We start from the raw sequence: 55,913 nt of genomic DNA, 5'->3' as shown, positions 1-55,913 counted from the left end.
CAGGGGCGGCAGGATTCGAACCTGCGACATTCGGCTTTGGAAACCGACGCTCTGGCCGGCTGAGCTACACCCCTGGGAATGATGTGGCCGTACAACGAGAACGCCGCCCGTTCCCGAGGTGGTGGGAAGGGCGGCGTAGGCGCAGTGTTCCGCGCTACGTCCGTTGCCTGCCCGGGTGTTGCCCACAATCGCTCGTGGGCCAGTAGAGGGCTCGCCCGCCCGCGAGCAGCGCGACACCACCGCGCGGCGTCAGCCGCGAGGTCTCGGTGTAGGCGTGCTGCAACACGGCGGTTCTCCTGTCCGGTTCGGTTTGTGTCGGCTGTTTGTCTTGCTTCACTAAGATAAACGTGACCCATGCCGGTGGCAATCGCATTTACGCGCGGAATATCCGTCGTCCGGTGTGCGGGGCGCCCGGACCGATGTCGGGGGGCGGGGCCACCGGATGTGGCCCCGCCCCGTGGGCGTACGTCGATCGGACAGCGGTCGGTGTCGTACGGGACGTCGACCTGCCGGCGGCACTACGCCGCGCGGGTCACTCGAACGGCGTGAGGAACTCGGGCGGCCGCAGCGCCCGGCCGGTGATCCGGACGTCGCCGATCCAACCGTAGAAGCCCTGGCCGTATTTCAGGTTGGACGAGGTGGCCCCGATCGCGAACGGCAGGCCGAGGGTGGCGATGCCGGTCGACGGCTGGGTCGGGTTCCGGGCGATCTTCGAGCCGTCGACGTAGATGGTCGTCGTCCTGGCGTTGTTCACCACCCCGATGTGGATCCACCGGCCGACCGGCAGGGCGTGGCTCCAGGAGGTCGGGTCGGCGTCCTGCCTGTCGGGGTAGACGACGTACTGGAGGAACCGCTCGGGGGAGATGTTCAGGCTGCAGGTGCACTCGTCGGGGGACCAGCCGGTGGTCTTGCCGGCGTCACCGCTGCGCCCCTCCCAGCTCAGGATCCCCATCCAGGCGTGGTCGCCGACGAACGGATCGGGCAACCTGATGAGGGTCTCGATCACCGATGTCGGCCATGTTCACTCCATGCGGGTGGTCGTGGTTGACCCTCGTACGCTGGGCGGTCGCGATGAGCGGTGGAAGACGCCGGTTTGGACACGCGCGGGCGACCATCCGAAGATCGACTTGGTGGTGGGGCCCTCGACTGGTGTCCCCGGGATGGCCGCCGGTTGTCCATGGTGGGGCAACCCGGCTCTCACCCGTACTCCGAAGGATCGGTGTTGATCTTCGATTGTCTGCCCCAGGGAGAACCTCCATGCAGAACCTCGATCGACGCGGATTCCTCGGCCTGACCGGCGCGGCCGGCATCGGGCTCGCGGCGGCGGTGGCCGGCTTCTCGGACGCCCCCGCCTGGGCCACCGGCCGGCTTCCCGGCAACCTGTTCACCCTCGGCGTCGCGTCCGGCGACCCGCTGCCCGACGGAGTCGTGCTCTGGACCCGGCTGGCGCCCGACGCCCTCGCCGCCGACGGCCTCGGCGGCATGCCCCGCCGGGTTGTACCGGTGCAGTGGGAGGTGGCCGAGGACAGCCGGTTCCGGCACATCGTCCGGCGCGGACTGGACCTCGCCACCCCGGAACTCGGGCACTCCGTACACGCCGAGGTCAGCGGGTTGCGCGCCGACCGCGAGTACTACTACCGGTTCCGTGCCGGCAACGAGGTCAGCCCGGTCGGCCGGACCCGGACCGCCCCGGAGGCATGGGCCCGCCCCGGCAGCCTCGCCTTCGCCTTCGTCTCCTGCCAGAACTTCCCGACCGGCCACTTCACCCCGTACCGACATCTGGCCGAGGAAGACCTCGACCTGGTCGTCCACCTCGGCGACTACATCTACGAGGGCCCGGCGGCCGGCACCATCGGCCGGGCCCACCTGCCGGCGGCGGAGATCTTCTCCCTCGCCGACTACCGGGTACGGCACGCCCAGTACAAGACCGACCCGGACCTCCAGACCGCGCACGGTCGGTTCCCGTGGGCGGTGACCTGGGACGACCACGAGGTGGAGAACAACTACGCCGACGAGATCTCCGAGGACGCCAACCAGTCGCCGGAGAGCTTCCGGCAGCGGCGGGCCGCCGCCTACCAGGCGTACTACGAGCACCTGCCGCTGCGGCGCGGTGCGCTGCCGCGCGGCGCCGACATGCGGCTCTACCGGCGGCTGCGGTACGGCCAGCTCGCCGAGTTCAACGTGCTCGACGGCCGCCAGTACCGCGACGACCAGGTCTGCGGCGGCGGCTCGTCCACCGGGTGCGACGACGCGCTCGACCCGTCCCGGTCGATGCTCGGCGCGCAGCAGGAGAAGTGGCTGCTCGACGGCCTGACCTCGTCGCGGGCCACCTGGAACATCCTCGCCCAGCAGACCGTGATGGCCCGCGCCGACCGGGACCCCGGCCCGGGGCTGCTGCTGCCGATGGACAACTGGAACGGGTACGAGCCGGCCCGGCAGCGGATCTTCGACCGGGTCGCCCAGCGCCGGATCGACAACATGGTGGTGGTCACCGGCGACGCCCACTGCAGCATGGTCGCCGACCTCAAGCAGAACTTCGACGACCCGAACTCGCGCACCGTCGGGGTCGAGTTCCTCGGCACCTCGATCACCTCCGGGGCCGACGGCGCCGACATGGACGCCCGGGGCACCGAGTGGCTCGCCTCGAACCCGCACATGAAGTACTACAACCAGCGGCGCGGGTACGTGCGCTGCACCGTCGAGCGGGACGAGTGGCGCAGCGACTACCGGGTCGTGCCGTACGTGACGACGCCCGGCGCACCGGTGAGCACCCACGCCAGCTTCGTGGTCGAGAGCGGACGGCCGGGCGTACAGGCGGACACCACCGCCTGAGCCGAGGGGCACCCGTCCGCCCCGGTCGGATCGGCTCCGCGTCTCGTCAGGAGGCCGAGCCGGGGTGCCTGGAACGCCGCAGGCCGGCACTGCCGGCAGTGCCGGCCTGCGACGTCCGGCGCGCGGACAAGGAGCCCCGCGCGGACCGGCGGTGATAGTCGTCGCGATGGGTGAACTCGACGACCAGCCCCCCGGGAAGAGCGATACCCCGCCGCGGGTCGGCGAGCTCCTCGGCGATCGGCTCCGCCTCGGCCCGTACGGCAAGGGTCTGTCGTTCCTGTGCGGACAGCTCGGGCGTGCCGGGGTGGGCGAGCCGGAACTGGGCGATCGACCGGCGGACGAGGTGGATCAGCTCCCGGGTCGCACCCGGCGCACCGAGGTCGCCGGCACCGAGCGCCAGACCGGGCTGACGGATGGTCCGCAGACTGTCGCAGACCAGCAGCAGCCGTTCCGGCCGGTTGCCCGCCGGGCCGCCGGCCGGCAGCAGGTGCAGCCGGCCCGGCCACTGCCAGCGGATCTGCCCGGTGACGATCCGGCTGCCGACGTGTTCGGGCCGGCGGCGGTGCCGGGGGCGGCCGGTGTGGGCCTCGCCGGGCGACCCGACCCGCTCGAAGTCCCAGTTCTCGCAGACGAACGCCAACCGCCGGTCGGTGACCGTGACGTCCGCCGGCCGGAGCAGCGACCAGTGCAGGGTGCCGTTGCCCAGCGACGGGCCGAGCAGGTATCCGGCCACCTCGACCCGGCCGCGCCACAGGGTGTGCTCACCCGGGTCGAGCAGCACCCGGTGGTGCCGGTCGAGCTGCGGGTAGCCTCGGTCGTCGTGGTCGCTCTGGTCGAACCGGTGCGGTCGGACGAAGTACGGGGATGCGTCGTCGCTCATCGGCGAAGGGCCTCCTGTGGACGAACTTCCTTATGTCCAGGTTCGCCGAAGCTGTGACCGGCGTCATGACAGCTGTTAGGGGGTCGGCTGATCGGGCGAGGCGTACGACCGGTAGTCGCCGATCTCCTCCGCCCGTACGAGTCCGTCCTCGATCGCTCGGGCGAGCAACGCCGCCTTGGTGGCCGCCGGTCGGCCGGCGCGGGCGTACTTGATCCGGGCCCGGTCGACGTACTGCTTCACCGTGTGCTCGCTGATGTTCATCCGCCGGGCCACCGACGCCTTCGACATCGACTGGAACCAGAGCAGCAACGCCTCCCGCTCCTTCTCGGACAGGACGGGCCGGTCCGACCGTCGGTCGCCGACGATCGCACCGGCGAGCGCGGGCGGCACGTAGCCCCGGTCGCTGGCGGCGGCGAGCACCGTGGCGACGCAGTGTTCGCGCCCCTCGTGCTTGGCCAGGAAGGCCACCGCCCCGGCGTCGAGCACGGCCAGGATGATGTCCGCCTCGGTGTGTTCGGAGTAGACCACCACCCGGCGGCCGGCGGCGCCGAGTTCGGCGACCTTGTCGAGGACCAGGTGCCCGTGCAGCCGCAGGTCCAGCATGATCACGTCGGCGGTCGGCTGGTCGTCGCCGAGCACCACGTCGGGATCCTCACCGGTCGCGACCACGGTCAGCCGTGGTTCCTGGGCGAGCCAGGAACGTACCCCCTCCACCACGACCGGGTGGTCGTCGACGATGGCGACGGTGAAGCGCTGTTCGTGGTCGTTCACGGGGCCCGCCACCGGGTCTGCGCCCATACCTGATCCCCATCCCGTTCGTAGACGTACTCGACTTCGTTGTCGTGGGCGTCGGGGGTGGGCGGACCGCTCGGGTCCGCCGCGACGTCGGGGGTGACCACGCTGACCACCACCTCTTCCGGCTGCGCGACCACGGTCAGCCGGGCCCACTGACGGGCGGAGGCGAGGGTCGCGGTGAGTGGGTCGGCCAGCCCGCGGCGAACGTGTACGGGCAACGCCGGCAGCGTACCAACGGCGATCAGCTCGACCGGGAGCCCGTTTCGTTCAGCGATGTCCACGGCGGCACGCAGCTCGTGCAGCAGCGGATCGGGCACGTCGTCGGATTCCGCGATCAGCCGGCGCAGCCGGGCCGCCTCCAGTGCGCAGCGCCGCTGCACCGCCGGATCGGTCGGGTCGGCGGAGCCGTCGGCCAGTTCCGCCAACAACGCCCCGGCGGTCCGGCTGACCAGGGCGAGCCGCTCCTGCCGGTCGGCCCGGGCCCGCTGTGCCGCGATCCGTTCGGCCTCCAGGGCGGCGCGGGCGGCCGCCGTGCCCGCGGTACGGGCGGCCAGGGTACGCAGCACGCTGGCCGCGACACTGAACGCGATCGGCAGGGTCGCGGTTCCGTAGGTGTACATCGCGTACCGGCTGAGCCCGGCGGCGTCGGCGGCGCCGTAGCCGACGACCGCGACCAGCGCGATGGCTGCCTCGACGGCGAAGACCGCCACCAGCGCGGTGACCGGCCGCCCCCAGAGCACGAGCACGACGAACCAGCCGAGGGTTCCCCAGCCCCAGTTCGCCGGCAGGAAGAGCAGTTCGGCCGGGGTGTTGACGACCACCACCGTCTCGACCAGCAGCAGTACCCCGATCAGCCGCCAGGTGGGTGACGCTCGGCCGCGCAGCAGGTGGGCGGCGGAGATCACGCCGACCGCGACGAAGGCCAGCCAACCGGCGGCGACGATCCACGGCGACCGGTACGCCGACCAGTTGCCCAGCACGGCCGGCACGTTGACCACCAGGTGCCAGCCGAAGGCGATCAGGACGGCGGCGATCCGGCTGCCCCGGTCGGCGGTGTCGGCGACCCCGGCGACGACGTCCTGCGCTGTGACGGCATCCGGCCCACGATCCTCGCCGGTCTGTCGGGCGGTGGTGGTCCACGGGCCGGCGGTGCTCGCCCGCCCGGTCCACGGGCCGGCGGTGGCTTGTGGGGAAAGGGTGGCGGGGTGCCGGGGCTCAGCGCGCATCCGGCCACTCCAGCCGCACCCGGGTGCCGCGACCGGGTGCGGAGTCGACCTCGGCCCGCCCGCCGATCGACGCCATCCGGCCGTGGACCGACTCGCGCAGGCCGAACCGGTGCAGCGGGACGGCCAGCGGGTCGAAGCCCGGCCCGTCGTCGGCCACCTCGACCGTGACCGCCGGGTCGCCGGGGACGGCGCCGGTCCGGTCGCCGGCCCCGGCGGTGAGTCGTACCGAGACGGTGGCGCCGGGGGCGTGCCGGGCCACGTTCGACAGTGCCTCGGTGGCACTCTCGGCGAGGGCGTCGGCGATGTCCGGCGGCACCGCGCAGGGTTGCAGGTCCACCGTCGGGGCCAGTTCGGGGGTGCGGTCCAGGACCGCCAGGAGCCGCTCGTCGAGGGCCACCGGCCCGTCCGGGTCGGGCCCCGTCGGCAGTGTCCGGCTGCGGGACGAGGCCAGCTCGGCGAGCGTACGCAGGTCGGCGGCGGCCCGTACGCGCAGCAGCGGGGAGCCGGCGGCGACCCCGCCGAGCCCGACGACGGTGAGTGTGGACAGGACGGTGTCGTGCAGGTCGCGGTTGTGTCGGCGTTCCGCCGCGCGGGCGGCCCGGGCGATCAGCACCTCGCGGGAGGCGCGCTGGTAGTCGGCGAACGCCTCGTCGGCCGCGCGGCTGCTGCGCCGGGTCAGCGCGGCCAGCCCGGCGCCGAGGACGGTCTGCACCAGCAGGGTCACCCCGTGCGACACCGCCTCGGTGTCGCTGCCGGCGAGATGCGCCCCGTACGCGTACGCGGCGGTGACGACCAGTCCGGCGGGGACGGAGCGGGAGGCGGGCAGCCCGAAGTGGGCGACGATGATCGACGTGCTGGCGAGGATCGCCAGCCAGCTCCCCTCACCGGGCAGCACCTCGGCGGCGACCAGGCGGTTGATCAGCAGGCAGCAGCCGATGGTCAGGCCCAGGTCGACGTAGATGAGACCGGCGCTCAGCCCGCGCCGCAGCGTCGACGCGCTGAACAGCAGGGACCAGCCGGTCAGCAGCACGACCGTGACGACCAGCAGCCCGGTGGAGACCGGCGGGGTCCGTACGGCCAGGGCCACGGCCGCTCCGGCGAGCCCGCAGGTCAGCCGGAGCAGCGCGGGGAAGATCGCGAAGACCTGGTTCAGCGCGGCACTGGCCGGCCGATCCTCGTCGTTCCCGAGGGCCGGCGCCGTGTCGAGGCTGCTGACCAATGTCAACTCCTGCCCTCCCGGCGGCTGGTTCGTTCACTGGCCGGACGTCCGGCATATCGACGGGGGAGAATAGCACGAATGGCCCGATCAGTTCCGGAGCAGCGCGGTCGTACCGAGGCGGGCGAGTCAGCCGTCGGACGAGTTGGGGACCGCACGGCCGTCGGCGCCCATGATTTGTCGACCATAGCGCCCGTCGAGCGCGGCGACCGGTTTCAGTCCACGCGGGATGGAGAAAGCAACAGGGCATGAGCGACATTCGGGTGGGCACATCGTCGTGGGCGGACCGGCTGCTGCTGGCCTCGGGCTGGTACCCCCGGGAGGTCAACACCCCGGCGGGCCGGCTGGCCTACTACGCGGACCGGTTCGACCTGGTCGAGGTGGATACCACCTACTACGCGCTGCCGTCGGTGGAGACCGCCTCCGCCTGGGTCGACCGCACACCGCCGGGGTTCCGGTTCAACGTCAAGGCGTTCAGCCTCTTCACCGGCCATCCCACCGCCATCTCGGCGCTGCCCCGGGACCTGCGTCCCACCGGAGACCCGGACGGCCGGGTACGCCGCCGCGACCTGCCCGAGCCGACGTACGAGCAGCTGTGGGAGAGGTTCCGGGCGGTCCTCGAACCGATCGACGCCGCCGGCAAACTCGGCGTGGTGCTGCTCCAGTTCCCGCCGTGGCTCGGTTACGGGGAGGCGGCCAAGCGGCGGATCATCGAGGCCGCGCAGCGGTGCCGGCCACTGCGGGTCGCGGTCGAGTTCCGCCACGGATCCTGGCTCGACGGCGACAACGCCCGCTACACCGTCGGCTTCCTGGCCCGCAACGACCTGTCGATGGTCTGTGTGGACATGCCGCAGGGGCACGCGTCCTCCGTACCGCCGGTCCTGATCGCCACCGCGAACCCGGCGGTGGTCCGGTTCCACGGCCACAGCCCGGCCTGGGGCAGCCGCGACAAGCAGGAGAAGTTCCGGTACGCGTACGCCGACGGCGAACTGTCCCGGTGGGCCGACCGGCTGCGTGAGTTCGCCCGCGAGACCGACGAACTGCACGTGCTGATGAACAACTGCTGTGGTGACCAGGCCCAGCGCGACGCGACCCGGCTGGCGGCACTGCTGCGCCGCGACGGCCACCGGCCGGGAACCGACCGGCTGACCCTGTCACCGGTCGGTTCCTGACCGCACCCCGCCGCCGGCCGGCTCCGGCAGTCGGCTCCGGGCGATGGCTGCGGGCGATGGCTCCGGCGGTCGGCCCCGCGATCAGTCCCGAAGGCGCGGGCGGGGAGCCTGGATGGACAGGAACGCGTCGATGTTGCGCAGGTGCTTCGGGGTCAGCCCGAGGTGGGACTCCGGGGAGACGATCAGCGTCGGCGCGAGCCGGGACAGCTCGTTGCCGTTGTCGTGGGCGCGCAGCTCCCAGGTCGCGTCGTCGTCGGTCCAGACCAGCGCCCGGCCCTCGTCGCGCACCACCCGCTCGGCGGCCGGGTACTTCCACCAGCCCCGGCCGACGGCGACCGGAGCGGCACCGGCGAGCGCCTGCTCCCGCTCGCCGAACTCGGGGGAGTCCTGCGTCTCGAACCTCGGCAACCGCAGCATCCGGGCCAGGTTCCGGGCGTCCTGCTGCCAGGTCGTGTGCCAGCGGACCTCGGCCCGCCCCGACTCGTGTACGTCACGGATGAAGTCGATCACCGGCCGGGCGGCGAGGATCGGCCAGTCGACCCCGGCGGAGCTGGCCGTACCGGTCACCCACTGGTCCCGTGGCCACACGTTCCGGTCCGGCCTGCGGCTGATCGCGTTGACCACGCCGTCGATGTCGAGCAGCCACACCGGGGCGGGATCGACCGTCTCCATGACAGCAGTTGTACGCCCCGACCAGTCGTACCACCAGCTTTTTCCGACCCGACCGCCGGCGGCCGACCGGCGGCGCCGCGCCCAGCGTGTGGGTTGACCCTGACACCGTGTCAGGGACCACGGTGGGACGGATCATGTTCAGTATCGGAGACTTCGCCAGGGTCGGCCGGGTATCGGTCCGCATGCTGCGTCACTACGACGCGATCGGACTGCTGCGCCCGGCCGTCGTGGACGCCACCAGCGGCTACCAACCAACCCCCCACCCCCACCTCCGCGCCCTCCCCGCCCTCCCCGCTTTCCTCCGCGATCTAGGGCAAATACGTGTGGTTAGAGATCAACTAACGCGTATTCGCCCTAGATCGGCGAGGAGTGGGAGGGGGGAGGGGAGGGGGTGGGGTGGGGGTGGGGTGGGCTTAGCGGATGAAGGTGAAGTAGTGGGCGGAGGGGGTGAGGGGGGTGGGTGCGGTGGTCAGCTGGTGCAGGCCCACGCTGAGGGTGTGGTCGGTGGGGGCGGCGAAGGCCAGCTCACGGAAGCCGGAGTCGGCGAACCACTCGCGCACGCTCGGGGTCAGGTCCGGGCTCCGGCGGTGCCGGGTCCAGATCACGTACGCGTCCGGGGCGCAGAGCTGGGGCAATGCCGCCACGGTCGCCTGGACATCCGCGTCGGAGACGTTGCCGAACACACCACACATCAGCACGATGTCGGCCGGTACGGCACCCAGGTAGGACCCCGCCGCCCCCGCGTCGACCTCGACCACCTCGACCTGCCCGTCCAGTCCCGCCGCCCGCGCCGTGTTCCGGGCCGTCCGCGCGTTCACCGGATCCCACTCGACCAGCCGGGCCCGTACGTCCGTCCGACGTGGATGGTCGTGGAGCACCCCGAGCACGTCCCTTCCCTCGCCGGCACATGCGCTGACCAGCCGCAACGGTCCCGGTCGGGCACCCGCGAGCGCTTGGCGCAACTGGTCCTGCACCAGTCGGAGCCGGTGCCACAGTGACGACCCCGGCTGCTCGTACTCCTCGTGCCACGCCACCCAGTCGCGTCCCATGCCACCGACTCCCGTCTCAAGGCCCGATTCACCCCCATCATCGTGGACGACGGACAGGGGTGTGGCACCCTCGACTCAGCGCCGTCACGGACTCGACGACCTGGGGAGAGAAATGACCGAGAACTGGGGAGACAGATGACCGACCCGCACGGCCCGGCGTCCCAGCCGCAGTCGTCCACCCAGCCGGACCCGCAACCGACCACCGTCGCGCAGACCGGACAGCCGCCGTACGGCGAGCCGGCCCCGCAGGCGTCGTACCCGCAGCAGCCGGCCCCGCCGGCGTCGTACCCACCCGGCGACCAGGGCGCGGCGCAGCCGTACCAGTACGGTGACCAGGGCGCGGCGCCGACATATCCCGCTGCGGAACCGCTTCCGTACGGGGTGGCGGGGCAGCCGCCGCAGCGGGGCAACCGGGCGAAGCTGGCCGCCGTCGCCGGGGCGGGTCTGCTCGCGTTGTTCGTGCTCGTGCTCGGTGGGCTCGCCGTCTGGGACGGCCTGCGGGAGGACAGCGGGATCACGGCGTGCCGGTCGTTGGCGGACCTGTCGACCGGGCAGCCCCGGCCCGAGCTGAGTCAGGACGAGTACCGCGAGCTGCGGGACCAGTTCGCCGACTCCGACATCCGGGCCCTCCGGGAGAACGGCACCGGAGTGATGGACCTGGTGTGGGAGGTGTCGCAGCAGCCGAACGGTGAGGCGAACGCGCTGCGTTACCTGCCGCAACTGTCCGTGCGCCTGGAGGCGCTGCAACGCGCCTGCGCCGACCAGGGTGTCACCATCTCGCCCGAGGTGCCCGACTAGCCGGGCCGGTTCGCTCACCGTCCGCGTACGGGCCTCGGGGTGGTCCGTAAGCTGCAACTTGACCCGTTGCGCGGGGTCCGGCGACGGCCGTCGCGCGCGGGTCGGGTCCCCCGGGACGGAGGAGAGACGAGATCATGACGCGTGAACGGATCGGCCTGGTGGTGCACACCGGCCGGGAGGCGGCGGTCGAGGCGGCCGACGCGGTGCGCCGCTGGGCGACCGCGCACGGCATCACGGTCAGTGACATCGACGTCTGGGGCCAGGACTGGGGGCACTGTCACCGGCTCAACGCGGTGGACGAGGCCGAGGCCGCCGGTCACCCGGCGCTCGTCGTCACGGTCGGCGGCGACGGTACGTTCCTGCGCGGCGCCCGGATCGCGGCCGAGGACGGCGTACCGGTGCTCGGCATCAACGTCGGCCGGGTGGGCTTCCTGACCGAGGTCGACCCGACCGAGATCGACGCCGCCCTCGACGCGTTCTTCTCCGGGCACGTGCACATGGACGAGCGGCTGATGCTGACGCTCTGCGCCTCCCGGCCGCTGGAGATCCCGGAGGGCATGCAGGACCTGCTCCGGTACGGGCGCGGCCCGCTGCTGCCCCCGCCGCCGCTGCGCCAGGCGGAGGAGCCGATCAACCGGGCCGGGGTGGCGCTGGACGTGACCGCGCTCAACGACATCGTCTTCGAGAAGCTGGCCCGGGACCGGCAGGCGAGTCTCGGGGTGTACCTCGACGAGAGCCTGTTCACGTCGTACTCGGCGGACGCGTTGGTGGTGGCGAGCCCGACCGGGTCGACCGCGTACAGTTTCGCCGCCGGTGGCCCGATCCTGTCGCCCCGGCTGCGGGCGCTGGTGCTGACCCCGGTCGCCGCGCACATGGTCTTCAACCGCAGCATGGTGGTCGCCGCCGACGAGGCGGTGTCGGTACGCGTACTCGACCACTCGGGCGCGGTGGCGGTCAGCGTCGACGGGCAGCTGCGGGGGGTGCTGAACCCGGGTGACTGGGTGACCGTGCAGCCGGCGGCGCAGCCGGCCAGGCTGGTCCGGCTGCACTCGTCGCACTTCTACTCCCGACTGCGGGAGAAGTTCTCCCTCGCCGGTGCCCCCGCCGCGATCGCCGACACCGAGCCGGTCAACGTCGTCGAACAGCGCTGACGGGCCAGCCGGTCATCGGCTGATCCGTCGATGTCCCGGCGCCCCGCCTCCCCGGTACGGTGAGCCGGTCCAACCGGTCGGGGACCGGCTGACCGGGCGGGAGCCGGCGTGCACTCCAGATCGACTGAGATCGCGATCGAGCAGGCATACTTCGACGCCGCAGCGAAACACCGGGCTCGCCGGATCGGCGAGCTGGGTGACCTGCCCGGTGCCGCCGCCCATCCCGGTGCCGCCGCGCACCTGCACCGGCACGCCGACGCCGCCCGACGGGCGATCGGACCGGCCGACGGGGCGGTCGCGTTCGGGCGACTCGACGACGAGTCCGGTGAAGTGCTCTACCTGGGGCGGAGCCTGATCCGGGACGAGAACGCCGAGATCCTGGTGGTCAACTGGCAGGCGCCGGCCGCCGCCCGCTACTTCGAGGCGAGTCACCGGGAACCACGCGGCGTGCGCCGTCGCCGTACCTTCGACTGCGTCGACAACACCATCCGCGACTTCACCGACCTGCTCCTCGCCGAGATCGCCGCCGCCGTCGACCAGCACCTGCTCGACGAACTGGCCCGTGGCCGGACCGGCGAGATGCGCGAGATCGTGGCCACGATCCAGGCCGCCCAGTACGAGCTGATCCGGGCACCGCTCGACCAACTGCTGGTGATCGAGGGCGGGCCCGGCACCGGCAAGACCGCGGTGGCGCTGCACCGGGTCTCCTGGCTGCTGCACCACCACGCCGGCACCCTCACCGCCGCCGACGTCCTCGTTGTCGGGCCACACCCGACCTTCGTCCGGTACATCGGCACCGTGCTGCCCGCGCTCGGCGAGACCGAGGTGGAGCTGCGCGACCTCGGCCGGCTGGCCCCGGTGGTACCGAGGGGGCGGGTCGAGCCGGCCGAACTGGGCCGGATGAAGGGCGAGGCCCGGATGGCCGTACTGCTCGCTCGGGCGTTGGAGGGGCGGATCGGAGTACCGGAACCGGCCGAGCGGCTCCTGCTCGACGGGCGGTTCGTCACCCTGCCCGGCGCCGAGATCGCCGAGGCGCTGGCCGCCTGCCGGGCGGCGGAGCTGCCGTACGTCGAGCGCCGCCAACTGTTCCGGGACCGGCTCGGGCAGCTCGTCGCCGACCGCGCCGGCGGCTCACCGGCGACCGCCCCGGCCGTCGCGAACCTGGTCGAACGGCTCTGGCCGCAGCAGTCCGCCCCGGCCTTCCTCCGCGACCTGTTCGGCTCCCGGAACCGGTTGCGGGTCGCCGCCGGGGCCGACTTCACCGCCGACGAACTGGCCCTGCTCTTCCGGCGCGGCGCCGACCGGCTGTCGCAGGAGGTCTGGTCGGACGCCGACCTCGCCCTGCTCGACGAGGTTGACCACCTGGTGAACGGCCCCGGGCGGCAGTACGCGCACGTGGTCGTCGACGAGGCACAGGACCTGTCGCCGATGCAGCTGCGGGCGGTCGGCCGGCGTGCCGGCGACGGCTCGTACACGCTGGTCGGTGACATCGCCCAGTCGACCGGCGAGTGGGCCCGGGACAGCTGGGACGAGGTCACCCGACACCTGCCGACCCGGCACCCGGTGACCGTCACCGCCCTGCGCTACGGCTACCGGGTGCCGCGCCCGGCGTACGAGATGGCGGCCCGGCTGTTGCCGGTGGCCGCGCCCGGCGTGACCGGCCCGGAGGTGGTCCGGGACGGGCCCGCGCAGCCGGTGGTGCACCGGGTGGGGCTGACCGAGCGGGCCGGTCGGGTCGTCGCGGTCGCCGCCGAGCACGCCGAAGCCGGCCGGTTCGTCGGCATCGTCTGCCCGGCCCGCTGCCGCCGCGAGGTCGAGGCGGCCCTGGCCGCGAACGGTGTGCGCTGGCAGAGCGCCGAGCGGGGTGAACTCGGCGGCTCGATCAACCTGGTCAGTCCCCGGGAGGCGAAGGGGCTGGAGTTCGACGCGGTGGTCGTGGTCGAACCGGAGGAGATCGTCGCCAGCGACGACCGGGGCCACCGGCTGCTCTACGTGGCGCTCACCCGGACCACCGGCCACCTCGACCTGGTCTGCGTCGGCGAGCCACTGCCGCTGACCGCCCCGGTCCGTCGCGGTCCGGGTGGTGACGGCACCGACCGGGCCGCCGGCTTCACCACCCGAGAGGTACGTCGCCTCGCCGAACACCTCGCCGGACAGGTACGCGGCGCCGCCCCGGAACCGTACTGGGACGAGGTGCTCGCCGAGCTGGCCCGGCAGTTGCGCGCCGATGGTTGACGGCTGACGGCCGTTGCGTCAGCCGCGAGCCGGTGCGGGTCGGCTGATCGCGGCCGAGTCGAGTCGTCGCCCGACGGTCCACTGCACGATCTCGGCCAGGATCGCCGGTTTGGTGGCCCGGCTCGACACCGCGATGTTCAACTCCCGGGCCAGCGTCCGCAGCTCGGTCACCTTGAGCTTCAGGTCGTCCAGATAGCGGGTGGCGGCGGCCCGGTCGCCGATCGAGAGCAGGTCGGCCCGTACCTTCTCGGCCGAGACGGGTGCCGCGCCGCTGGCGGCCGTGCTCGTCTTTGCCGCCGCCCGGCCGCGCGGGGTTCGTACGGGTGGGGTGGCCGTGGGCTGCCCGGCGAGCTGGAGATGTGCCCGTCCGGCGGCCAGGGCGGCGAGCTGGTCGGCGGGCAGCGTACGAATGAACTCCGCCACCCGCAGCAGGACATCGTGGGTCAGGTCGGCCGGGCTGGTCACGTCTACTCCTAGCTGCGGATACGGGCGACGCTCAGGTACGGATCCTCGCGAGCAGTTCGCTGGCGAGCTGCTGGAGTTCGTACTGGATGGTGGCATTCGCGTTGGGTACGAGCACCGCCGGGATGCCGCTTTCGCCGGCCGGGCCGAACAGGGTCTTGTTCTCGCGCACCATCTGGTTGAACACGGGCAGTTCGAGGCTGTCGATCAGCGCGAGGAAGTTCCGCGAGGCCACGATCGGACCGTTGTTACCGTACTGGATCATATTGAAGACCACACCGAGGAAGTTGGGGCTGATCTGCGCGGCTCCGTCGAACGCCACCCGGTTGAAGTCGCGGACCAGCTCGGACACCTTCCTGCGCAGGTAGTCGATGCCGAGGGTGGAAAGCCAGTCCGCCTTCGCCGGGATGAGGATGTGGTCGCTGGCCACGATGCCGGTCCGGGTCACCATCGTGAAGTTCGGCGCACAGTCGAGCAGGACGAGGTCGTACTCCTGGAACTTCGGGTCCCGCAGCGCGTCGGACAGGGCGCGGTGCAGTTCCAGGAACCTGGGACTGCCGTGCTGGAACCGGGACCCGCCGAGCAGGGAGGCGAAGTCGAGGTCGACGTCGACGAGGTCGAGGTGCGAGGCGACCAGGTCGAGCCGACCGGTGCCGTACTGCGCGATCACGGCGTTGACCTGCGGCGGAGTGAGAATGTACTGCCACAGCGGCCGGGTCGGCGTGGTCTCCAGCACCGAGCCGAACCATTGCAGGATGGTGTGTTCGTCGGCGAGGTCGCGTTCCCAGTCGCCCGGCTTGTAGAAGGAGAAGGTCAGGCTCGCCTGCGGATCGAGGTCGATCAGCAGCACCTTCTGCCCACGGGCGGCCAGCTCGGCGCCGAGGTTCGCGGTCAGCGTGGTCTTGCCGACGCCGCCCTTGTAGTTGATGACCGACACCACGGTCACTGTGGACACCGTCGCGCCGATTTCGCGGGTGTACGCATGCGAGGCAGCATGCCATGTGCGGGCCCGTCCGACCGTCCCGGTCCGCATTGACGCATTGAGGACCCGTGGTTACGGTGTGCTACGCACTGTCGGCGTCACAGGGGAGACAGACTGAGAGGGCGGTCATGACCAGCTCGCTTCCGGACGACCTCGGCCAACACCCCCTCGCGCGCGCGGTCCTCGCCAAACTGGCCGCGACCCACGGGCAGAACGAGCCGCTGGGCGCGCTGGCGCGCACGGTGCTGAACGGGGAGGCCACCCTGCGCAACGCGGTCGCCCACTCGTGGCACGGCCAAGCTCTCGGCGCGGCGATGACCGACGCCATCGACGCGCAGCGGCGCCTGTCGCCGCAGGAACGCGAGAACATCGAGCGTACGGCGCAGCAGCTCAGGGACACGGACGCGGCGGAATCAGACGTTGAGGCGGCCGCTCGCGAGCACGACGGTAGGGACCGGGACGGAAGGTGAGTGCCTGGACCCGTTGGCGTATCGCCGTTCCGCTCGCAGGGCTCACCGGGCTGTCGCTCGCCGCCGCACTGACCGGAACCATGGTCTGGTGGTCCCTCAGTGACCCCGGCGACCGCGCCCTCAGCGTCGCCATCTCCGTCGTCCTGGCCGTCGGCTTCGCCGCCAGTATCTCCGTCGGTCTCGCCCGGACCGAGGACGTTCCGTGGCTACGCATCGGCGCCGCTGTGCTCACTTTCCTGGTGTCGTGCGCTCTGTCCGCGTTCCTCTGAACCTGCCCCGGACCGGGTGGCAACTGGCAGCGGCACTAACGCAGTTCTCTCGTACATCGTCTTTGCTGTACGTATGCAAAAGATGCTGTACGAAGAAATTGTTTGTGTCGCCCCTGAGCCGGTTGGGCCGACTCCTGCTGGTCAGGCGGTGGCGGCGAGCAGTTCCTCGACCGCGGTGGGCACGGTCTCGTCCTGGTTGCTGAGGATGACGAGGCGGCGGTCGGAGTCGGGCAGCCAGGCGACGAACGCCTTGAAGCCGGCGTTGTCGCCGGAGTGCTGGAACCACCGCTCGCCGGCCGCCGAGCCGACGAAAAGGCCGTAGCCGTAGCCCGGCGACCAGGATGGGAGCCCGGTCAGCGCGTGTTCGGTGAACATCAGCCGCAGCGACTCCGGACCGAGCAGCCGACCGGCGGGTAGCGCGCCGAGCCACAACCGCAGGTCGGCCGCCGTGGACCAGATGTCGCCCGCACCCATCCCCACCGAGTCCAGCTCGAACGACGGCACAACACGCCCACCGCCGTGACCGAGCGCCAGGTCGAGGCGGTCGCCGGGGGCACCGGCGAACGTCGCGTCCATACCGAGCGGGGTGAAGATCTCGCCGGTCAGGAAGTCGCGGTACGGCCGGTCGGCGGCCCGCTGCACGACGTGGGCCAGCAACACGTAACCGGGACTGCTGTAGCGCCAACCGCTGCCGGGCTCGAACAGCGGCGCGGCGCGTTGGAAGGTGGCTATCAGGTCGTCCGGCGCCAGCCAGGCGGTCAGGTCGATCGTCGGGTAGTCCGACCAGTGCCCGAGGCCCGACGTGTGCGTCAGCAACTGGTGCAGGGTGATCGGCTGCCAGGACTGCGGGCAACCGCCGATCCAGCGGTCGATCCGGTCGTCCAGCGCCAGCGCGCCCCGCTCGGCGAGCAGGAGCACTGCCGCCGCGGTGAACTGCTTGCTGACCGAGGCGATCTGGTAGCGGGTCCGCCGCGAGTTCGGCGTACCGGTCGTCGTGTCGGCGAGACCGCTGCTGGTCTCGGCGAGCACGGTGTCACCCCGGGTGACCAGGACCGAACCCCGTACGGGTGTCATCGGGCGGCACCGGGACGGGGCCGGGGGGTGAGGCGCTGCCGGATGTCGTCCTTCAGCTGCTCCGACACCCCGTCGGCGGTGAGCAGGCGGGGAAGCTGGTCGGGCTCCAGCATCCAGGCGCGGAAGCCCTCGGCGATGGTCACCCCGCGCGCCGGGCGGTCGACCACGCGTACGTCGTCACCGGCGCGGACCTCGCCCGGCTCGACCACCCGCAGGTACGCGCCCGGCCGCCCCTGCCGGGTGAACCGCCGCACCCAGTGCGGCTCGGCCATCTTCACCTGGAAGGTGGCGCACGGGATCCGGCCGAACGTCGTCTCCAGCAGCAGGTCGGTGCCGATCCGCCAGCGTTCGCCGATGTACGCGCCGTTGACGTCCAACCCGGTCGTGGTCAGGTTCTCACCGAAGATGCCGCCGGGCAGCGGGCGCCCCAGTTCGGTTTCCCACCAGTCGTAGTCCTCGCGGGCGTAGGCGTACACCGCCTGGTCGTCGCCGCCGTGGTTGGCGATGTCGAAGATCTGGTCACCGACCAGGCCGCTGTGCAGCCCGGTGGTCTTCGGGCCGGGGGCCCGGACCAGCACCGGGCGGTCGACGGGCTGCTTGTTGATGCCGGTGACGCCGACCGACTTGGCGCTGTTCGGCTCGGGCACGGCCAGGTTCACCGAGAGAACCATCCCCATACGTCCCGAGACTACCCGCAGGGCCGCCCCCGGTAAGGGGCGTCGCGGCGGCACCGGTTCAATGGGCGCATGGTTGTGCGAATCGACGTGGACGCGGTACGCGGAGCGGTGGACCCGGCGGTCTACCGCGAAGCCGAGGAACTGCTCGCCGGGGGTCGGTTGGGCCGGATCGTCGAGGTGGGCGGCGGGGTCATCGGGGCCGTACACGGGGCGGACGCGACGGCGTACGAGGTGTGGGTCGGCGTGGTCGACGGCACCTTCACCGGCGAGTGCGAGTGCGCCGCCTCGGTGGCCGAGCCGGAGGAACTGTGCGCGCACGCGGTCACGTTGACGCTCGCCGCGATCGGGGACGGGTTCCACTGGTCGTCGTCGGCGACCGCCCCGTCGACTGTGGAGATCGATCCGGAGATCCGCCGGCTGGCCGAGGTCGCGGCGACCCTTCCGGTCCGTCGGCTGGCCATGCTGGTCGCCGAGCACGCGGTCACCGACCGCCGGCTGGAGACCCGACTGCTGACGTACGCCGGGCAGCTCGGCGCACCGACGGACGCGGAACTGGCCGACGTCCGGGAGACCGTCGACGGCCTCACCGGCACCGACCAGGCGGATCCGTACGACCTGGCCAAGGCCGGTCAGCTGCTGGTCGAGGAGTTGGAGGTGCTCGCCCAGCGGCCCGCCACCGAGGCGACGCTGCTGCTGGTCGAACACGCCGCCCGGCGCTTCGACGGCTGCGCGGCCCGGCTCGTCGACGTGGTGGAGGAGGGCGACGTCGAGGAGATCGGGGCGGGGCTGCGCGCGGTGCACGTCCGGCTCTGCCTGGAGCTGCGGCCCGACCCGGACGCGTTGATCGACCGGCTGGTCGAGATCGTCGACGCGGCGGAAACCACGTCGTGTCTCGACCAGCCGACCGACTACCTGCCGGTGCTCGGCCCGGACGGCGTCGCCGCGCTGACCGACTGATCCGCGCCGTCGATCAGTTGACGACGTACAGCAGCGGGCTGGCCGGTACGCCGGTGGTGGCGTTCGCGACCAGGTAGTTGCGGACCTGGGCCGGTGTCCAGAGCGGGTTGACCGACAGCACCAGGGCCGCCGCGCCGGCGACGTGCGGGGAGGCCATCGAGGTGCCGCTGATGGTGTTCGTCGCGGTGTTGCTGGTGTGCCAGGTGGACGTGATGTTGGTGCCCGGTGCGTACAGGTCCAGGCAGGGACCGGGGTTGGAGTAGACCGCCTTGGCGTCGGTGATCGTGCTGGCGCCGACGGTGATCGCCGCCGGGACCCGGGCCGGTGAGTTGTTGCAGGAGTTGCCGGTGTTGTTGCCGGCGGCGACCGAGTAGCTGACACCGGACGTGATCGAGGTGGACACCGCGCTGTCCAGCGCCGCGCTGACCGGGCCGCCGAGGCTCATGTTCGCCACCGCCGGCTTGATCGCGTTCGCGGTCACCCAGTTGACGCCGGCGACCACCCCGGCGTACGTGCCGGAGCCGTTGCAGTCGAGCACCCGTACGGCGACCAGGTGGACGTCCTTGGCCACCCCGTGCAGTTGGCCGCCGAGGGTGCCGGCGACGTGGGTGCCGTGTCCGTTGCAGTCGTCGGCCGTACCGCCGTCGACCGCGTCGTAACCGCTGGTCGCCTGGCCGTTGAAGTCGGTGTGGGTGAACCGGATGCCGGTGTCGATCACGTACGCCCGGACGTTCGGGGCGGTGTTCGGGTAGGTGTACGACTGGTCGAGCGGAAGCGGGTGCTGGTCGATCCGGTCCAGCCCCCACGACGGCGGGTTGGGCTGGGTCGCCGCCGTTGTCACCCGCTGGTCCTGTTCCACCCAGGCGACGTCCGGGTGGGCCGCCAACCGTCGGGCGGCGTCGTGGCTCATCCGGGTCGCGAAGCCGTTCAGGGCGGCCTGGTACAGGTGGGTCACGGTGCCGCCGTACCGGGAGGTCAGCTCGGTGGCCTTGGCCGGCACCCCGGCGGCGGCGCGGGCCGAGCCGGCGACACCCCCGGCCGCGCCGTCGCGCAGCCCCACCAGGTAACTGCCGGCGACGGCGGTCGGGCTTGCCGCGTACCGGATCTGGCCGGTCGGCGGTGCGGCGTCCGCCGCCGGTACGGCGCCCGCCGGCCCGGCGGCGGCGACCGCGCCGGTCACCAGTGCGGTCAGTGTGGCGAGCGCCAGCCGTCGGGCGTACCGCAGGTCGGGCAGAGTCATCTTCCGCTCCCGTCTGAACCGTCGATCGTGGCGATAATTGAGGCCAGTCTATGTATTGGTATGTTGCCGGCCAACCCTTCGGGTGACGGAAGTCGATTTACCGTCGATGGTGCTCCACCTTTCCGGTGATTCGCTCCACTGGTAGTTGAAACGTCGTGTTCGAGCGGCTTGCCGGGGCCGCGACACGGATCGACGTCCTTAAAGGAGGGTTAACTCATCGGCCGCACAGTGTGACCGAATGATGCCCTGTCGCCGGGCTCGCACTGTGGCAACGTCTGTGCGCGCGCTCCCGAGGTGGGGTGCCCGATATTGACGCGGAGAAGAGCATGACCACCCCGAACCACCCCGGCCAGGAACCGCCCTACCAGCCCCAGCCCCAGCCCCAGCCGCCGCACGCCGCGTACCCGTCGTATCCGCCCCAGCCCGTCTACCAGCAGGGGGCGGCGAGCTACCCGCCGCCCCCGCAGCAGCCGGGTTACCCGACCGAGGCGCCGCCGCCGGACTATGCGATCGCGCTGCCGCCCCCGCGCAAGCGTCGGCGGTGGCTGGTGCCGAGCCTGATCGGGGGCGGGCTCGTGCTCGCGCTCTGCTGCGGCGGCACGATCATCGCGGCCAGCGCCGGTGACCCGGACGAGACGAAGACGTCGGCCGACGTGCCGGCGGCGCTGCCCACGGCCGCCGGCTCGGACGCACCGGCGGCTCCGAAAGCCGCCGATCCGGCCAGGAGTGAGGCGCCGAAACCCCCGCCGGAAGGGCCGAAGAAGTACAAGGTCGGCGAGGCCGTACGGGGCGGCGATTTCGAATTCGTCGTGCACGGTGTCAAGTGCGGCATCGCGGACGTCGGCAGTTCCTACCTGAAACGGAAGGCGCAGGGCACGTTCTGCCGGGCCGACGTCTCGGTGAAGAACGTGACGAAGAAGGCGCATCTGTTCCACGCCGACGGAACCGTCAGCGCGCGGGACGCGAGTGACCGGGAATACGAGGCGGACGGCGAAGCCAACATCTACGGCAACAAGGACGGTGCCGGATTCCTGGACGAGATCAATCCGGGGAACTCGATCCGTTCCTTCGTCTACTTCGACGTACCGAAGAACACGAAGCTGACCACGATCGTCTTCGACGCCGGACTGTTCACCCTCGCCGAGGACGCCGTGGTCTCACTCTGAGGCGTATCCCTGCCAGGGGCGTCATCGGGCGGGTGCCCCGAGGAAGTGCAGCAGTCGGTCGGTGAGTTCGGCCGGCTGCTCCTCGAAGATCCAGTGCCCGGAGTTCTCGATGACGTCGCCGCTCACCGTGGTCGCGTACTGCCGAACCTGGTCGGGTACGGCGTCACCGAGACTGGCCCGGGCGCCGAGGGCGAGCACCGGCATGGTCAGCTTCGTCCTGCCGTACTCGCTGTTGTCGGCGATGTCCTGGGGCAGGGCCCGGAAGTACGCGAAGCTCGCCCGAAGGTGCGCGGCGTCCTCCAGGTGGCGGGCGTATTCGCGGACGTCCTCGGCCGAGATGCTGTCCTGCACCTCCATCGAGTCGGTGAACCGGTCCACCCACAGGTCTTCCCGACCGTCCACGATCTGCTCCGGCAGCCCGTTGGGCAGGCTGAAGAAGCCCAGATTCCAGAAACCGGGACCGTCCGGGGTGAGGGACGGGATCTGGAAGAGGCTCCCGTCCGGGATCGGTGCCTCGGTGAGGACGAGTTTGCGCACGCTGTCGCCGTGCGCGGCGGCGTACGCGTACGCGACCATGGTGCCGATGTCGTGACCGACGAGATTGATGTCGCCGTCCAGGTCGAGTTGGGCGAGAAGCCCGTGTACGTCGTCCGCGAGCGTCTTCTTGTCGTATCCGTCGGGTGGGGCGTCGCTGTCCCCGGCGCCGCGCAGATCGGGCGCGACCACCGTGTAGTGGCGGGCGAGTTCGGGCAGCACCTTCCGCCACATGTACCAGCTCTGCGGGTAGCCGTGCAGCAGTACCAGCGGGTCGCCGCTGCCGCCGCGTACGTAGTTGACGGCGACGTCACCGACCTGCGCTCGCTGTTCGGTGTAACCCTGCGGCACCCGTCCGCTGTTCATGATCGTCCTCCCCGCCGACGGACCGTCGACCGCCGCCGGCCCACCCGGAGCGGCCCCACCGGTCGAGCCGGTCTACCCGTCGTCCGGGCGGCTACACGCGCGCGACGATGCTGCTACGCGCGCGGGACGACGCCGTGGTCACGGGCCGGTCGGCCGGTTGTAGGAATAGATGGTCGTATATAGCATGGGCGGGTGTTGTCGCCGGCACGGGCACGGGTCGACCGGGTGCCGGCGGGCAACGAGCACCGGAGCCGGGTGAACGGCCGTCCGCGCGCGACACCGCGGCGGGGGCCGTGTCGTCGTCGCAGCCACGCTGCCGGCACGCCCGGTCCGACCGGCGGCGCCGGCAGCCGCTCGGAAGGATCCCACCCGTCATGAGACCCATCCCTGTACGCCGCCGCGTACCGCTGCTCACCGCACTGGTGACCGCGCTCGCCGCGAGCGTCGTCACCCTCGCCGGCCCGACCCTGACCGCGCCCGCCTCGGCGGCGGCCGGTTGTCTGGTCGACTACCGGGTCAACCAGTGGCCCGGTGGCTTCACCGCCACCGTCAAGCTCACCAACGGCGCGAGCCCGATCACCGGGTGGGCCGTGCGCTGGACCTATCCCGCCGCCGACCAGCGGATCACCAACGGCTGGAGCGCCCAGGTCGCCCAGGTCGGCGCGGTGGTCACCGCGACCAACGCCGGCTGGAACGGTAGCTTGCCGGCCGGCGGGTCCACCGAGTTCGGGGTGCAGGGCACCTTCGGTGCGAGCAACCCGGCGCCGACCGGGTTCACGCTCAACGGCGTACCGTGCAACGACGTCGGACCGACCACGGCCCCGCCGCCGACCACCCCGCCCCCGAGCACGACCCCGCCGGCGACCACCGCACCGCCGACCACGCCGCCGGTCACCACGCCGCCGGTCACCACGCCGCCGGTCACGACTCCGCCCGCGACCACCCCGCCGCCGACCGGGTGCGGCACGGCCGCGTTCTGTGACGGTTTCGAGAGCCAGACCGGCGGTACGCCGACCGGCGACTGGGCCCTCAGCTACCCCGACTGCCAGGGCAGCGGCTCGGCCACCGTCGACACCACGGTGGCGCACCAGGGCACCAGGTCGGTACGGGTCAACGGCGCCGCCGGCTACTGCAACCACGTCTTCGTCCGGGCCACCCGCGACCTCACCGGCCTCGGCCAGGTGCGCCACGGCCGGTTCTGGGTACGGCACACCACCGCGTTGCCGACCCAGCACGTGACGTTCCTGGCCATGCGTGACGCCAACGACGGCAACCGGGACCTGCGGGTCGGTGGCCAGAACGGGGCGTTGCAGTGGAACCGGGCGTCGGACGACGCGACCCTGCCGGAGCAGAGCCCGGCCGGGGTGGCGCTCAGCGTGCCGCTGCCCACCAACCGGTGGACCTGCGTGGAGTTCGTCGTCGACGGCGCCCAGGGCCGGTTGCAGACCTGGGTGGACGGCACGGCGGTCGCCGGGCTGACCGTCGACGGCATCCCGACGCACGACATCGACGGGCAGTGGCTCAACCGGGCGAACTGGCGGCCGAACCTGACCGACCTGCGGCTGGGCTGGGAGAGCTACGGCGAGGGAGCGGACACGCTCTGGTTCGACGACGTGGCGCTCGGGTCGACCCGGATCGGCTGCTGACCCCCTAGCCGACCGGTGCCGTACGGGCCGGGCCGGGATTTTTGCCGGTCCGGCCCGTACGGCAGGGTTCGAACCCCGCTCACCGGGCCGGTCCGGCCCGTACGGCAGGGTTCGAACCCCGCTCACCGGGGATGCGGCAGCAGTCGCCCGACCGGGGGCGGCGCCGAGCCCCGAGGAGCGGAGATGACCGGAGCGACGCTCGACTACTTCGAGCCCGAGGGCGGGGCGGTGCTCACCACCCTGCTGATCGTCCGGGACGTCGACCGGTCCCGGGAGTTCTACGAGCGGGTGCTGGGCGCCACCTGCGTACGGGAGCGGCAGCCGTGCATCCTGCGGTTCCGCAACAGCTACATCGTGATCAACACCGAGGGCGGTCCGACCGACGACAAGCCGACCGTGCAGGCCCGCGCCCCGCAGGGCTCCGACATGCTCAGTTGCGCGATGAACATCAGGGTCACCGACGTACGCGCGACCTACGACGAGTGGCGCTCGCGCGGCGGCGAGTTCCTCACCGAGCCCAAGGACCACGGGGTCGAGATCCGCTGCTACCTACGCGACCCCGACGGCTACCTGATCGAGCTCGGCCAGGCAACCGGCATCCTGGAACTGGTCGGCCGCGCCGCCCGCTGAACTCCCGCACCGACCCACATCGGTCCCTCTTTCAGAGAAAGAGTGGTTATCCGGGCCGCGATAACCACTCTTTCCGTGAAAGAGGCGGCTCTGGGCGGGGCGGGTTAGGCGGGGGTGCAGGGGTGGGTGTCGATGGTGCAGGCGGTGGGGGCGGCGCCTAGGCCGACGCCGTCGACGCGGAAGCGGAAGGTGACCGACCCGGCGGGCGGTGCCGCCGGGGTGTCGGCGGTCGGCACGAAGGTCCAGACGGTGCCGGCCTGGGTGGCCTGCGCGCCGGTGACCTCCCGGACGGTCATCGCCGGTCGGGGCAGGGTGACCGCCACCGTCCAGTTCGACACCGGGGTCGGATTCGGGTTGTCGACGGTCACGGTCACCCGGTAGCCGACCAGGGTCGCGTCGCCGACCGTGTACGTCGCGGTGAGCGGGACGGCCGGGGGCGCGACCGGCGGCGGTGATCCGGCCACCGGTCCCGACGTCGATCCGGACTCCGCGCCGGTGGGATTCTCCGGGCGGGCCGGCAGCCCGGCGGGCGGAACGGCCTGCGGGTCCGCCGGACCGGTCCGGACCGCGTTCGGGCTCGCCGCGCTGCCCGGGGTGCCGGGACCGGCGCTGCTGCCCGTCCCGACCTCGGGCGGAGGTGCCACCGCGAGCGGACCGTCGCGGTCCGGCGTACGCAGGACGAGCACGATGAGCAGGACGAGCGCGGAGAGCACCGCCGCCGCGCCGGCGACCACACCGACCCCGGCCGGCCAGCCCCCGACGGTCGCCCCGCCGGCCGGAACGCGCCGGCCGAACCCGGAGGCGAGGGCCGCCCGGACCGCCGCCCCCGCCCCGAGTACGGCGTCGAGCACCGCCACCGCACGGGTCCGGGGCGGCGAACCGGTCCGCCCCGGCGGCAGCGGCAGTGGTGGTGGTAGCGGTGGTGCCGGTGGTGGGACGCTCCCCGTTGGACGGTCCGGCGGGTCGAGCCGTAGGTCGCCGGTGGGCTCGTCCGGATTCACGACCGGTACTCCTTTGTGATGATCAAGTTTGCTGGTCACTCCGTCGCCGAGGGCGGCGGTGCCGGTTCGAGGTAGACCGGCAGGTGGTGGTGTGCCTGCCCGGCGAAGAGCGCCACCTCGTACGCGACGTCGCCGACCTCCACGTCACCGTCGAACCGTACGGTGAGCACGGCTCCGCCGCGAGTCGTGGCGACGAACAGGTACGCCTCCCGCATCTGCACGATGATCTGACGTACGGTGCCGGCGCCGGTCTGTCGCCCGGTCGCCACGGCGAGCGCGTGCAGCCCGGCCGTCACGCTCGCGACCTGGTCGGCCAGCTCGGCGTCGACCTGCCCAGAGGCGGCGAGTGGCAGTCCGTCGGGGGATAGCACCATCGCCAGGTCCGCTCCGGCGACCCGGTTGACGAGGTCGTCCAGGAGTCGGGTCAGGTTGTCGGTCGCGACCATCGGGGAAACCACTCGTCGTTGTCCTCTCGCTGCCGGTCAGCCGGCATCAGTGTTGACTGTCATCCATACGTGGGGCCGAAACGACACGCGGGCGACCGGTCACGACGCCGGTCGTTTCGGCCAGGTCGGGGTCGCCGATCCGTTGCCGCCCCGGACGTCGGCCAGCACCCGGAGCCGGTTGAGCAGTTCACCACGGTTGGCGCAGTTGAGCCGTTGGCGCATCCGGGCCACATGGTGCTCGACCGTCTTGGCCGAGATGAAGAGCCGGTCGCCGATCTGCTTGTAGGTCAGGCCGGTCAGGACCAGGTCGGCCACCTCCTGCTCCCGGTCGCTGAGCCGGCTCTCGGTGGGCGCGGCGACGGCGTCGGCGACCGGCGCGTTGGCGGCGCTGCCCGGATGGGTGCTGCCCTTCTGACCGGCCGGGCGGCCCTGCAACATCCGGGCACAGTCGAGCAGTGCGGTCATCGCGCGCCGGTCCGCGGTCCGGATCGCGGCCTGGCCGGCGAGTCGTGCACCGTCCCAGCCCAGCCCGGCGTCGTGCAGCCCACGCGCGGCCGCCTCCACCCGGACGGGATCGACGGTCCCACGCAGCACCTCCACCCAGCTCTCGGCAGCGGCGGCCATCACGGCAGAGTACCGGCTGTGACCGACGTTCGCGGCGAGGGCCGCGACGTGTTCGTCGGCCGCGGCGGGAAGTTCGGCGATGATCGCCGCGTGCAGCCCGCTCCAGCGCAGCGGCGTCGCCCAGAGCGCCGGTGCGCCGAGCCGGTCGAGCAACGCGTACGCCTCGCGGAGATGGGGTTCGAGCCGGTTGAGTTCACCGAGCCGGGCCGCCGCGATGGTGATCTCGCCCAGCGGGAGGAAGCTGAACAGGTCGACCGGGTGCCGCACCAGCGCCTCCCGGGCCTGGCCCCAGGCACGTTGCACCGCCGGCAGGTCGCTGTCGCGGCGGGCGATGCCCATCTCCAGGGCGCTGGCGAAGAGCTGGTCGCGGGATTCGAGCGGACTGTTGACCGCGTGCAGCGCCTGCGCCGCCAACGCGGTACGGCCACGCACCATCAGGATCCACGCCTGGAGGAGCCGGTGCCGCCGCGACATCAGTGCGCCGCCGAGATTGGCGGCGATGGCCCGGTCGAGGACCCGTTCGCCGATCTCCAGTTCGCCGCAGTGCAGTGCCACCAGGGCGGCGAGCGCCGCCGGGCTGTCCGGCAGCAGGACCGTACGGCCGGCCGGTTCGAGCAGGGCGGCGGCCTGGACGAGGGTGGACAGCGCCGCGGTCGGCGGGGCGGTGAGCGTTTCCCGTACGCCCCGGACGGTCAGCAGGGCGGCACTGGTGAGCAGCGTCGGCGGGCCGTCGGTCGACGGCTGCGGGGCGGGTGCGTCCGGCTCGGCGGGGTGTCCGGTGCCGATGGTGGCGATCGCCGCGTACGCCGCCGACGAGGGCGCGTTGGACCAGCGGTACAGCTCGGCGCCCCGGCTGAGCTGCCCCCGGTGGGTCAGCGCGGTGGCGGCGACGGTGGCACCGTCGCGCCGGTCGTCGGCGTCGGCCGCCCCGACCAGCCGGTCGGCCAGCCGCAACGCGGTGTCGAGGTCCCCGGCGAGTGCCGCCGCGTACGCCTGCCGGGCGGTGGTCGGCCGGCCGGCCGCGGCGGCGGCGGCGAACAGGTCGGCGGCCAGCGACGGCTGGTCGGCCAGTGCCTCCTCGGCGGCGGCCTCGATGGTCTGGCCGGCGTACTCGCCGCCGACGCCGGGGGTGAGCAGGGACCGGACCAGTGGCAGCACCGGCGCGCCGCGTCCGCGTTGCAGCTCGGCGAGGCGTTGCCAGACGGCGATTCGCTGGCTGGCCGGGCTGAGTGAGGTGACCGCGTGTTCGACGATCGGGGGCAGCCGGTCGTCCGGGCCGAGCAGGCCACTGGCGCGGGCTTCGGCGAGGGTTTCGTCGACCTCGTCGGGGTTCTGTTCGAGCAGGGCGCCGAGCAGGTCGACCGGGAGCGGTACCCCGGCGGCGACGGCGAGCAGCAGGCGCCGGACCGGCCAGGTGAGGTCGGCGACCTCGGTGCCGAACGGCAGCAGCGCTGCCGCCGGCACCCGGTGCCCGCTGCCCGTGTCCGCCCCGGCCTCCGGTGGCCGGGTCGGCGGATGGGCCGCCGGGTTCGCCGGCCCGACCTCCGGGCGCAGCGCCGCCGCCAGCCGGTGCACGAACCGGGGTACGCCGCCCGTCTGCGCCTGTACGAAGCCGACCAGGCCCGGTTCGGGCCGGTGGCCGTACGTGGCGGTGAGCCGGGCGGCGGTCTGCTGCGTGGTGAACGGGGCGAGCAGCAGTGGCGGCCGGTCGCGGGTGAGGTGTTCGGCGAGTTCGACCAGGGCCGTCGGCCGGGGCCAGGGCCGGTACGCGACCACCAACCGGACCGGGCCGGTGTCGAGCCGGTGCCGCAGTTCGCGCAGCCGGACGTCGTCGAGCAGGTGCGCGTCGTCGACCAGCAGGACGGCGCCCGGTTCGGGGGTGGCGTCGGTTGCCGGGAGCGCGTCGAGCACCGGGTGCCCGGCCCGCCGGTAGATCGCGGCCAACTCGTGCAGCAGCGCGCTCTTGCCGTGGCCGCCGGGGGCGGTGACGGCGACGGCCAGCGGGGCGTGCGGATCCGCGTCGACCGTGTCGAGCAGCGCCGTGGCTGGTCCGTCCAGCACGAGCTCGGTTCGGGTGGCGGTGTGCGGACTCAACGGTGTCCTCTCGTGGCACTGCGATTCGTGGCGCCGCGATCCGGGCGCTGGTCGATCGGGTCACGACCGGTGCCGGACGACTCGCGTCCGGCACCGCGCAGACCCTTGCCCCGGGGCTTCGGCAGGTTCAGCGGGGTGATCCGGATCGGCGGGCGGGGCGGTGGTTCGGGTTCGGGTTCCGGCCGGCCCAGGTCGCGGAGGGGTTGCCGGCCCCGGAGCGGTTCGGGTTGGGTCCACTGTGGTTCGTGGTGGCTGGGGCCCGGTGCGGTCCGGGTGGGTGCCGGATCGGCCGGGTGCGGTTCGGTCGGGCGTGGGTCGGTCGCGCGCGCCTCGGGTCGGGGCGTCGGCAGCACGATCTGGCCGGCGGCCACCGCCGCTCCGGCCGCCGCGTCGGTGTCCGGGTCGGTCCCGACCGCGACCAGGCCGGGGAACCGGGCCGACGCCAGCTCGGCGACCAGCGGCGTCCGGGCCCAACCGCCGACCAGCAGTACGCCGTCGAGCCGGTCGGACGGCAGCCCGCTGCCCCGGACGGTGTCGGCCAGGGTGTCGACGGCGACCCGTACGGCGGGACGGACCAGTTCGGTGAACTCGGCGCGGGTGACCGGCACCCGGATCGGCCCGTGCGGCAGGTGCAGGCGTACGTCGGTCTCGGTGGTGGCGGCGAGCCGGTCCCGGGCGCGGGCGCATTCGTCGCCGAGTCCGAGGAGGGCGACGCGTACCTGCGGTTCGTCGAGCCGGCGGGCGCCGAGTTGCCGGCCGAGTTCGGCCCGGACGTGTTCGCGCAGCGCCTCGTCGAGGTCGAGTTCCCCGCCGCCGTACGGTTCGCCCTCACCGGTCGAGTCGAGGACGCCGAAGCCGCCGGTCCCGCCCCGGCCGACGACGCTGGCGGTGCAGCCGTCCGGGCGCAGCGCGAGCACGGCGAGCGTCCGTCCGGTGAAGCCGGCGGCGACGTGGCTCTCGGCGGCGGTGACCGCCTCGGAGAGCAGGGTGACGTTGGTCAGCCCGATCTCCCAGAGCGCCGACTGCACCAGGCTCCGCCGGTGGCCGCCCCAGCCGGCCGGGTGGGCGAGCACGACCTGTTCGGGGTGCCCGCCCTCGTGGGCCGCCACCTGTTCGATCACCCGCCCGGTCAGTACGGCGGTGAGCGCCGGTGCGGACCAGGGTTCGCCGCCGACGAGCAACCCGACCGGGTCGCCGACGCGGGCGACGAAGTCCCGGGCGACCCGACCGGGGTCGTAGGGGGTGCCGGTGCGGGTCGGGTCACCGGGGGTGAGGGCGCCGTTCGGGGCCAGGTGCAGCACCGGGGCGATGGTGGGGGAGTGGGGGTCGAGCCAGCTCACCTCGGGCTGGGTCCAGGAGTTGTCCCGGAGCCGGGAGATGGCGGCGGTGACGTGGGGTCCACCGATGTCGATCCCGAGGACGTACGCCATTGCACCCGATTCCTTCAGCGATTCTGACTCATCCTTTCGTACCAGAGATCCCTCCACCAACGGGACCCTAACTCTGACGGGACGGACCCCCTAAGCCCCTAACGGTGACGGCGGTTCCGGCCCTAGTCGGGCGGCCCACAGGACGGGGATCCGTCCCCGATGTCCGGTACGTCACCCGCGCCCTACTGTCGGTGTCAGTTCTGGCGCCCCCGTCGCCGGTACGCCCCGGCCCCGTTCACCCGACCGGCCCCCGTTCACCCGAGGAGATTCGTCCACCATGGACTCCACCCAGAACCTGCACGACTTCGTACTCAACCTGCTCACCGACGTCGACGCCCGGTCGGCGTTCGAGCTCGACCCCGAGGCCACCCTGGCCGACGCCGGGCTGGGCGACCTCACCCCGGCCGACGTGCAGGACGTGATCCCGTTCGTGGTGGACACCGTGCCGTTGCAGGGCATCACCGCCCTCGCCCCGGTCGGTGACCTCGGCGGCCTCGCCGGCCTCGACGGCGGCGCGCTCGGCGTGGTGGGGCAGTTGCACGCGGTGGCGGACCAGATCACCTCGGCCGGCTTCGGCAACAGCGTCGACGTCAACGCCGGCATGCTGGGCGCGATCACGGTCGACCCGACCGGCCTCGGTGCCGCCGCCGCGGTCATCCCCGGCATCGGCGCGGCGGTCAGCCCGGCGGGCGTGGCCACCGACCTGTCCGGCGTGAACGACGTGGCGAACACCCTCGACCTGGGCGTGGTCAGCACCTCCGGGGTGACCGGCGTGGTCGACACCACGCAGAGCGTGGTCAACGACCCGACCGGGGCCGTGCTCGACGGCACCGCCACCGACGGCCTGCTCGGCACCGCCGACTTCGCGGTGAACACGGTGACCGGCCTGACCCAGGTCACCGGCCTGACCGACTCGCTCGACATCGGTGGCCTGACCGGCGGCCTCACCGACGGTCTCACCGGTGGCCTGAACGGCGTCCCGGTGGTCGGCGACGTGGTCGACACCCACGGCGTGCTCGGCGGTGTGACCTCGACCGTCGGCGGCACCCTCGACAGCACCGGCCTCACCGGCGACCTGGGCCTCGGCGCGCACGCGAACGCCGACGCCGACGCCCACGGCGCCACCGGCGGACTGCTCGGTATCACCGACGGTCTGCTCTGATCGGCTGCGCCGCGGCCCGGGGGTGGGCGCGGCGCGGCGACCGGCCGGAGTCCGGGCCCCGCTGCGGTGGGTCCGGCCTCCGGCCCCTCCCGGTCGCGGGCGGTCGCACCTCTCACTGGGTGTGGCCGCCCGCGATACCGGGGGTCGACCCTCCCGGTAATCGCGTCCGGTCCCCTTGATAATCGCGTCGAAATCAGCACACTTGGTGCGTGATGACGCGGATTTGGCTTGACGTACTCGACGAGACGAGCCGGCTCTGCGCGGCGCACGGTCGCAGCGACCTGGTCGACTCGGTACGCCGCAAACGGGTGCAGCTGCTGGATCCGGGGCTGCGGGTGCTGGTGGTCGGCGAACCCAAGCAGGGCAAGAGCCAGTTGGTCAACGCCCTGATCAACGCGCCGGTCTGTCCGGTGGGTGACGGCCGGACCACTGTGGTCCCGACAGTGGTCCGGCACGCCCCGGAGCCGACCGCCGCCCTGGTCCGGGCCGCCGCCCCGACGCCCGGCCGGCCGGCGGTCGAGACGGCCGCCCCGACGCAACGGCTGCCGCTGCCGATCGAGCAGGCGGCCGCCCGGATCAGCGGCACGGTCGTCGCCGGCTCCGAGGCCGCCGGCAGCACACACGTCGAGATCGGGGTGCCGCGCGGGCTGCTCGCCGGTGGGCTCACCCTGGTCGACACCCCCGGCGCCGATGGGCCGGACCAGGCCCGGACGACCAACGCGTACGCGGCGCTGGCCCGTCCGGACGCGGTCCTGCTGGTCACCGACGCGACCAGGGAACTCTCCGTCGCCGAGCTGAACCTGCTGCTGCACCTGGCCCAGTCGCACCCGAACGTGATCGTGGTGCAGACGAAGATCGACATGGTGCCGGACTGGCGCGTGGTGGCCGACCGCAACCGGCAGCACCTGGCCAGCGCCGGGGTGCCGGCGGCGCTGATCCCGGTCTCCGCCGCGTTGCGCCTGGCGGCGGCGAAGACCGACGACAAGGTGGTCAACGCCGAGTCCCGGTTCCCCGACCTGATCGGCCGGCTCCTGCGCGACCAGGGCAGCAAGTCCGAGGTGCTGGCCCGGTCGGCGGTCGCGCTGCTCAGCCGGACCACTATCGAGCAGCTCGCCGCGCCGCTGCGGGCCGAGCTGACCTCGGCCACCTCCGGCGACAACTCGGCCGCGATGAACCGGCTCCGGGCCGCCCAGCGGGAGGTGGACGAGCTGCGCCGGTGCACCACCCGGTGGCAGAACACGCTCAACGACGAGATGGCCGACCTGCTCTCCGACATCGAGTACGACCTGCGCGACCGGACCCGCAAGATCCTGCGCCAGGTGGACGAGGCGTTCGAGACGGCCGACCCGCAGACCGGGTGGGAACCGTTCCAGGAGTGGCTGGAGGAGAACCTGGTCGAGGCGGCCGAGGCGAACTTCGTCTGGCTGGCCCAGCGCTGCGACTGGATCGCCGGCCGGGTCGCCGCCCAGTTCACCCGGTACGGCCACGACGCGCTGCCGGACTGGTCGGTGCAGGTCCCGGCCGACATCGCCGACCGGTTGCCGGTGCTGGAACAGCCGCCGATCGAGCGGTTCACCCCGACCCAGAAGGTGGTGACCGCCCTGCGCGGCTCGTACGGCGGGGTGTTGATGTTCGGGCTGGCGACCAGCCTGGCCGGCATGCCGCTGATCAACTTCGTGTCGCTCGGCGCCGGTGCGCTGTTCGGCGGCAAGAGCATCGTGGACGAGAGCAAGTCGCTGCTCAAGCGGCGGCAGGCGGCCGTCCGGGTGGCCGCCGCGCGGCACGTCGACGACTTCTTCCTACGCCTGAACAAGGACTGCCGGGACACCGCCCGGCGGGTGCAGCGGATGCTGCGCGACCACTTCGCCGCGTTGACCGAGGACCTCCAGGAGGCGATCGTCGCGTCGCTGCGTACGGCGAAGCAGTCCGCCGACGCCGACGCCGCCGTACGCGACCAGCGGCACCGCCAGATCGAGCAGGAGATGCGCCGGCTCGCCGCCCTGTACGAGCAGGTCCAGCAGTTGGCGTCCGGGCGGCCCACGGCCGGCTCCGCCCCGCTGGGCAGCCCCCGGTGACCGGCGTCGCCCGGCTGGACGAGTCGGTCCCGGCGCTGCTGACCGAGGCGCTGACGCTCTACTGGGACAACCCGCCGGCCACCGAACGGCTGCGGCACTACCTCGACCGGTTCGCCGAGCCGCTGCGGATCGCCGTCGCCGGGCCGTGGCGGGCCGGCAAGTCGACGCTGCTCAACGCGATCCTCGGCGAGGAGGTGGCGCCGGTCGAACCGGCCGACGGTGGACCGCTGCACACCTGGTACGAGGACGGCCCGGAGCCGGGGGCGACGGCGTACTCGGCGGAGGGGTCGGCGTGGGAACTGCCGGTGATCCGGTCCACCGGGGCGCTCCGGGTGGAGCTGGGCGGCTGGCGGTCGACACAGGTCAGCGAGGTGGTGGTGCGCTGGCCGACCCGGGTGCTGCGGCACACCACCCTGGTCGAGATGCCGCCGGTGGCGCCGACCGCCGAGGACGGGGACACCCCGACCGCGATGAAGATCATCCGGGATGCGGACGCTGTGCTCTACCTGACCCGCGACGCCCGTGAGACCGATCTGCGGTTCCTGCGGGCGCTGCGCGAGGGCACCGTCGGCCGGTCCGCCCCGGTGAACGTCCTGCTGGTGCTCGCCCGCGCGGACGAGCTCGGCGGCGGCCGGGTCGACGCACTGGTCACCGCGAAGCAACTCGCCCGGCGGCAGTACCAGGAGCCGGGGGTGCGCCCGCTCTGCATGGGCGTGGTGCCGGTCGCCGGGCTGGTCGGGCTGGCCGGGCGGGTGCTCGGCGAGGCCGAGTACGCCGACCTCGCCGCGCTGGCCGAACTGCCCCGCGACGAACTGACCACCGCCCTGCTCTCGGCCGACCGGTTCGTCGCGACCCGGTTCAGCGCCGGTCGGGCCACCGGTGGCGGTTCGCACGCCGCCGCCGACTACTCCGCCACCCCGGTGCCGGACGCCGCCCGGCGGCGGGTGCTGCTGGACCGGTTCGGGGTCTTCGGACTGCGCCTGGCCACCACGTTGATCCGTACCGGTGCCACCAACCGGGCCGGGCTCGCCGCCGAGTTGGTCCGCCGCAGCGGCCTGACCGAGCTGCGCGAGTCGATGGCCCGGTACTTCACCGACCGCCGGGAGGTGCTCAAGGCCCGGTCGGCGCTCGCCGCCCTGGAACGGGTCGTCCGCACCGACCCCCGACCCGGTTCGGCGGAGCTGCTGGCCCGGGTGGAGCAACTGCTCGCCTCGGCGCACGACTTCCGCGAGCTGCGCCTGCTCGCCACCCTCCGCGACCCCAAATCCAAGATCGACCGGGAGCTGTCCGCCGAGGCGCACCGGCTCGTCGGCGGCAACGGCACCAGCCTGGCCGTACGCCTGGAGCTGGACCAGGACACCGACGGCGGCCAACTGTGGGAGGCTGGCGTCGACGCGCTGTACCGCTGGCAGGCGCAGGCCGACGATCCGCTGCTCCGGCCCGACCAGCGGCGGATCGCCCGGGTGGTGCTGCGCAGCGTCGAGGGGATGCTCGCCGAACTGCGGGCGGGCTGGTCACTACACTGAGCGAACCCTGGCGCCGCCGCTGCCGCCTGCCTGCCAGGGGTCGCCCCGGACGGAGTTTTCCATGCTGACCATGCAAGATGCCCTGGCCCGCCTCACGGCGTACTGGTCGGAGCAGGGCTGCCTCACGCTCCAACCGATGAACACGGAGGTCGGTGCCGGAACGCTGAACCCGGCGACCTTCCTGCGGGTCCTCGGCCCGGAGCCGTGGCGCACCGTCTACGTCGAGCCGTCGGTCCGTCCGGACGACTCCCGGTACGGCGAGAACCCGAACCGGCTCCAGACGCACACCCAGCTCCAGGTGATCCTGAAGCCGGAACCGGGCAACGCGCAGGAGCTCTACCTGGGCAGCCTGACCGCGCTCGGCATCGACGTGGCCGCGCACGACGTCCGGTTCGTCGAGGACAACTGGACCTCCCCGGCGCTCGGCGCCTGGGGGCTGGGCTGGGAGGTCTGGCTCGACGGGCTGGAGATCACCCAGTTCACGTACTTCCAGCAGGCCGGTGGGGTGAACCTCGACCCGCCGTCGGTGGAGATCACCTACGGCATCGAGCGGATCATCATGGCGTTGCAGAACGTACGCCACTTCAAGGACATCGCGTACGCGCCCGGGGTCAGCTACGGCGAGGTCTTCGGCCAGTCCGAGTACGAGATGTCCCGCTACTACCTCGACGACGCCGACGTGACGGCCAACCGCCAACTGCTGGAGCTGTACGCCACCGAGGCCCAGCGGATGATCGACGCAGGCCTGCCGGTGCCCGCGCACACGTACGTGCTGAAGTGCTCGCACGCGTTCAACGTGCTCGACTCGCGAGGCGCGGTCTCCACCTCCGAGCGGGCCGCCGAGTTCGCCCGGATGCGCCGGATGGCCGGCGAGGTCGCCCGCCTCTGGGCGGCGAGAAGGGAAGAGCTGGGGCACCCGCTCGGCGTGGTCGAGCAGACGCCGCTGGCCTTCGCGCCCACCTCCACCCCGACCGGTGAAACCGGTGCCCGGCAGCTCGTCTTCGAGATCGGTACCGAGGAGATGCCGCCGGCCGAGGCACGTACCGCCCGTGAGCAGGTGCGCCGGGAGCTGACCGAGCGGCTGGCCGGCACCCGGCTGACCCACGGCACCATCCGGGTGCTGGCCAACCCGCGCCGGCTGGTCGCCGTCGTCGATGACGTCGCCGCCCGCGAACCCGACCACGTCCGTACGGTGAAGGGCCCCAAGGCGGCCGCGGCGTTCGGTGCCGACGGGCAGCCCACGCCCGCCCTGCTCGGCTTCGCCCGGTCGCAGAAGGTCGAGGTCGAGGCGCTGGAGCGGGTCGAGTTCAACGGTGTCGAACACCTGGCCGTGCTCCGCCCCGAGGCCGGTCGCGACGCCACCGAGGTGCTCGGTGACGTGCTGGCCAAGGTGGTGACCGCGCTGCGGTCGGCGAAGAACATGCGCTGGAACGACCCGAACCTGGCCTTCACCCGTCCGGTCCGCTGGCTGCTCGCCCTCTGGGGCGACGAGGTGGTGCCGGTGGCGGTGTCGTCGCTGGCATCGGACCGGCAGACCCGGGTGCACCGCAACGCGCCCGCGCCGACGATCCCGGTCGCCTCGGCAGAGGCCCACCTGGGCATCCTGGCCGACGCCGGCATCGTGGTCGACCCCGACGAGCGTCGCCGGCTGATCGTCGCCGGGGCCGAACGGCTCGCCGCCGAGGCCGGCGGTCGGCTCGACACCGACGCCGAACGCTCCCTGATCGACCAGATCCTCTACCTGGTGGAGCAGCCGACCCCGCTGCTCGGCCGGTTCGACCCCGACTACCTCCGGCTGCCGGAGGCGATCCTGGTCAACGTGATGCGCAAGCACCAGCGCTACCTGCCGGTGCGCGACGCCGAGGGCAAGCTGATGCCGTACTTCGTGGCGGTCGCGAACGGGGCCGTCGACGCCGACCTGGTCCGGGCCGGCAACGAGGCGGTGCTGCGCGCCCGGTACGAGGACGCCGCCTTCTTCTACCGCGCCGACCTGCGGATTCCGCTGGTCGAGATGCGGGAGAAGATCAGCCGGCTGACCTTCACCGACAAGCTCGGTTCGATGGCCGACCGCGCCGACCGGATCGCCGAACTGGCCCGCGTCCTGGGCGCCGCCCTGGATGTCGACGCGGCCGACGTGGCGACCCTGCACCGGGCCGCCGCGCTGGTGAAGTTCGACCTCGGTTCGCAACTGGTCACCGAGATGACCAGCCTGGCCGGGGTGATGGCCCGCGACTACGCGCTGCACGCCGGGGAGTCGGAGGCGGTCGCCCAGGCCGTCTACGAGGCCGAGCTGCCGCGCAGCGCCGGTGACGCGGTGCCCCGGTCGCTGCCCGGTGCCCTGCTGTCGCTGGCCGATCGGCTGGACCTGATCGCCGGCCTGGCCGCCACGGTCGGGTTGCCGACGGGCAGCAGTGACCCGTTCGCCGTACGCCGGGCGTTCCTCGGTCTGCTGGCCGTGCACCGCGCCCACCCGGAACTCGCCGGTCTGAGCCTGACCGAGGCGCTCGCCGCGGCGGCCCGCCGGCAGCCGGTGCCGGTCGACGAGTCGGTGCTCGCCGCCGCGACCGAGTTCCTGACCCGCCGGCTGGAGCAGTTGCTCACCGAGGAGGGCCAGCCGGTCGACCGGGTGCGGGCGACCCTGCCGCACGCCGACCGGCCCGGACTGGTCGACCGCCTGCTCGGGCAGATCGACGCGCTGGTCAAGGACGAGCAGTTCCGGGCCCTGGCCGAGGCGATCCAGCGGGCCCGGCGGATCGTGCCCGCCGGCACCGCCGCCGCGTACCGGCCGGAGGCGTTGGTCGAGCCGGCCGAGCTACGCCTGCACGAAACGCTCACCGAGGTACGCGCGTCACTGGAGCCGGTCCCCGACCTGGAGCGCTTCAACGAGGTGGCCGGCCTGATCACCGGCCCGGTGAACACGTTCTTCGACGACGTGTTCGTGATGACCGACGATCTGGACCTGCGGGCGGCCCGGCTCGGCCTGCTGGCGACCGTACGCGACCTCGGCGCCGACCTGCTCGACTGGGACCACCTGCGGATGTAGCGCCCGTCCCGTACCGGCGACCGGTTTCCTTCCGTCGCCGGTACGGGCCCAAATATGGGATCGACGGGGCCGGTTCAGGCGAACATATTGCCGAACTGGACAAGATTGGCCATTGGTGAGTCGAAACCGCTGGCCAGGCGGGTGAGCGTGGCTCCCGAACCAAGGGCGCGGCGCACCTGTTCAGGGGTCCGATGGAATATCCGGGTGGAAACTTTCACTGGCGTACGTGAGGATTCCGGGTCACGTGAGTGAATGTGGCGGGACAGTTCCGTCGCGCCATATGGTCAGTTTTGCCACTCCTCCCTCCTCGACTCCCGAAAAGGTGGCTAGCTGAGTGACCATCCAAATTACCGCCGGGAATGTATTTGATTTCGCACCCGGCGAAAAAGCGCAACTGAAGGCTCAGACGGAAGCTCTCGAACAGCTCGGTTCCACTGACTTCAAAGAGCTTCCGCAGGAGCTTGTCGAGGAGTACCAGCTTCTCCGGAAGATGGGGAACTTCGCCCGGGCGAGCATTCCGGGAGCCGACACGGAGGTCGTGTTGGACGCCGGGGTGTTCGTGCCGACGGGCACCTCGGCACCGGTGCCGGTGGTGATCATGCCGGCGCCGCTCGCGCCGACGGGCTGGGAGTCGTACCCGGGCATGATCAGGAAGTTCGCCCGGCGCGGGTATCTGGCCCTGGCCTACAGCCAACGGGGTCTGGCCTACTCCTCCGGGAAGATCGACGTGGCCGGTCCCGGCGACTGGGCCGACGGTTCGGCCGTCATCGACTGGATCCTGGACAGCTACCCGCAGGCGAACCCGGACCGGATCGGGTTCGTCGGATCCTCCTACGGTGCCGGCACGAGCCTGCTGGTCGCCGCCCACGACGAGCGGGTCACGGCGGTGTGCGCCCAGAGCGCCTGGGCCGACCTGGGACGTTCGCTGTACGAGAACGAGACCCGGCACCTGAAGGCGTTCGAGGCGCTCGTCGCGTTGTTCGGGGAGGACCGGGTCTCCGAGGAGGTCGCCGAGATCTTCGCCGACTTCCGCGCCAACCGGAACATCGAGCGGCTGCTGGAGTTCAGCGCGATCCGGTCCCCGATCAGCTACCTGGAACGGCTCAACGCCAGGGACCTGCCGATCTTCCTGGGCACGTACTGGCACGAGACGATCTTCTCGGTGCCGGCGGTGGTCGAGTTCTACCAGGCGCTGACCGGGCCCAAGAGCCTGCTCGTGCAGATCGGCGACCACGGAGGGGACGAGGTGCTCGGTTTCCTCGGCGGGATCAGCCGCCCGACGGCGACCAGTTACCGGTGGCTCGACCACTACGTCGCCGACGACGCCGGGGGCGAAACTCCCGACCAGGGCGTACGCGCGGAGTACATGCACAACCTGCTCTCGCTGATCCAGAAGCCGGACTGGGAGTCGTACGTCGTACCTCGGCGACGGTTCCACCTCGCCGAACCCGGTCCCGGCGGCTCGGCCGGGGAGCTGGTGCTCGACGGGCCCCGGGCCGGCTGGAGCCGGACCTTCATCGGGGGTACGGACACGGCGGCCACCGTGGCGCCGACGCTCGTGACCACCGGCATCCAGGAGCGGCTGGGCAGCCCGGTCGTCTACGACACGACGGCGATACCGTCCGAGCACGCGGCGGTCTGGGCGTCGGCGCCGCTGACCAAGCGGCAACGGATCGTCGGCACGACCCGCCTGCGGTTCACGGTGACGCCGTCGGCCGAATCCGTGACGCTGGTGGTGCACCTGTTCGACCTGAACCCCGGCAATCGGCGCGCGCTCATCATCACCAGTGCGCCGTTCACGTTCCTGAACGACGAGGCGGGCGTGACCAGGACGGTCGACGTGGACCTTCAACCCGCGCACTATGTGATCGGAGCCGGTCACCAACTGCAACTCGTCATCGATTCGAAGGATCTCCTCTTCGGTGACGCGACGATTGACGGAAGCACGATCGAGATCTCGTCGCCGGACGGTGACGAGTCCCGTATCGACATCCCGCTCGGTGACACCGAACTGGGCTGAGTCGACCGTGGGGAGCGGGGGGGGGGGGGGGGGGGGGGGGGGGGGGGGGGGGGGGGGGGGGGGCGGCCCTTCCCCCCCCCCCCCCCCCCCCCCCCCCCCCACGCTGCTCGTACGTCGCGACCACGGCTCGGCGACGGGGGTCGGAGATCGGCTTCGAATGCGTTCACTGATCGAAATCAGTCAATGTGATTGATCTTTTGTCATCGACTCGACCGGTGCCTTTTGATCGAGTTTCGTGCGCGCCCGTGCCTGGCCGTGCGAATACCATTCCTTTGGTCGCGGCTACAACTGAGAGTCACATAGTTAACAGTTGTGATTACGCAGCGAGATCATCTGGTCACATTGTGACTGCATCACGGGCATCAACGCCTGTGAATGTTTGACCAGGAGGTCGTCTTGACCCAAACACACGGACCCACCGCCCGGCGGAGAACCGCCCGGCGGGTGTTCGTCGCCGTCGCCGCCGTCACGCTGCTGATCGCCGGCTCCACCGCGGCGTCGGCCAAGCCCACCACCCCGTCCGGCCAGCCGGCCGGCTCCCCGCCCGGCGGCTACCAGAGCTGGACCGCGTTGTTCGCGGCCCAGGAGGAGCTGAACGCGGCCGCGTCGAAGATCTCGGCCAACGCCGGCTCCGGCCTGGCCGGCATCGTCGCCGCTCCCGAGAACCGCGAGGTCCGGGTCTACTGGAAGGGCGCCGTCCCCGCCTCGGTGTCCGGGATCGCCGCCACCACCGGTGTTCCGGTCACGTTCTTCCCCGCCCGGTTCAGCATGACCGAGATGGGTGCCGAGGCCGCCCGGCTCGCCGCGCTCCCCGGCGTCGCCTCCGCCGGCCCCAAGGCCGACGGCAGCGGTGTCACGGTGACCGTCGTGCGGACCGCCGAGGCGAAGAGCCGTTCGGTCGTCGCCGGTAGCGCGAAGCTGCCGGTGACCTACGCCCTCGGCGACCAGCCCGAGATGATGATCGGTCGGCAGGCGGACACCGCCCCGTTCTGGGGCGGCGCCCGCTACACCACCCCGGTCGGCGGTTGCAGCACCGGCTTCGCCGTCAGCTGGGGCGGCGCGAACCGGATCATGACCGCCGGTCACTGCGGGTCGAACGGCCAGAACGCCAGCGTGCCGGGCTGGGGCGTGGCCGGTCCGATCATCAACGACAACGACCCGCGTGACACCCTCATGATCAACGCCTCCACCTCCGGTCGGATCTACACCGGCGCCTACAACGCCTCGACCAGCGTCGGCGTCGGCGGTGCGGTCACCGACTTCGTCGGCAACATCATCTGTACCGGTGGCGCCTCCAGCGGCGAGCACTGCAACATCCAGGTGCAGGCCGTCAACCAGTACGTCAACGTCGGCTACGTCATCGGCCCGATGACGTACGGCGTGCAGCTCAACAACACCTGCGCGGTCGCTCCCGGCGACAGCGGCGGCCCGGTCTACTCGTACCGGGCCGACGGCCGGGTCGACGCCCGTGGCACCGTCTCCGCGGGTACGTCGAACGTCGCCTGCCCCGGTGTCTCGCCGGTCGGTTCGACCATCGTCTTCTACGCACCGCTGGTCGCCGGAGCCGGCTACGTCGGCTCGTTGAACTACTACGGTGCGGGCATCGTCCTGGGCTGACCCAGGGACGCTTCCGTCGCTCGACGTGGTGGGTCGGCTGTCAGCCGGCCCACCACCGTGTTCCTACAGCCCGTGGACGAGAGCCGCGGCCGTCGCCGGCACGATCGCCGCCCAGCACAGCAGGAGGACGCCGAGCGGCGCACGCGGCACCCGCGCCGGTGGCGGGGACACCCCGATCATCGCCAGGACGACGAAGACGAACCCGAGCAGCAGGACGAACGGTCGCGGACTGCGCAACCACGACCAGGACGAGAACATCGACCGATCATGCCGGGCGGTGGTGAGGTGGTCGACGACCGTTCGGCCGGTTGGTTTCCCGTACCGGGGTCGGTTTCCCGTACCGGCAACCGTCGAATGTGCACGGTCGCCGGTACGGGAACCGGCTCGCCCTACTCGACGGCGGCGCGCTTCGCCAGGCCGCGCGGCGGCGCCTTCATACCGACCACGATGTCCACGATCTCGATGTACCGCGCCTTGGCGCCCATCCGGAAGTCGGTGGCCGCCGCGTGGATCTCCTCCAGGGTGTCCGCCTCGACGATCGTCACCTGGTCGTAGCGGCCGTCCACTCCGCTGGTCACCACGTGGGTCAGCAGCTTGGCGAACTTGCCCATCTCCCGCGCGTGACCGGCGGAGACCTCGTGGATGCCGTCCCGGCCGAGGGCGAAGTACTCGGGACTGATCTTCATGAACAGGAACGCGACGTACTTGTTCTTGTCCGCTAACTCGTGCATGGCACCTTCCCAACCGAAGCACTCGATGGGTAGTGGGGCGATCACTGTGAGTTTATGTTTTGTGACAGATCGTCAGGAAGAACTGTCTGCTGACCGACTCAACCTGCCCGGTGACCACGCTGCGTGGCGACCGGGCCACCCGTTTCCTGGCCGGGCCCGTGCAACAACGGCGGCCCCTCGACGCGTGGATGAGTACGACGGCCGAACTCAAGGGGGACGACGGTGGTCGAATTCGACGACTACGTACGGCTGCGAGGGGCCCGGCTGGTCCAGCTCGCGCGGCTGCTCGTGGCCGACCGGCACCTGGCCGAGGACCTGGTCCAGGAGGTGCTGGGCAAGGCGTACGTCCGCTGGCACCGGATCGCGCGGCACGGTGACCCCGACGTGTACCTGCGCCGGATGCTGGTCAACGCGAACGCGTCCTGGTGGCGGCGGCGGTCCGCACACGAGCTGGCCACCGGGACCATCGTGGACCGTTGCGACCGGCTCGACATCGCCCACCAGACCGCCGAACGCGACGCCACCTGGCGACTCGTCGCCGAGCTGCCGACCAAACAGCGGGCGGCGGTGGTGCTCCGGTTCTACGAGGACCTCGACGACGACACCATCGCCGAGATCCTCCGGTGCTCGCCCGTCACCGTCCGCACCCAGACGATGCGGGCTCTCGCGACACTCCGCCGGCGGCTGGGCACGCCGCCGGCCCTGACCTCGGAGGGGAAGCAGCGATGAGCGGCGAAATCGACGAGTCGATCATGGTGGCCATCCGGGACCGGGCCGAAGGCAGTGTGCACGTCGAGAGCCTGCTCGCTGGCGCCCGGCGATCGGGAATGCGGCGACGCCGGATCCGGCAGACCCTGGTCAGCACCGGGGTCGGCGCGGCGGTCCTGGTCGCGGTGGGGCTCGTCGCCCTCGTACCCCAGCCCGCCGCCGCCCCCGGCCCCCCGGCAACCACCCCGCCCACCTCCGCCGCCCCGACCGGGCCGCCCTCCTCCCCGAGCCCCCTGCCCGAGGAGCAGCGCCAGCCGGCGCTGGGAGATTCGCGCCCCCCGACGGCGAGCACGGCAACACCGGTGAGTGCCGGTGGCGAGGTCGGCGCCGACCCGCGCCTGCTGCACCTCGACGTCACCGACCCGGACGTGTCCCAACTGCGTTGGTGGTCGGGGCCGGGAATCGAGTGGCTGGAGGTGAACCGGGCGGTGAGCTGGCGCCGCTCGTTCAGCGAGTACCACATGTTCGTGGCCTCCTCACAGAGCGCGATCTACGGCGTACGAACGGCCGGCCGGGAGGTGTCGGCCGAGCCGCCGATCACCGAACAGGTCACCGTCGACGGCAGGCCGGCGACGCTGACCCTGGGCCGGGGAATACCCGAGGCCGACCGGTACGGGGTGCTGCGCTGGCAGCAGGCACCGCAGGTGTGGGTCGGGGTCCACCTGTACTTCGACAGCACCCTCGGCGGCCGGGCGGAGGACGACCGGGCCGCCCTGCTCCAGGTGGCGCAGTGGCTCCGCTTCGACCGGGTGCACTGGTGCGTGGTGAACTTCCGGCTCACCTGGGCCCCGCCCGGCGCCACCGTCGACTCCTGCTCCTTCGCCCTGACGGCACCGGGCGGAGTCAGCGACAGTTCGATGGGGCTCAGGGCCGGCGGCGCGGTGCTCACCGTACGGACCTCGACGGGTGAGTTCGCCGCACCGCCGAACCCGAACACCGTGGTGGCCGGCCGGCAGGTGGAGGTTGTCGAGGGTACGACCCGGTACGACTACGGCGACGGGATCGCCGAGGTCGTCGAGATTCAGTTGGGGCAGCCGGGGCAGCCCCGTGTCGGGGACGCCCTCCAGATGATCGGCGGGTTCGAACCGGTCTCCGGCCGTGACCCCGGCACGTGGCCGGCGCCGTCCCTGCCCTGAGCCAGCCGGCCAGGTCAGGCGGGCAGGGTGCGGGCGGCGATGGCGGAGGCGGAGATGGCGGCCGGGAAGCCGGCGTAGAAGGCGACGTGGGTGAGCAGTGCGGCGATCTCGTCCCGGGTCACCCCGTTGTTGATCGCCCGCCGCAGGTGCCCCGGCAACTCGTCCGGCCGGTACAGCGCGGCCAGTACGGCGACCGTGGCCAGGCTCCGGTCACGGGGGCTCAACGCCGGGTCGGTCCAGACATCGCTGTAGATCGGGTTGTCGACCAGGGCCGCGAGCCGGGGCGAGAAGGCGTGGGCCAGGTCGAAGGTCGGGTCCGGCGTACTCATGGTGGTCCCTTCGGGGAGCTGATCTCGCGGGCGGTGGCGGGGGAGCGGCGGTGGCGGTCAGCCGGGGGTGGTGCCCAGCGCCCGGCGTTCGATGCTCTGCGCGTACAGCGGGGTTTCCCGGCTGTTGTGGTCCGCCGAGGCGACCTGGCGGGCCGCCGCGGCCTGTTGCAGGGTGATGCCCTGCCGGTCGATGAAGTCCAGGAACTCGGGGGTGGTCAGGGCGACCACGCTGTTGGTGTACTCGCAGCGTCCGTCGTCGATCGGTTTGACGCTGAGATCCCAGATGACCCTGACCTTGGTACGCCCACCCGTGGTGTAGACGTCGGAGATCGACACCATCCGGCAGTGGTGCGGACCGGCCGGGTCGGCCACGTAGTGCTGGACGATCAACCCGTCGCCGATCTGCTCCACGTTGATCGACATCGGGCGGCCGTCGTCGGTCGTGGTGTAGCCGGCCGCGATGTGGTCCGGCGGCGCGCACCGCTGGTACTCCGCGTCCGGCAGGTTGAACAGCCAGTCGGCGATGTTGACCCGCTGGATCGGCGCGTTGATCACCGCGTGGAACGCGGACTCGGACAGGATCTGGTCGTCGGGCATCGCGCCCCTCCTTCACCCGAGATGAGCTGGGAGAACGCCTCCGGTCGCCCCCTGGAGATGATCCCAGCCCGACCCCGGCTCGGGTGCCGGATCGCGGGATGCGGGCCGCCCGGAGCAGTTCAGCCGAGCAACCGGCGTTCCCACGCCCAGGCCGCGATCTCCACCCGGTTACGGGCGCCGAGTTTCGTCTGCACGCTGCCGAGATGGGTCTTGACGGTGCCGACCGCGATGAACAGCCGGGCGGCGATCTCGGCGTTGGTCAGCCCCCGCGCGGCCAGTTTCACCACGTCGAGTTCGCGCGGGGACAGGCCGGCGTCGTCGCGGGCCGGTGCCGGGGGACTCAGGTGCTCCAGCAGTCGTACGGTGATCGACGGGCTGATCAGCGCGTCCCCGGAGACCGCCGCCCGGACCGCCTCGACCAGCAACGCCGGGCCGGAGTCCTTGAGCAGGAAACCGCAGGCGCCGTTGCGCAGCGCGGTGTGCACGTACTCGTCCAGGTCGAAGGTGGTCACCACGACCACCCGGACCGGGTCGGCGACGCCGGGGCCGGCGAGCAGCCGGAGCGCCTCCAGCCCGTCCATCCGGGGCATCCGGATGTCGAGCAGGGCCACGTCCGGGCGCAACTGCCGGGCCAGCGCCACCGCCGTCACACCGTCGGCGGCCTCGCCGACCAGCGTCATGTCCGGCTGGGCGCCGATGATCATGCCGAAGCCGGTCCGGACCATCGCCTGGTCGTCGGCGATCATCACCCGGATCACCCGGTCACCCCCTGCCGTGCGCCGCCCGCCGCTGCGATCGCCCGGTCATCACCTGCCACTGCGATCACCCGGTCACCGCCTGCCGCAGCGGCAGCGCCGCGTCCACCAGCCAGCCGCCGTCGGGGCCCGGACCGGCGGAGAAGCGCCCGCCGACCGCGCGTACCCGCTCGGTCAGACCGAGCAGACCGTACCCGTGGTGTCCGCGCGGGCCGGGGACGCGGTGGGCGGCACCGTCGTCGGTCACCCGGACCAACAACCAGTCCCGGGTACGGCGAACCGAGACGTCCACCGACCGGGCCCCGGACGCGTGCTGGCGTACGTTCGTCAGCGCCTCCATCACCACCCGGTAGCCGGAGGTGGACACCTCCACCGGAATCTCCTCCAGGCTCCCGTCGACGTGCAGCCGGGCCACCGCCGTCGACGCGCCGTTGAACCGGGCCAGCAGCGGTGCCAGTTCCGCCACCCCGGCCAGCGGCGCCAGCGGCGCGTCCGGTGCCGCCTGCGGGTCGCGCAGGATCCCCACCATCCGCCGCATCGACGTCATCGTCTCCGCACCGGCCCGCTCGATCTGCTCCAACGCCAGGATCACCCGCTGCGGGTCCTGCTCGGCGACGAACCGGGCGCCCTGCGCCTGCACCACGATCCCGGTGACGTGGTGGGCGATGAAGTCGTGCAGGTCACGGGCGAACTCGGCGCGCTGCTCGGCCCGGACCGTGGCCATCGCCCGCTCCCGCCCGTCGTCCAGCAACCGCAGGTACGCCCCGCCGACCGTGGCCCCGCACCCGCACAGCGCCAGGAACAGCGCGGCGATCACGTACATCGAGCCGTCCCCCGTCCGGGCCGGCAGCAGCACCAGTGCCGTCCCGACGGCGAGCACCGTGCCCGGCGCCCAGCGGACCGGCGCCCGGCGGGCCACCACCCAGAGCACCCCGAGCAGGCCCGCCGCCTCCGCCCAGCCCCACCCCGCCGGGTTGGTGCGGTCGAGGCCGGGCAACGCCATCACGAGCGTGACCGCCAGTGACCCGGCGGCGAGCACCAGCGCCTGCTTCGGCAGCCGCCGGGAGATCCGCCGGCGGGCCGGCAGCCAGATCACCGCCGTGGCCACCGCCAGCCCGATCCGTACCAGGGCCAGGGCGGCGGTGCCGGACTCCGCGAACAGGCCGCCGTGCAGGTCGACGAGCCCGAGCAGCGCCATCCCCGCCAGGGCCGCGAGCTGGCCCAGGCGGAGCCACAGTCGTTGCAGTCGGGACATCATCATCGTGACCCAGGGTAGTGAGTGCGCGGCGATCGCAGATCGGCCGAAAGTCAGAGCCGCCGCCGCCCGAACCCGGCTGCGGACCGATGCGCGTCACGGTGACCGGCCGCGAGACTCCAGCCGAGTAGTTCGGACAGCCACTGGAGGATCGATGAGTGCGCAGCACCACGCCGTCACATCCGCGCAGGCCGACCGGAGCCGGGCCGCCGTGGCCGCGGTCGACCTGGTCAAGGTGTACGGCACCGGCGACACCGCCGTACGGGCCCTGGACGGGGTCACGGTCGGCTTCGGCCGGGCCGAGTTCACCGCCATCATGGGCCCGTCCGGCTCGGGCAAGTCGACCCTGATGCACTGCCTCGCCGGCCTGGACTCGGCCACCTCCGGTCAGGCGCTGCTCGGCGGCACCGACCTGACCACGCAGTCCGACCGGGCCCTGACCACCGTCCGGCGGGAGCGGATCGGGTTCGTCTTCCAGTCGTTCAACCTGCTGCCGCAGCTCACCGCCGCGCAGAACATCACCCTGCCGCTCGACCTCGCCGGCCGGCGCCCCGACCCGGACCTGTACGCCCACCTGGTCGAGGTGCTCGGCATCGGCGACCGGCTCGGTCACCGGCCCAGCGAACTGTCCGGCGGCCAGCAGCAGCGGGTGGCACTGGCCCGCGCCCTGGTGTCCCGCCCCGAGGTGGTCTTCGCCGACGAGCCGACCGGCAACCTCGACTCCCGCTCCGGTGCCGAGGTGCTCACCTTCCTGCGCGACTCCGTACGCGACCTCGGCCAGACCATCGTCATGGTCACCCACGACCCGACCGCCGCCGCGTACGCCGACCGGGCGGTGCTGCTCGCCGACGGGCGGATCGCCGGTGACCTCGCCCGTCCCGACCATGCCTCGGTGACCGAGGCGCTGCACCGGCTGGCGGCGACCCGATGAGCGCCACCGTGCTGCGTACCCAGCTTCGCGGGGTGACCCGCCGCCCGAGCCGGCTGCTGCTGACCGGGCTGGCCGTACTGGTCGCGTCGTTCGTCGTGTTCGCCGCCGTACTGGCCCAGCAGATCACCGAGCGGACGGTGGAGGCGACCGCCAGCGGCACGCCGGCCGCGGTCGACCTCGTCGTCGGCGACCCGGAGGGGACACCGGTCGGCACCGACGTACTCCGCCGGATCCGCGAACTGCCCGGCGTCGCCGAGGCGGCCGGCCGGATCGACGCCGGGCTCGGCCTCGGCGGCTCGGGCAGCACGTACCTCGGGCTGCACGCCGATCCGGGCTCCGGCCCGCTCGCCCGCGCCCGGATCGTCCAGGGCAGCTACCCGGACGCCACCGGCGAGATCGCCGTGACCGTCCGTACCGCCGAACGGATGGGGCTGGGCGTCGGCACGGTCACCACCGCCGCGACCGGGGCGCCGACCGGACCGGTCACGCTCACCGTCACCGGCGTGGTCGAGTCGAACGACGACAGCGGCCAGGACGCGTACGCCCCGGACCGGATCGTGACCGCGCTCGGCGGGACGGACCGGCTCGGCCAGGTCGACCTGCGCCTCGCCGGGGACGCCGATCCGGCGGCGGTACGCGCCCGGGTGGAGGGCATCCTCGCGGCGGTGGCCGAACCGGAGCGCCCGGTGCTGCGTACCGGTGCGGAGGTCCGGACCGCGGAGGCGCAGCGGGCGGTGGCCCGGCTCGGTCCGGTGTTCGCCCTGGTCGGCATGTTCATCTCGATCGCGGTGGCGGCCGCCGCCCTGGTGGCGACCTCGACCTTCCGGATCGTCTTCGCCCAGCGGATGCGGCAGCTCGCCCTGCTGCGGGCGATCGGCGCCGGCCGGGGCCGGCTCGCCGGGGCGCTCGCCGTCGAGGGCGCGCTGACCGGGCTCGTCGCCGGTACGGTCGGCGTCACCCTCGCGCTCGTCCTCGGGCACGCCCTGCCGGTGCTGCTGCGGGCGTTCGGGCTGACCGTGTCGTCACCGGGACTGCCGCTGGTTCCCGGGCTCGCCGTGGTGGCCGGCGCGGCCCTGGTCACCCTGGTCGCGGTGCTGGCACCGGCGTTCGGCGCGGCGCGGGTCGCCCCGCTGGAGGCGATGCGGGCGGCGAGTACCACCTCCGGCCGGCGCGACATCGGCCCGGCCCGGCTGGTCGGCGGTCTGCTGCTGGCTGCCGGGGCGGCGCTGCTGGCCGGGCTCGTGGTGACCCGGCTACCCGGCCCGCAACCGGAGAACTACAACCCGCAGACACCCCTGCTCATGATCGTCATCTCCGGTGCGCTGGCCTTCTTCGCCCTGGTGGCGCTGGGTCCGGTGCTGGTCCGGCCGGTGCTGTGGCTGGTCGGTTGGCCGCTGCGCCGGCTCGGCCCGGTCGGGCGGCTGGCGGTCGGCGGCATCGGCGGGGCACCCCGGCGGGCCGCCGCCGTCTCGGTCGTCGTGGCGCTCGGGGTGACCCTGATCGCCGGGGTCCTGGTCGGCGGCTCCTCCATGCGGGTGCTGGGCGAACGGGAACTCGCCGTCACCGCACCCGCCGACTTCGAGGTGACGGCCGGCGCCGGCTCGACCCTGCCGGCGGGAGTGGTCGAGGCGGCGCGCGGCCGCGGCGAGATCGGGAACGTGACGCCGTACCGGCGGTTGGACGGGCTGAGCCTGGGGCGTTCCGGCGGGACGGCGCCGGTCGGCGGTGCGGGGGAGTCGGCGTTCGACGCCACCGACCTCGACCTGGCCGCGCTGCCGGCGGTCCGCAAACTCGACGTACGGTCGGGTCGGGTCGCCGACCTCGGCCCCGGCGCGGTGATCCTCGCCGGGCACGTGACCTGGGACACCGGCCTGCGCGCCGGTGACCGGATCACGCTGACCCGGGAGCGGCGGACCATCGACGTACGGGTCGCCGCGGTCCTGCCCGGGGCCACCCCGCTGATGTCGGGTGTGGTGCTCGACCCGGCCGACCTGGATCGGCTCGGCGCCCCGGCCGGCTACGCCGGGCTGCTTGCCGACGCCACCGGATCCGGCGAGGACGGCCGTACGGCGGGGCAGAAGGCGCTGCGGCAGGTGACCGAGGGGACCGACGGGCTCGGCCTGGCCGTGCTCGCCGACAAGCGCGACGAGATCAACGGATTCATCGACACGCTGCTCGGGATCGCGATCGGGCTGGTCGGGCTGACCGTGCTGATCGCCGTTGTCGGTGTCGGCGCGACCACCGCCCTCTCGGTGGTCGAGCGGGTACGCGAGTCCGGGCTGCTCCGCGCGGTCGGGCTGTCCCGGGGCGGGCTGCGTTTCATGCTCACCACCGAGGCGGGGCTGTACGGGCTGATCGGCGCCACGCTCGGCCTCCTGCTCGGCGTCCCGTACGCCTGGCTGTCGATCGAGGCCCTGGGTGCCAACGCGCCGCTGGAGTTCCCGGCGCTACCCCTCGCCGGCCTGTTCCTGGCCCTGATCGCGCTGACCGCGCTGGCCGGTCTGCTGCCGGCCCGGCGCGCGTCCCGGGTCAGCCCGGTGACCGCCCTGGGCACCGACACCTGACCGGGCGGGGCCCGACGGTCGCGCCGGCCGAACCCGTCCCGGGGGTTCGGCCGGCGCGTGCATGGCCTATCCGGAAATCACTTCTGCTCCGGCATCTTCGACGAGTGGTGGTTGACGATCAGCCACTTCCCGTCCCGCAGTTCGTAGACGAAGGTGTAGCGCGCCGGCACCTTCTCGGTCACGCCGTCGGTGGTCACCGTGAACTCGTAGACGCCGGTGTCGATGGCCACCTTGTCGCCGATGATCTTGACGGTCGAGTCCTTGATCGTGCCGCGCGGCTTCTTTGCCAGGAAGTGCTCGAAGTAGTCGATGATCCCCGCACGGGTCTTGCGCACCTCGTCGGAGACCGTCGGGAGCAGGACGGCGTCCGGCGCGTACCGGTCGGCGACCTTCGTCGCGTCACCGGTCGCCAGGGCCTCGTCCCAGCCCTTGAAGAGGTCCTTGATCTGCTGCTCGGTCGGCGGTTTCGGTGTGCCGGTCGTGGGTGGTGCGGACGGGGTCGTCGTCGGCGGCGGTGTCGCGGGGGTCGTCGGCGGTGCGGACGGGGTCACCGGCGGCGCCGAGGGGGTGTACGGCGCGGACGGTGTGGCGCTCGCCGGCACCGACGACGGCAGTGTTATCGCCGCCGCGCTGATGCCGCCCCCGGCGACCAGGGCGGCACCGAACGCGCCGACGATGAGGATGCGGATGGTCCGTCGCACTTGCGCTCCTTGGGTAGAGCGGAATGAGGACCACGAATATAGATTGACGTCGGTCCGGTCCAGAACCGCCGGAAGGGACGGTCCGGCCGTCGACACGTCGAGTTGGGTCGATGCGTTTCCGCTATGGACACCATGGTCGCCAGCGGCTAGCGCGGATGGGTTCGTGTCCGAGCGGGTACGCGGTGACCCGCCGCGCGATCGTCAGTCCCCGGTGAGCGGGCCCGGAGTGGCGGCGGGAAGCTTGTCGACGACCACCAACGTCGTGCCGGGGTCGATCTCTTCCAGCAGTTTGCGCTGGCCGCTGCGGGTGATCCGGATGCAGCCGTCGGTGACGTCGGTGCCGAGGTCGTCGTCGTTGTACCAGGTGTGCAGTCCGATGTGGGCGCCGCGCAGGCCGGCCGGCACCGCGTCCGGGTCGTCGGGGACCGCGCCGAGGGCGAAGACGTCGGTGTCGGCGTACACCTGGCCGATCAGGGCGGAGCGGCCGAGGATGAAGGTGCGACCGAGTGGGGTCGGCGTTTCGCGGGTGCCGAGCGTGGTCCGCCAGGTCTGGACCGGCTTGTCGTCGCGCAGCCAGGTCAGCCGGTAGGTCTTCCGTTCCACGACGAGCTGGTCGCGCAGCGGCACGGTGGTCCAGTCGCCGGGCGGCACCCAGGCGACGGTCCGGTTCGCCGAGGGGAGCAGGACGGCGGTCCAGCCGGACCGACGTTCCACGATGGGCATGACCAGGGGCACCCCGGCGAGATACGGCTCCAGGAAGGCCCGGGGCCGGCCGCCGGGTGCGTCGTACGCGCCGACCTTGGCGGTGGGACGCAGTCCCTCACCCAGGCGTACGGTCGACAAAGGGTCCGGGTCGGCGGGGAAACCGCCGGGTGCCGCAGCATAGTCGACCACTGGTAGGTTGGCCGGCGGCGGTATCGCGGTTATCGATGGCTCGACAGTCGGCGCGCTGTTCGCCGGGCCGGTCGGGCTCGGCGCCGGAGTCGACGTGACCGGAGCCGGGGCGACCTGGTCCGGGCCGACTCCCGAGGTGATCACCAGGGTCAGCGCGACCGTGCCGCCGAGCAGTGCGAGGAGGCCAGCGGAGAGCAGCAGACGCGCACGCGTCCGACTCGGACCCGGCGGTTCCGAAGGGACAAAAGGCACACATTAACTGTACGTGGTGAACTCCTCTCATTTGGTAAGTCTCGCCGTTCGGTGGCGATGGTTCGGGTCGACCGGCGATCCCCGTACCGATCATGAGAAGAAATCGCGTCAGCCCCTCATCCGCTCGCCCCGTTCCTACGTATGACGTGACGGAAGAGCTTGGGTGGGAGATCGAGGAGCGTATGGCTCGGACACAGCAGATCCAGCGACCCGCCAATCCCAGGACCGTCACCAGCCGGGGTACGCCGCAGCGGTCCAAGGGTGCGATAGCGGTGCTCGGCGCGTCCCTACTGGCCGCCGCCTGGGCCCTGGCCATGCTCACCGCGGCGGGCCAGGTGCTCTACGTCTACAGCTACGTCTACCTTGAGTTCTACGCCGGGGTGGTCGCCCTGGTCTCGCTCAGCCTGACCGTGATGGCCGGGCTGCTGGCCACCGACCGGATAGTGCTGCTGGTCCGGCACCGGGTACTGCTCCAGTCGGCGCACCGGACCACCGGGATCATCGCGGTCACCACCCTCGGCCTGCACATCCTCACCAAGGTCTCCGGCGGGCGGGCCGCACCCACCGACGCCTTCCTCCCGTTCGTCTCGCAGCGGGGGCTCTACGTCGGGCTCGGCACGATCGCCGCGTACCTGATGGTCGCCACCCTCTGGACCGGCCTGATCCGGGCCCGTTTCGTCGACCGGGGCAAGCCGTGGATGTGGCGCGCCCTGCACAGCACCGCGTACGCCTCCTGGCCGGTCGCGCTCACCCACGGCCTGAACGCCGGTCGTCAGCCCGCCGCCTGGGTCACCCTGAGCTACCTGCTCTGCGTCTTCCTGGTGATCGTGGCGCTACTGGTCCGGCTCTCGGTCAGCCTCGGCCGCAAGCGCCGCGACCAGGGGCAGACCACCGGCACGATCAAGCCGGTCGGCAGGGCGGTACGCGACGGCGCCGAGACGCGTACCACGCTCGCCGGTGCCGGGGCGGGCGACGTCCGGGTCAGCTGGGCCGAACCGGAGGGCGTCGGGAACCTGCGGGTCGGCCGGGCGCAGGAGCGGGTCGGACGCCGGGCGCGGCCCGACCGCACCGCCGCCGAGGAGACGCCGGGGCGCCGGTCGAGCCGGTTCGTCGTACCGGAGGTGCCCCGTCCCGGCACCGTCGGGGCCGAGCCGGTCGCCGACGGCCCCCGGTACGGCCGGCGCTGGTCGGCGCGGACCGACACCGACTCCGCCCCGACCAGCCGGCGCCGCTCGGAGGCGGACGGCGGGCGCGACCACCTCGACGCCGACGTGGAGCGGGACTACCTCGACAGCGGTCGACCCCAGCGGAACAGCGGCCGCCGCTCCCGCTCCGCCGACCGTGACTACACCGACCGTGACTCCGTCGGTCGGGACTATGCCGACCGTGACTCGGTCGGTCGGGACTATGCGGAACGTGACTCTGCCGGGCGGGACTACGCCGACCGGGAGTACGCCGACCGGGACTACCGGCCGCGCCGGGGAGCGGAACCGGAGGCCGAGGTCGACTACCGGCCCCGCCGGGGCGCCGACGACGAGGCGGACCTGGACTACCGGCCGCGCCGGCAGGCCGACGACGATGCCGAGGTCGACTACCGACCGCGCCGGCAGGCCGACGACGATGCCGAGGTCGACTACCGGCCCCGGCGACGGGCCGACGACGATGCCGACCTGGACTACCAGCCGCGTCGGGGCGATGCCCCGCCCCCGGTGGTGGACGACACCCCGACGTTGGTCAACCTGGACCTGCGACGGGCGATGCGGGCGGCCGGCACGGACGGCTCCTCGGGCCGCTCCGGGCGGCGCAAGCGCGGCGCCGGGGACAGCGTGGACGAGGCGTACTGGCGTGAGCTGCGGGGTGAGGCCAAGTGAGTCGGACGACCGTACCCCCGGTCGCCACCTTCGGGGCGCCGCGACTGACCGCCGGCTTCAGCGAGTACGGCCGGCTGGACCTGCTCGCGCACGAGGAGGTGCACGGCGAACTCGACTGGCTCTCGGTCGACGGGCTGATCAAGCTCGCCGAGGAGATGAAGCTCAAGGGCAAGGGCGGTGCCGGCTTCCCGTTCGCCCGCAAGGTGCAGGCCGTCCTCGACTCGGCCCGCCGGCAGGCCCTGGCCCCGGTGGTGGTGGTCAACGCCACCGAGGGCGAGCCGGCGAGCTGGAAGGACAAGGTCCTGCTCACCCGCGCCCCGCACCTGATCCTGGACGGCGCGGCGATGGTCGCGTACGCGCTCGACGCGGACGAGATCGTGATCGGGGTGGCCGACGACGGGATCGGTGAGGCGTCGCTCGCCGCCGCGCTCGCCGAACGGCAGATGCCGGTGCCAACGGGGATCGTCACCGTCCCGCACCGGTTCATCTCCGGCGAGGGCGGCGCGCTGGTCAAGGGGATCAACGGCGAGGCGCACATCCCGCCCGGGGTGAAGAAGCGGGCCAGTGACTCGGGTGTCGCCGGCATGCCCACCCTGCTGTCGAACGCCGAGACGTACGCGCAGCTCGCCATCGCCGCCCGGCTCGGGCCGTACGAGTATGCGGCGGTCGGCACCGACGACGAGCCCGGCACCGTCCTGTTGACCGTGACCGGGGCGGCGGCCCGACCCGCGGTGGTGGAGTGCGCCGCCGGTACGCCGCTCGCCGACATCCTGCGGCTGTGCGAGGTGCCCGACGGTCCGGGCGTGCTGACCGGTGGTTACCACGGGCGGTGGATCACCGCCGAGGCGGCGGCGAAGGCGGTCATCTCCCGCAAGGGCTTGGCGGCGGTCAACGGCACCCTCGGCGCCGGCATCATGATCCCGCTCGGTCAGGACACCTGTCCGCTCGGCGAGGTGGCCCAGGTGGTGCAGTACCTCGCCGGGGAGTCCGCCGGCCAGTGTGGACCGTGCCGGCTCGGCCTGCCGGACCTGGCCCGCTCGGTCGACCTGATCGTCGCCGGCACCGCCGCCGCCGACATCGTCCGGGCCGCCGCCGGGGCGGTACGCGGACGCGGTGCGTGCAGCCACCCGGACGGCACCGCCCGGTTCGCCACCTCCGCGATCGAGGTGTTCGCCGAGGATCTGGCCGCCCATGCCACCCGCGACGGTTGCGGCCGGCGGGTAAAAGGTGTGCTGGGCCTGCCCGCGAGTCCGGAGGCGGTCTCCGCCCGGCTCGCGGTGGACTGGTCCCGGTGTGACGGGCACGGGCTCTGTGCCCACGTGGTGCCCGAGTTCATCCGGCTGGACGGCAACGGTTTCCCGTCGTTCCCGCCCACGCCGGTGCCGACCTGGCTCGAAGCCGGCGCCCGCAAGGCGGTACGGATGTGTCCCGCCCTGGCGCTCCGGCTGACCGCCCCGAAATAGCCGGAACCGCACCGGAGTAGCCGGCACCGCCCCGAGTGGGGCGGGGGGGGGGGGGGGGGGGGGGGGGGGGGGGGGGGGGGGGGAGGAGGGGGGGAGGGGGGGGGGGGGGGGGGGGGGTGGTTTTGGCTG

The 55,913-nt window shown here is 72.4% G+C and carries 48 protein-coding genes, 1 tRNA gene and 1 pseudogene; 24 read left to right on the top strand and 26 right to left on the bottom strand.

The window, feature by feature from the left end; translation table 11 throughout:
- Positions 1-74 (bottom strand) — tRNA-Trp (locus tag ACZ6QQ_RS18240).
- A gap of 458 nt (positions 75-532) precedes the next feature.
- A complete protein-coding gene (locus ACZ6QQ_RS18235; protein ID WP_465877547.1) occupies positions 533-1,006 on the bottom strand; it encodes a LamG-like jellyroll fold domain-containing protein in 474 nt (157 codons plus the stop codon).
- A gap of 251 nt (positions 1,007-1,257) precedes the next feature.
- Between ACZ6QQ_RS18235 and ACZ6QQ_RS18230 the strand changes: the two genes are divergently transcribed.
- On the top strand, positions 1,258-2,832 hold the full coding sequence (locus ACZ6QQ_RS18230) for an alkaline phosphatase D family protein (protein ID WP_465877546.1): 1,575 nt from the start codon (positions 1,258-1,260) through the stop codon (positions 2,830-2,832).
- A gap of 46 nt (positions 2,833-2,878) precedes the next feature.
- On the opposite strand, the gene ACZ6QQ_RS18225 is transcribed toward ACZ6QQ_RS18230, so the two are convergent.
- The 4 genes from ACZ6QQ_RS18225 to ACZ6QQ_RS18210 all read right to left on the bottom strand — a co-directional run bounded on the left by ACZ6QQ_RS18225 (position 2,879) and on the right by ACZ6QQ_RS18210 (position 6,952).
- Positions 2,879-3,712 carry a hypothetical protein gene (locus tag ACZ6QQ_RS18225; RefSeq protein ID WP_465877545.1) on the bottom strand — a complete coding sequence of 278 codons (834 nt, stop codon included), beginning with the start codon at positions 3,710-3,712 and terminating at the stop codon, positions 2,879-2,881.
- A 75-nt stretch (positions 3,713-3,787) separates the two neighbouring features.
- Complete coding sequence (locus ACZ6QQ_RS18220) at positions 3,788-4,510, bottom strand: response regulator (RefSeq protein ID WP_465877544.1); 723 nt, start codon at positions 4,508-4,510, stop codon at positions 3,788-3,790.
- A complete protein-coding gene (locus ACZ6QQ_RS18215) occupies positions 4,480-5,733 on the bottom strand; it encodes a hypothetical protein (RefSeq protein ID WP_465877543.1) in 1,254 nt (417 codons plus the stop codon). The genes ACZ6QQ_RS18220 and ACZ6QQ_RS18215 overlap by 31 nt, the downstream gene beginning before the upstream one ends.
- Positions 5,723-6,952 (bottom strand): sensor histidine kinase, encoded by a 1,230-nt coding sequence (locus tag ACZ6QQ_RS18210; protein ID WP_465877542.1) that lies wholly within the window; start codon positions 6,950-6,952, stop codon positions 5,723-5,725. The genes ACZ6QQ_RS18215 and ACZ6QQ_RS18210 overlap by 11 nt, the downstream gene beginning before the upstream one ends.
- Positions 6,953-7,197: 245 nt before the next feature.
- Between ACZ6QQ_RS18210 and ACZ6QQ_RS18205 the strand changes: the two genes are divergently transcribed.
- A complete protein-coding gene (locus tag ACZ6QQ_RS18205) occupies positions 7,198-8,121 on the top strand; it encodes a DUF72 domain-containing protein (protein ID WP_465877541.1) in 924 nt (307 codons plus the stop codon).
- A gap of 81 nt (positions 8,122-8,202) precedes the next feature.
- Here ACZ6QQ_RS18205 and ACZ6QQ_RS18200 read toward each other — a convergent pair whose 3' ends face one another.
- Positions 8,203-8,793 carry a hypothetical protein gene (locus ACZ6QQ_RS18200; protein ID WP_465877540.1) on the bottom strand — a complete coding sequence of 197 codons (591 nt, stop codon included), beginning with the start codon at positions 8,791-8,793 and terminating at the stop codon, positions 8,203-8,205.
- A 134-nt stretch (positions 8,794-8,927) separates the two neighbouring features.
- Between ACZ6QQ_RS18200 and ACZ6QQ_RS18195 the strand changes: the two are divergent.
- Positions 8,928-9,107: pseudogene (locus ACZ6QQ_RS18195) on the top strand (MerR family DNA-binding transcriptional regulator); the annotation flags it as partial.
- 99 nt (positions 9,108-9,206) lie between these two features.
- On the opposite strand, the gene ACZ6QQ_RS18190 reads toward ACZ6QQ_RS18195, so the two are convergent.
- A complete protein-coding gene (locus tag ACZ6QQ_RS18190; RefSeq protein WP_465877539.1) occupies positions 9,207-9,842 on the bottom strand; it encodes a class I SAM-dependent methyltransferase family protein in 636 nt (211 codons plus the stop codon).
- A 135-nt stretch (positions 9,843-9,977) separates the two neighbouring features.
- On the opposite strand from ACZ6QQ_RS18190, the gene ACZ6QQ_RS18185 reads away from it, so the two are divergent.
- From ACZ6QQ_RS18185 to ACZ6QQ_RS18175, 3 genes are all read left to right on the top strand, one after another.
- Positions 9,978-10,640 carry a hypothetical protein gene (locus ACZ6QQ_RS18185; RefSeq protein ID WP_465877538.1) on the top strand — a complete coding sequence of 221 codons (663 nt, stop codon included), beginning with the start codon at positions 9,978-9,980 and terminating at the stop codon, positions 10,638-10,640.
- Positions 10,641-10,774: 134 nt separating this feature from the next.
- Complete coding sequence (locus tag ACZ6QQ_RS18180; protein ID WP_465877537.1) at positions 10,775-11,791, top strand: NAD(+)/NADH kinase; 1,017 nt, start codon at positions 10,775-10,777, stop codon at positions 11,789-11,791.
- Positions 11,792-11,899: 108 nt separating this feature from the next.
- Positions 11,900-14,026 (top strand): HelD family protein, encoded by a 2,127-nt coding sequence (locus ACZ6QQ_RS18175; protein ID WP_465877536.1) that lies wholly within the window; start codon positions 11,900-11,902, stop codon positions 14,024-14,026.
- Between the two features lie 18 nt (positions 14,027-14,044).
- Here the strand turns inward: ACZ6QQ_RS18175 and ACZ6QQ_RS18170 are convergent, their stop codons facing one another.
- Together ACZ6QQ_RS18170 and ACZ6QQ_RS18165 are read right to left on the bottom strand one after the other, a co-directional pair.
- Positions 14,045-14,491, bottom strand: coding sequence for a hypothetical protein (locus ACZ6QQ_RS18170; protein ID WP_465877535.1), 447 nt, complete (start codon positions 14,489-14,491; stop codon positions 14,045-14,047).
- A 31-nt stretch (positions 14,492-14,522) separates the two neighbouring features.
- Positions 14,523-15,434, bottom strand: a complete 912-nt coding sequence (locus ACZ6QQ_RS18165; RefSeq protein WP_465877534.1) for a ParA family protein — start codon at positions 15,432-15,434, stop codon at positions 14,523-14,525.
- 164 nt (positions 15,435-15,598) lie between these two features.
- Here ACZ6QQ_RS18165 and ACZ6QQ_RS18160 point away from each other — a divergent pair, with 164 nt between their 5' ends.
- Both ACZ6QQ_RS18160 and ACZ6QQ_RS18155 read left to right on the top strand, forming a co-directional pair.
- Complete coding sequence (locus ACZ6QQ_RS18160; protein ID WP_465877532.1) at positions 15,599-15,940, top strand: hypothetical protein; 342 nt, start codon at positions 15,599-15,601, stop codon at positions 15,938-15,940.
- Positions 15,937-16,209 carry a hypothetical protein gene (locus ACZ6QQ_RS18155; protein WP_465877531.1) on the top strand — a complete coding sequence of 91 codons (273 nt, stop codon included), beginning with the start codon at positions 15,937-15,939 and terminating at the stop codon, positions 16,207-16,209. The genes ACZ6QQ_RS18160 and ACZ6QQ_RS18155 overlap by 4 nt, the downstream gene beginning before the upstream one ends.
- 141 nt (positions 16,210-16,350) lie before the next feature.
- Here ACZ6QQ_RS18155 and ACZ6QQ_RS18150 read toward each other — a convergent pair whose 3' ends face one another.
- Both ACZ6QQ_RS18150 and ACZ6QQ_RS18145 read right to left on the bottom strand, forming a co-directional pair.
- On the bottom strand, positions 16,351-17,283 hold the full coding sequence (locus ACZ6QQ_RS18150) for a serine hydrolase domain-containing protein (RefSeq protein WP_465877530.1): 933 nt from the start codon (positions 17,281-17,283) through the stop codon (positions 16,351-16,353).
- A complete protein-coding gene (locus tag ACZ6QQ_RS18145; RefSeq protein ID WP_465877529.1) occupies positions 17,280-17,960 on the bottom strand; it encodes an MOSC domain-containing protein in 681 nt (226 codons plus the stop codon). Before ACZ6QQ_RS18145 ends, ACZ6QQ_RS18150 begins: the two co-directional genes overlap by 4 nt.
- Positions 17,961-18,029: 69 nt before the next feature.
- On the opposite strand from ACZ6QQ_RS18145, the gene ACZ6QQ_RS18140 reads away from it, so the two are divergent.
- Positions 18,030-18,917, top strand: a complete 888-nt coding sequence (locus ACZ6QQ_RS18140; protein ID WP_465877528.1) for a hypothetical protein — start codon at positions 18,030-18,032, stop codon at positions 18,915-18,917.
- A gap of 13 nt (positions 18,918-18,930) precedes the next feature.
- Here the strand turns inward: ACZ6QQ_RS18140 and ACZ6QQ_RS18135 are convergent, their stop codons facing one another.
- The gene (locus ACZ6QQ_RS18135; protein WP_465877527.1) at positions 18,931-20,157 is read right to left on the bottom strand and encodes a S8 family peptidase; all 1,227 of its coding nucleotides are present in this window, start codon (positions 20,155-20,157) and stop codon (positions 18,931-18,933) included.
- Positions 20,158-20,483: 326 nt separating this feature from the next.
- Here ACZ6QQ_RS18135 and ACZ6QQ_RS18130 point away from each other — a divergent pair, with 326 nt between their 5' ends.
- Positions 20,484-21,323, top strand: coding sequence for a DUF4352 domain-containing protein (locus tag ACZ6QQ_RS18130; RefSeq protein WP_465877525.1), 840 nt, complete (start codon positions 20,484-20,486; stop codon positions 21,321-21,323).
- A gap of 21 nt (positions 21,324-21,344) precedes the next feature.
- Here the strand turns inward: ACZ6QQ_RS18130 and ACZ6QQ_RS18125 are convergent, their stop codons facing one another.
- Complete coding sequence (locus tag ACZ6QQ_RS18125; protein WP_465877524.1) at positions 21,345-22,223, bottom strand: alpha/beta fold hydrolase; 879 nt, start codon at positions 22,221-22,223, stop codon at positions 21,345-21,347.
- Between the two features lie 374 nt (positions 22,224-22,597).
- Here ACZ6QQ_RS18125 and ACZ6QQ_RS18120 point away from each other — a divergent pair, with 374 nt between their 5' ends.
- Positions 22,598-23,869 (top strand): cellulose-binding domain-containing protein, encoded by a 1,272-nt coding sequence (locus ACZ6QQ_RS18120; RefSeq protein ID WP_465877523.1) that lies wholly within the window; start codon positions 22,598-22,600, stop codon positions 23,867-23,869.
- A 183-nt stretch (positions 23,870-24,052) separates the two neighbouring features.
- Complete coding sequence (locus tag ACZ6QQ_RS18115) at positions 24,053-24,499, top strand: VOC family protein (protein ID WP_465877521.1); 447 nt, start codon at positions 24,053-24,055, stop codon at positions 24,497-24,499.
- A gap of 104 nt (positions 24,500-24,603) precedes the next feature.
- Here the strand turns inward: ACZ6QQ_RS18115 and ACZ6QQ_RS18110 are convergent, their stop codons facing one another.
- The 4 genes from ACZ6QQ_RS18110 to ACZ6QQ_RS18095 form a co-directional block, all read right to left on the bottom strand.
- Complete coding sequence (locus tag ACZ6QQ_RS18110) at positions 24,604-25,500, bottom strand: cellulose binding domain-containing protein (protein WP_465877520.1); 897 nt, start codon at positions 25,498-25,500, stop codon at positions 24,604-24,606.
- A gap of 35 nt (positions 25,501-25,535) precedes the next feature.
- Positions 25,536-25,946: a roadblock/LC7 domain-containing protein gene (locus ACZ6QQ_RS18105; protein WP_465877519.1), complete on the bottom strand. Its 411-nt coding sequence runs from the start codon at positions 25,944-25,946 to the stop codon at positions 25,536-25,538.
- A 99-nt stretch (positions 25,947-26,045) separates the two neighbouring features.
- Entirely contained in the window at positions 26,046-28,664 is a 2,619-nt protein-coding gene (locus ACZ6QQ_RS18100; protein ID WP_465877517.1) for a LuxR C-terminal-related transcriptional regulator, read from the bottom strand.
- Positions 28,661-30,094 carry an Hsp70 family protein gene (locus ACZ6QQ_RS18095; RefSeq protein ID WP_465877516.1) on the bottom strand — a complete coding sequence of 478 codons (1,434 nt, stop codon included), beginning with the start codon at positions 30,092-30,094 and terminating at the stop codon, positions 28,661-28,663. The genes ACZ6QQ_RS18100 and ACZ6QQ_RS18095 overlap by 4 nt, the downstream gene beginning before the upstream one ends.
- Positions 30,095-30,371: 277 nt before the next feature.
- Here ACZ6QQ_RS18095 and ACZ6QQ_RS18090 point away from each other — a divergent pair, with 277 nt between their 5' ends.
- The 6 genes from ACZ6QQ_RS18090 (at position 30,372) to ACZ6QQ_RS18065 (ending at position 41,537) form a co-directional block, all read left to right on the top strand.
- Positions 30,372-31,256, top strand: a complete 885-nt coding sequence (locus ACZ6QQ_RS18090; RefSeq protein WP_465877514.1) for an IniB N-terminal domain-containing protein — start codon at positions 30,372-30,374, stop codon at positions 31,254-31,256.
- A gap of 212 nt (positions 31,257-31,468) precedes the next feature.
- Positions 31,469-33,331 (top strand): dynamin family protein, encoded by a 1,863-nt coding sequence (locus ACZ6QQ_RS18085; protein WP_465877569.1) that lies wholly within the window; start codon positions 31,469-31,471, stop codon positions 33,329-33,331.
- On the top strand, positions 33,328-34,857 hold the full coding sequence (locus ACZ6QQ_RS18080) for a P-loop NTPase family protein (protein ID WP_465877513.1): 1,530 nt from the start codon (positions 33,328-33,330) through the stop codon (positions 34,855-34,857). Before ACZ6QQ_RS18085 ends, ACZ6QQ_RS18080 begins: the two co-directional genes overlap by 4 nt.
- A 61-nt stretch (positions 34,858-34,918) precedes the next feature.
- On the top strand, positions 34,919-37,900 hold the full coding sequence (locus tag ACZ6QQ_RS18075; protein ID WP_465877511.1) for a glycine--tRNA ligase: 2,982 nt from the start codon (positions 34,919-34,921) through the stop codon (positions 37,898-37,900).
- A 334-nt stretch (positions 37,901-38,234) separates the two neighbouring features.
- Positions 38,235-39,920, top strand: a complete 1,686-nt coding sequence (locus ACZ6QQ_RS18070) for an alpha/beta fold hydrolase (RefSeq protein ID WP_465877510.1) — start codon at positions 38,235-38,237, stop codon at positions 39,918-39,920.
- A gap of 396 nt (positions 39,921-40,316) precedes the next feature.
- Positions 40,317-41,537: a chymotrypsin family serine protease gene (locus ACZ6QQ_RS18065; protein ID WP_465877508.1), complete on the top strand. Its 1,221-nt coding sequence runs from the start codon at positions 40,317-40,319 to the stop codon at positions 41,535-41,537.
- A 63-nt stretch (positions 41,538-41,600) separates the two neighbouring features.
- Here the strand turns inward: ACZ6QQ_RS18065 and ACZ6QQ_RS18060 are convergent, their stop codons facing one another.
- Positions 41,601-41,795 (bottom strand): hypothetical protein, encoded by a 195-nt coding sequence (locus tag ACZ6QQ_RS18060; protein WP_465877507.1) that lies wholly within the window; start codon positions 41,793-41,795, stop codon positions 41,601-41,603.
- Between the two features lie 131 nt (positions 41,796-41,926).
- Positions 41,927-42,268, bottom strand: coding sequence for a hypothetical protein (locus tag ACZ6QQ_RS18055; RefSeq protein WP_465877506.1), 342 nt, complete (start codon positions 42,266-42,268; stop codon positions 41,927-41,929).
- A 222-nt stretch (positions 42,269-42,490) separates the two neighbouring features.
- Between ACZ6QQ_RS18055 and ACZ6QQ_RS18050 the strand changes: the two genes are divergently transcribed.
- Complete coding sequence (locus ACZ6QQ_RS18050) at positions 42,491-42,997, top strand: SigE family RNA polymerase sigma factor (protein WP_465877504.1); 507 nt, start codon at positions 42,491-42,493, stop codon at positions 42,995-42,997.
- Positions 42,994-44,172 carry a hypothetical protein gene (locus ACZ6QQ_RS18045; RefSeq protein ID WP_465877503.1) on the top strand — a complete coding sequence of 393 codons (1,179 nt, stop codon included), beginning with the start codon at positions 42,994-42,996 and terminating at the stop codon, positions 44,170-44,172. The genes ACZ6QQ_RS18050 and ACZ6QQ_RS18045 overlap by 4 nt, the downstream gene beginning before the upstream one ends.
- A 14-nt stretch (positions 44,173-44,186) precedes the next feature.
- On the opposite strand, the gene ACZ6QQ_RS18040 is transcribed toward ACZ6QQ_RS18045, so the two are convergent.
- From ACZ6QQ_RS18040 to ACZ6QQ_RS18025, 4 genes are all read right to left on the bottom strand, one after another.
- On the bottom strand, positions 44,187-44,501 hold the full coding sequence (locus ACZ6QQ_RS18040; protein WP_465877502.1) for a carboxymuconolactone decarboxylase family protein: 315 nt from the start codon (positions 44,499-44,501) through the stop codon (positions 44,187-44,189).
- A gap of 57 nt (positions 44,502-44,558) precedes the next feature.
- Entirely contained in the window at positions 44,559-45,098 is a 540-nt protein-coding gene (locus ACZ6QQ_RS18035) for a hypothetical protein (protein WP_465877501.1), read from the bottom strand.
- A 119-nt stretch (positions 45,099-45,217) separates the two neighbouring features.
- Positions 45,218-45,856, bottom strand: a complete 639-nt coding sequence (locus ACZ6QQ_RS18030; protein WP_465877499.1) for a response regulator — start codon at positions 45,854-45,856, stop codon at positions 45,218-45,220.
- A 64-nt stretch (positions 45,857-45,920) separates the two neighbouring features.
- Complete coding sequence (locus ACZ6QQ_RS18025; RefSeq protein ID WP_465877498.1) at positions 45,921-47,114, bottom strand: sensor histidine kinase; 1,194 nt, start codon at positions 47,112-47,114, stop codon at positions 45,921-45,923.
- Between the two features lie 148 nt (positions 47,115-47,262).
- Here ACZ6QQ_RS18025 and ACZ6QQ_RS18020 point away from each other — a divergent pair, with 148 nt between their 5' ends.
- Positions 47,263-48,039: an ABC transporter ATP-binding protein gene (locus tag ACZ6QQ_RS18020; protein ID WP_465877497.1), complete on the top strand. Its 777-nt coding sequence runs from the start codon at positions 47,263-47,265 to the stop codon at positions 48,037-48,039.
- Complete coding sequence (locus tag ACZ6QQ_RS18015) at positions 48,036-50,603, top strand: FtsX-like permease family protein (RefSeq protein ID WP_465877495.1); 2,568 nt, start codon at positions 48,036-48,038, stop codon at positions 50,601-50,603. Before ACZ6QQ_RS18020 ends, ACZ6QQ_RS18015 begins: the two co-directional genes overlap by 4 nt.
- Before the next feature lie 77 nt (positions 50,604-50,680).
- Here ACZ6QQ_RS18015 and ACZ6QQ_RS18010 read toward each other — a convergent pair whose 3' ends face one another.
- Positions 50,681-51,304 (bottom strand): SgcJ/EcaC family oxidoreductase, encoded by a 624-nt coding sequence (locus tag ACZ6QQ_RS18010; protein ID WP_465877494.1) that lies wholly within the window; start codon positions 51,302-51,304, stop codon positions 50,681-50,683.
- A 201-nt stretch (positions 51,305-51,505) separates the two neighbouring features.
- A complete protein-coding gene (locus ACZ6QQ_RS18005; RefSeq protein WP_465877493.1) occupies positions 51,506-52,450 on the bottom strand; it encodes a L,D-transpeptidase in 945 nt (314 codons plus the stop codon).
- A gap of 182 nt (positions 52,451-52,632) precedes the next feature.
- Here ACZ6QQ_RS18005 and ACZ6QQ_RS18000 point away from each other — a divergent pair, with 182 nt between their 5' ends.
- Both ACZ6QQ_RS18000 and ACZ6QQ_RS17995 read left to right on the top strand, forming a co-directional pair.
- The gene (locus ACZ6QQ_RS18000) at positions 52,633-54,321 is read left to right on the top strand and encodes a hypothetical protein (protein WP_465877491.1); all 1,689 of its coding nucleotides are present in this window, start codon (positions 52,633-52,635) and stop codon (positions 54,319-54,321) included.
- Positions 54,318-55,784, top strand: a complete 1,467-nt coding sequence (locus tag ACZ6QQ_RS17995; protein WP_465877490.1) for an NADH-ubiquinone oxidoreductase-F iron-sulfur binding region domain-containing protein — start codon at positions 54,318-54,320, stop codon at positions 55,782-55,784. The genes ACZ6QQ_RS18000 and ACZ6QQ_RS17995 overlap by 4 nt, the downstream gene beginning before the upstream one ends.
- Positions 55,785-55,913: the final 129 nt, after the last annotated feature.

The organism is Micromonospora sp. NPDC049529 (assembly GCF_055586685.1).
This window is presented reverse-complemented; position numbering and strand designations above follow the sequence as displayed.

Coding starts and splice junctions, on each gene's coding strand:
- ACZ6QQ_RS18230 (WP_465877546.1), top strand. CDS start 1,258: ATGCAGAACCTCGATCGACGCGGATTCCTCGGCCTGACCGGCGCGGCC.
- ACZ6QQ_RS18225 (WP_465877545.1), bottom strand. CDS start 3,712: ATGAGCGACGACGCATCCCCGTACTTCGTCCGACCGCACCGGTTCGAC.
- ACZ6QQ_RS18220 (WP_465877544.1), bottom strand. CDS start 4,510: ATGGGCGCAGACCCGGTGGCGGGCCCCGTGAACGACCACGAACAGCGC.
- ACZ6QQ_RS18215 (WP_465877543.1), bottom strand. CDS start 5,733: ATGCGCGCTGAGCCCCGGCACCCCGCCACCCTTTCCCCACAAGCCACC.
- ACZ6QQ_RS18205 (WP_465877541.1), top strand. CDS start 7,198: ATGAGCGACATTCGGGTGGGCACATCGTCGTGGGCGGACCGGCTGCTG.
- ACZ6QQ_RS18200 (WP_465877540.1), bottom strand. CDS start 8,793: ATGGAGACGGTCGATCCCGCCCCGGTGTGGCTGCTCGACATCGACGGC.
- ACZ6QQ_RS18190 (WP_465877539.1), bottom strand. CDS start 9,842: ATGGGACGCGACTGGGTGGCGTGGCACGAGGAGTACGAGCAGCCGGGG.
- ACZ6QQ_RS18185 (WP_465877538.1), top strand. CDS start 9,978: ATGACCGACCCGCACGGCCCGGCGTCCCAGCCGCAGTCGTCCACCCAG.
- ACZ6QQ_RS18180 (WP_465877537.1), top strand. CDS start 10,775: ATGACGCGTGAACGGATCGGCCTGGTGGTGCACACCGGCCGGGAGGCG.
- ACZ6QQ_RS18160 (WP_465877532.1), top strand. CDS start 15,599: ATGACCAGCTCGCTTCCGGACGACCTCGGCCAACACCCCCTCGCGCGC.
- ACZ6QQ_RS18150 (WP_465877530.1), bottom strand. CDS start 17,283: ATGACACCCGTACGGGGTTCGGTCCTGGTCACCCGGGGTGACACCGTG.
- ACZ6QQ_RS18145 (WP_465877529.1), bottom strand. CDS start 17,960: ATGGGGATGGTTCTCTCGGTGAACCTGGCCGTGCCCGAGCCGAACAGC.
- ACZ6QQ_RS18140 (WP_465877528.1), top strand. CDS start 18,030: ATGGTTGTGCGAATCGACGTGGACGCGGTACGCGGAGCGGTGGACCCG.
- ACZ6QQ_RS18135 (WP_465877527.1), bottom strand. CDS start 20,157: ATGACTCTGCCCGACCTGCGGTACGCCCGACGGCTGGCGCTCGCCACA.
- ACZ6QQ_RS18130 (WP_465877525.1), top strand. CDS start 20,484: ATGACCACCCCGAACCACCCCGGCCAGGAACCGCCCTACCAGCCCCAG.
- ACZ6QQ_RS18125 (WP_465877524.1), bottom strand. CDS start 22,223: ATGAACAGCGGACGGGTGCCGCAGGGTTACACCGAACAGCGAGCGCAG.
- ACZ6QQ_RS18120 (WP_465877523.1), top strand. CDS start 22,598: ATGAGACCCATCCCTGTACGCCGCCGCGTACCGCTGCTCACCGCACTG.
- ACZ6QQ_RS18115 (WP_465877521.1), top strand. CDS start 24,053: ATGACCGGAGCGACGCTCGACTACTTCGAGCCCGAGGGCGGGGCGGTG.
- ACZ6QQ_RS18105 (WP_465877519.1), bottom strand. CDS start 25,946: ATGGTCGCGACCGACAACCTGACCCGACTCCTGGACGACCTCGTCAAC.
- ACZ6QQ_RS18095 (WP_465877516.1), bottom strand. CDS start 30,094: ATGGCGTACGTCCTCGGGATCGACATCGGTGGACCCCACGTCACCGCC.
- ACZ6QQ_RS18090 (WP_465877514.1), top strand. CDS start 30,372: ATGGACTCCACCCAGAACCTGCACGACTTCGTACTCAACCTGCTCACC.
- ACZ6QQ_RS18085 (WP_465877569.1), top strand. CDS start 31,469: ATGACGCGGATTTGGCTTGACGTACTCGACGAGACGAGCCGGCTCTGC.
- ACZ6QQ_RS18075 (WP_465877511.1), top strand. CDS start 34,919: ATGCTGACCATGCAAGATGCCCTGGCCCGCCTCACGGCGTACTGGTCG.
- ACZ6QQ_RS18060 (WP_465877507.1), bottom strand. CDS start 41,795: ATGTTCTCGTCCTGGTCGTGGTTGCGCAGTCCGCGACCGTTCGTCCTG.
- ACZ6QQ_RS18055 (WP_465877506.1), bottom strand. CDS start 42,268: ATGCACGAGTTAGCGGACAAGAACAAGTACGTCGCGTTCCTGTTCATG.
- ACZ6QQ_RS18045 (WP_465877503.1), top strand. CDS start 42,994: ATGAGCGGCGAAATCGACGAGTCGATCATGGTGGCCATCCGGGACCGG.
- ACZ6QQ_RS18040 (WP_465877502.1), bottom strand. CDS start 44,501: ATGAGTACGCCGGACCCGACCTTCGACCTGGCCCACGCCTTCTCGCCC.
- ACZ6QQ_RS18035 (WP_465877501.1), bottom strand. CDS start 45,098: ATGCCCGACGACCAGATCCTGTCCGAGTCCGCGTTCCACGCGGTGATC.
- ACZ6QQ_RS18025 (WP_465877498.1), bottom strand. CDS start 47,114: ATGATGATGTCCCGACTGCAACGACTGTGGCTCCGCCTGGGCCAGCTC.
- ACZ6QQ_RS18020 (WP_465877497.1), top strand. CDS start 47,263: ATGAGTGCGCAGCACCACGCCGTCACATCCGCGCAGGCCGACCGGAGC.
- ACZ6QQ_RS18015 (WP_465877495.1), top strand. CDS start 48,036: ATGAGCGCCACCGTGCTGCGTACCCAGCTTCGCGGGGTGACCCGCCGC.
- ACZ6QQ_RS18000 (WP_465877491.1), top strand. CDS start 52,633: ATGGCTCGGACACAGCAGATCCAGCGACCCGCCAATCCCAGGACCGTC.